At 75.2% G+C, this 55,903-nt stretch carries 55 protein-coding genes and 3 tRNA genes (2 of these 58 cut by a window edge); 25 read left to right on the top strand and 33 right to left on the bottom strand.

From position 1 onward, the window contains the following. The 4 genes from DQ240_RS04800 to efeU all read right to left on the bottom strand — a co-directional run. On the bottom strand, window positions 1-953 hold the 5' portion of the coding sequence (locus DQ240_RS04800) for a protein kinase (RefSeq protein ID WP_158548531.1). The gene continues 490 nt to the left of window position 1, outside the view; the window shows 953 of its 1,443 coding nt (coding positions 1-953); it begins with the start codon at window positions 951-953; the stop codon falls past the left edge of the window. Between the two features lie 222 nt (window positions 954-1,175). Next, window positions 1,176-2,495: an iron uptake transporter deferrochelatase/peroxidase subunit gene (efeB, locus tag DQ240_RS04795; protein WP_113838459.1), complete on the bottom strand. Its 1,320-nt coding sequence runs from the start codon at window positions 2,493-2,495 to the stop codon at window positions 1,176-1,178. Window positions 2,496-2,514: 19 nt separating this feature from the next. After that, a complete protein-coding gene (gene efeO, locus DQ240_RS04790) occupies window positions 2,515-3,672 on the bottom strand; it encodes an iron uptake system protein EfeO (protein ID WP_113838458.1) in 1,158 nt (385 codons plus the stop codon). Beyond that, window positions 3,659-4,543, bottom strand: coding sequence for an iron uptake transporter permease EfeU (gene efeU / locus DQ240_RS04785; RefSeq protein ID WP_113838457.1), 885 nt, complete (start codon window positions 4,541-4,543; stop codon window positions 3,659-3,661). Before efeU ends, efeO begins: the two co-directional genes overlap by 14 nt. A 246-nt stretch (window positions 4,544-4,789) precedes the next feature. Here efeU and DQ240_RS04780 point away from each other — a divergent pair, with 246 nt between their 5' ends. The 4 genes from DQ240_RS04780 to DQ240_RS04765 all read left to right on the top strand — a co-directional run bounded on the left by DQ240_RS04780 (window position 4,790) and on the right by DQ240_RS04765 (window position 9,027). Next, window positions 4,790-5,743 carry a cyclase family protein gene (locus DQ240_RS04780; RefSeq protein WP_113838456.1) on the top strand — a complete coding sequence of 318 codons (954 nt, stop codon included), beginning with the start codon at window positions 4,790-4,792 and terminating at the stop codon, window positions 5,741-5,743. 7 nt (window positions 5,744-5,750) lie between these two features. After that, the gene (locus tag DQ240_RS04775) at window positions 5,751-7,409 is read left to right on the top strand and encodes an AMP-binding protein (RefSeq protein ID WP_113838455.1); all 1,659 of its coding nucleotides are present in this window, start codon (window positions 5,751-5,753) and stop codon (window positions 7,407-7,409) included. 74 nt (window positions 7,410-7,483) lie between these two features. Then, a complete protein-coding gene (locus DQ240_RS04770) occupies window positions 7,484-8,260 on the top strand; it encodes an enoyl-CoA hydratase-related protein (protein ID WP_113838454.1) in 777 nt (258 codons plus the stop codon). Between the two features lie 140 nt (window positions 8,261-8,400). Beyond that, window positions 8,401-9,027 carry a hypothetical protein gene (locus tag DQ240_RS04765; RefSeq protein WP_113838453.1) on the top strand — a complete coding sequence of 209 codons (627 nt, stop codon included), beginning with the start codon at window positions 8,401-8,403 and terminating at the stop codon, window positions 9,025-9,027. A 6-nt stretch (window positions 9,028-9,033) separates the two neighbouring features. Here DQ240_RS04765 and DQ240_RS04760 read toward each other — a convergent pair whose 3' ends face one another. The 3 genes from DQ240_RS04760 to DQ240_RS23195 all read right to left on the bottom strand — a co-directional run bounded on the left by DQ240_RS04760 (window position 9,034) and on the right by DQ240_RS23195 (window position 13,619). After that, window positions 9,034-10,533: a dynamin family protein gene (locus tag DQ240_RS04760; protein WP_113838452.1), complete on the bottom strand. Its 1,500-nt coding sequence runs from the start codon at window positions 10,531-10,533 to the stop codon at window positions 9,034-9,036. Beyond that, entirely contained in the window at window positions 10,530-12,344 is a 1,815-nt protein-coding gene (locus DQ240_RS04755; RefSeq protein ID WP_113838451.1) for a dynamin family protein, read from the bottom strand. Before DQ240_RS04755 ends, DQ240_RS04760 begins: the two co-directional genes overlap by 4 nt. Window positions 12,345-12,434: 90 nt before the next feature. Further along, the gene (locus DQ240_RS23195) at window positions 12,435-13,619 is read right to left on the bottom strand and encodes an IniB N-terminal domain-containing protein (RefSeq protein WP_158548529.1); all 1,185 of its coding nucleotides are present in this window, start codon (window positions 13,617-13,619) and stop codon (window positions 12,435-12,437) included. Between the two features lie 287 nt (window positions 13,620-13,906). On the opposite strand from DQ240_RS23195, the gene DQ240_RS24375 reads away from it, so the two are divergent. Together DQ240_RS24375 and DQ240_RS04740 are read left to right on the top strand one after the other, a co-directional pair. Further along, complete coding sequence (locus DQ240_RS24375; RefSeq protein ID WP_113838450.1) at window positions 13,907-15,793, top strand: Hsp70 family protein; 1,887 nt, start codon at window positions 13,907-13,909, stop codon at window positions 15,791-15,793. After that, on the top strand, window positions 15,790-18,387 hold the full coding sequence (locus DQ240_RS04740; protein WP_113838449.1) for a helix-turn-helix transcriptional regulator: 2,598 nt from the start codon (window positions 15,790-15,792) through the stop codon (window positions 18,385-18,387). The genes DQ240_RS24375 and DQ240_RS04740 overlap by 4 nt, the downstream gene beginning before the upstream one ends. Before the next feature lie 30 nt (window positions 18,388-18,417). Here the strand turns inward: DQ240_RS04740 and DQ240_RS04735 are convergent, their stop codons facing one another. The 3 genes from DQ240_RS04735 to DQ240_RS04725 all read right to left on the bottom strand — a co-directional run bounded on the left by DQ240_RS04735 (window position 18,418) and on the right by DQ240_RS04725 (window position 19,998). Continuing rightward, window positions 18,418-18,645 carry a hypothetical protein gene (locus DQ240_RS04735; RefSeq protein WP_113838448.1) on the bottom strand — a complete coding sequence of 76 codons (228 nt, stop codon included), beginning with the start codon at window positions 18,643-18,645 and terminating at the stop codon, window positions 18,418-18,420. Window positions 18,646-18,806: 161 nt separating this feature from the next. Continuing rightward, window positions 18,807-19,085, bottom strand: a complete 279-nt coding sequence (locus DQ240_RS04730) for a GlsB/YeaQ/YmgE family stress response membrane protein (RefSeq protein ID WP_233498502.1) — start codon at window positions 19,083-19,085, stop codon at window positions 18,807-18,809. A gap of 154 nt (window positions 19,086-19,239) precedes the next feature. After that, complete coding sequence (locus DQ240_RS04725) at window positions 19,240-19,998, bottom strand: GntR family transcriptional regulator (protein WP_233498501.1); 759 nt, start codon at window positions 19,996-19,998, stop codon at window positions 19,240-19,242. 155 nt (window positions 19,999-20,153) lie between these two features. On the opposite strand from DQ240_RS04725, the gene DQ240_RS04720 reads away from it, so the two are divergent. Further along, entirely contained in the window at window positions 20,154-20,744 is a 591-nt protein-coding gene (locus DQ240_RS04720; RefSeq protein WP_158548527.1) for a TetR/AcrR family transcriptional regulator, read from the top strand. 7 nt (window positions 20,745-20,751) lie between these two features. On the opposite strand, the gene DQ240_RS04715 is transcribed toward DQ240_RS04720, so the two are convergent. Then, entirely contained in the window at window positions 20,752-22,005 is a 1,254-nt protein-coding gene (locus DQ240_RS04715) for a metallophosphoesterase (RefSeq protein ID WP_233498500.1), read from the bottom strand. Between the two features lie 73 nt (window positions 22,006-22,078). Next, the gene (locus DQ240_RS04710; RefSeq protein WP_113838446.1) at window positions 22,079-23,671 is read right to left on the bottom strand and encodes a CYTH and CHAD domain-containing protein; all 1,593 of its coding nucleotides are present in this window, start codon (window positions 23,669-23,671) and stop codon (window positions 22,079-22,081) included. Window positions 23,672-23,851: 180 nt separating this feature from the next. Here DQ240_RS04710 and DQ240_RS04705 point away from each other — a divergent pair, with 180 nt between their 5' ends. Further along, window positions 23,852-24,727, top strand: a complete 876-nt coding sequence (locus DQ240_RS04705) for a PRC and DUF2382 domain-containing protein (protein WP_113838445.1) — start codon at window positions 23,852-23,854, stop codon at window positions 24,725-24,727. A 45-nt stretch (window positions 24,728-24,772) separates the two neighbouring features. Here DQ240_RS04705 and DQ240_RS04700 read toward each other — a convergent pair whose 3' ends face one another. The 10 genes from DQ240_RS04700 to DQ240_RS04655 all read right to left on the bottom strand — a co-directional run bounded on the left by DQ240_RS04700 (window position 24,773) and on the right by DQ240_RS04655 (window position 32,812). Continuing rightward, the gene (locus tag DQ240_RS04700; protein ID WP_113838444.1) at window positions 24,773-25,537 is read right to left on the bottom strand and encodes a nitrilase-related carbon-nitrogen hydrolase; all 765 of its coding nucleotides are present in this window, start codon (window positions 25,535-25,537) and stop codon (window positions 24,773-24,775) included. Between the two features lie 10 nt (window positions 25,538-25,547). After that, window positions 25,548-26,738 (bottom strand): pyridoxal phosphate-dependent aminotransferase, encoded by a 1,191-nt coding sequence (locus tag DQ240_RS04695; RefSeq protein WP_113838443.1) that lies wholly within the window; start codon window positions 26,736-26,738, stop codon window positions 25,548-25,550. Beyond that, window positions 26,735-28,267: an RNB domain-containing ribonuclease gene (locus DQ240_RS04690; RefSeq protein ID WP_233498499.1), complete on the bottom strand. Its 1,533-nt coding sequence runs from the start codon at window positions 28,265-28,267 to the stop codon at window positions 26,735-26,737. Before DQ240_RS04690 ends, DQ240_RS04695 begins: the two co-directional genes overlap by 4 nt. Next, window positions 28,264-28,479 carry an RNA-binding S4 domain-containing protein gene (locus DQ240_RS04685; RefSeq protein ID WP_113838442.1) on the bottom strand — a complete coding sequence of 72 codons (216 nt, stop codon included), beginning with the start codon at window positions 28,477-28,479 and terminating at the stop codon, window positions 28,264-28,266. Before DQ240_RS04685 ends, DQ240_RS04690 begins: the two co-directional genes overlap by 4 nt. 35 nt (window positions 28,480-28,514) lie before the next feature. Next, entirely contained in the window at window positions 28,515-29,444 is a 930-nt protein-coding gene (locus DQ240_RS04680) for an aldose epimerase (protein WP_113838441.1), read from the bottom strand. A 26-nt stretch (window positions 29,445-29,470) separates the two neighbouring features. Next, window positions 29,471-29,869, bottom strand: a complete 399-nt coding sequence (locus tag DQ240_RS04675) for a DUF3224 domain-containing protein (RefSeq protein WP_158548525.1) — start codon at window positions 29,867-29,869, stop codon at window positions 29,471-29,473. A 127-nt stretch (window positions 29,870-29,996) separates the two neighbouring features. Then, window positions 29,997-31,061, bottom strand: a complete 1,065-nt coding sequence (locus tag DQ240_RS04670; RefSeq protein ID WP_113838439.1) for a hypothetical protein — start codon at window positions 31,059-31,061, stop codon at window positions 29,997-29,999. Beyond that, window positions 31,058-31,675 carry an RNA polymerase sigma factor gene (locus DQ240_RS04665; protein ID WP_113838582.1) on the bottom strand — a complete coding sequence of 206 codons (618 nt, stop codon included), beginning with the start codon at window positions 31,673-31,675 and terminating at the stop codon, window positions 31,058-31,060. Before DQ240_RS04665 ends, DQ240_RS04670 begins: the two co-directional genes overlap by 4 nt. 91 nt (window positions 31,676-31,766) lie before the next feature. Continuing rightward, window positions 31,767-32,228: a GNAT family N-acetyltransferase gene (locus DQ240_RS04660; protein WP_113838438.1), complete on the bottom strand. Its 462-nt coding sequence runs from the start codon at window positions 32,226-32,228 to the stop codon at window positions 31,767-31,769. Beyond that, entirely contained in the window at window positions 32,225-32,812 is a 588-nt protein-coding gene (locus tag DQ240_RS04655; protein ID WP_233498498.1) for a TetR/AcrR family transcriptional regulator, read from the bottom strand. Before DQ240_RS04655 ends, DQ240_RS04660 begins: the two co-directional genes overlap by 4 nt. Before the next feature lie 96 nt (window positions 32,813-32,908). On the opposite strand from DQ240_RS04655, the gene DQ240_RS04650 reads away from it, so the two are divergent. From DQ240_RS04650 to DQ240_RS04635, 4 genes are read left to right on the top strand one after another with little or no spacing between them, the layout of a single operon-like run. After that, a complete protein-coding gene (locus DQ240_RS04650) occupies window positions 32,909-34,072 on the top strand; it encodes an acyl-CoA dehydrogenase family protein (protein ID WP_113838437.1) in 1,164 nt (387 codons plus the stop codon). 19 nt (window positions 34,073-34,091) lie between these two features. After that, the gene (locus tag DQ240_RS04645; protein ID WP_113838436.1) at window positions 34,092-34,580 is read left to right on the top strand and encodes a DUF1707 domain-containing protein; all 489 of its coding nucleotides are present in this window, start codon (window positions 34,092-34,094) and stop codon (window positions 34,578-34,580) included. 51 nt (window positions 34,581-34,631) lie between these two features. Beyond that, entirely contained in the window at window positions 34,632-35,027 is a 396-nt protein-coding gene (locus DQ240_RS04640; RefSeq protein WP_113838435.1) for a universal stress protein, read from the top strand. A 26-nt stretch (window positions 35,028-35,053) separates the two neighbouring features. Next, a complete protein-coding gene (locus tag DQ240_RS04635) occupies window positions 35,054-35,449 on the top strand; it encodes a universal stress protein (protein WP_113838580.1) in 396 nt (131 codons plus the stop codon). A 64-nt stretch (window positions 35,450-35,513) separates the two neighbouring features. On the opposite strand, the gene DQ240_RS04630 is transcribed toward DQ240_RS04635, so the two are convergent. After that, window positions 35,514-35,599, bottom strand: a tRNA-Leu gene (locus DQ240_RS04630). Between the two features lie 166 nt (window positions 35,600-35,765). On the opposite strand from DQ240_RS04630, the gene DQ240_RS04625 reads away from it, so the two are divergent. From DQ240_RS04625 to pknB, 7 genes are all read left to right on the top strand, one after another. Next, complete coding sequence (locus DQ240_RS04625) at window positions 35,766-36,584, top strand: DUF3662 and FHA domain-containing protein (RefSeq protein ID WP_113838434.1); 819 nt, start codon at window positions 35,766-35,768, stop codon at window positions 36,582-36,584. A gap of 40 nt (window positions 36,585-36,624) precedes the next feature. Continuing rightward, a complete protein-coding gene (locus tag DQ240_RS04620; protein WP_113838433.1) occupies window positions 36,625-37,086 on the top strand; it encodes an FHA domain-containing protein in 462 nt (153 codons plus the stop codon). Window positions 37,087-37,114: 28 nt separating this feature from the next. Then, on the top strand, window positions 37,115-38,527 hold the full coding sequence (locus DQ240_RS04615) for a PP2C family serine/threonine-protein phosphatase (RefSeq protein WP_113838432.1): 1,413 nt from the start codon (window positions 37,115-37,117) through the stop codon (window positions 38,525-38,527). Next, window positions 38,527-39,972: an FtsW/RodA/SpoVE family cell cycle protein gene (locus DQ240_RS04610; RefSeq protein WP_113838579.1), complete on the top strand. Its 1,446-nt coding sequence runs from the start codon at window positions 38,527-38,529 to the stop codon at window positions 39,970-39,972. The genes DQ240_RS04615 and DQ240_RS04610 overlap by 1 nt, the downstream gene beginning before the upstream one ends. After that, window positions 39,969-41,417, top strand: coding sequence for a penicillin-binding protein 2 (locus DQ240_RS04605; protein ID WP_113838431.1), 1,449 nt, complete (start codon window positions 39,969-39,971; stop codon window positions 41,415-41,417). The genes DQ240_RS04610 and DQ240_RS04605 overlap by 4 nt, the downstream gene beginning before the upstream one ends. Beyond that, entirely contained in the window at window positions 41,417-43,153 is a 1,737-nt protein-coding gene (locus DQ240_RS04600) for a serine/threonine-protein kinase (RefSeq protein ID WP_113838430.1), read from the top strand. The genes DQ240_RS04605 and DQ240_RS04600 overlap by 1 nt, the downstream gene beginning before the upstream one ends. A 109-nt stretch (window positions 43,154-43,262) precedes the next feature. Further along, window positions 43,263-45,173: a Stk1 family PASTA domain-containing Ser/Thr kinase gene (gene pknB, locus DQ240_RS04595; RefSeq protein ID WP_113838429.1), complete on the top strand. Its 1,911-nt coding sequence runs from the start codon at window positions 43,263-43,265 to the stop codon at window positions 45,171-45,173. A 66-nt stretch (window positions 45,174-45,239) separates the two neighbouring features. Here pknB and DQ240_RS04590 read toward each other — a convergent pair whose 3' ends face one another. Together DQ240_RS04590 and DQ240_RS04585 are read right to left on the bottom strand one after the other, a co-directional pair. Then, window positions 45,240-45,890: an aminodeoxychorismate/anthranilate synthase component II gene (locus DQ240_RS04590; RefSeq protein WP_113838428.1), complete on the bottom strand. Its 651-nt coding sequence runs from the start codon at window positions 45,888-45,890 to the stop codon at window positions 45,240-45,242. A gap of 22 nt (window positions 45,891-45,912) precedes the next feature. Continuing rightward, entirely contained in the window at window positions 45,913-46,695 is a 783-nt protein-coding gene (locus DQ240_RS04585) for a DUF881 domain-containing protein (protein WP_233498497.1), read from the bottom strand. Window positions 46,696-46,846: 151 nt separating this feature from the next. Here DQ240_RS04585 and crgA point away from each other — a divergent pair, with 151 nt between their 5' ends. Further along, the gene (gene crgA, locus DQ240_RS04580) at window positions 46,847-47,113 is read left to right on the top strand and encodes a cell division protein CrgA (protein WP_113838427.1); all 267 of its coding nucleotides are present in this window, start codon (window positions 46,847-46,849) and stop codon (window positions 47,111-47,113) included. 440 nt (window positions 47,114-47,553) lie between these two features. Further along, a complete protein-coding gene (locus tag DQ240_RS04575) occupies window positions 47,554-47,943 on the top strand; it encodes a PH domain-containing protein (RefSeq protein ID WP_233498496.1) in 390 nt (129 codons plus the stop codon). Here the strand turns inward: DQ240_RS04575 and DQ240_RS04570 are convergent. Together DQ240_RS04570 and DQ240_RS04565 are read right to left on the bottom strand one after the other, a co-directional pair. Continuing rightward, window positions 47,940-48,791, bottom strand: coding sequence for a rhomboid family intramembrane serine protease (locus tag DQ240_RS04570; RefSeq protein ID WP_233498495.1), 852 nt, complete (start codon window positions 48,789-48,791; stop codon window positions 47,940-47,942). The two genes, DQ240_RS04575 and DQ240_RS04570, sit on opposite strands and share 4 nt — an antisense overlap. 50 nt (window positions 48,792-48,841) lie before the next feature. Next, on the bottom strand, window positions 48,842-49,378 hold the full coding sequence (locus DQ240_RS04565) for a peptidylprolyl isomerase (RefSeq protein WP_113838576.1): 537 nt from the start codon (window positions 49,376-49,378) through the stop codon (window positions 48,842-48,844). Between the two features lie 104 nt (window positions 49,379-49,482). Between DQ240_RS04565 and DQ240_RS04560 the strand changes: the two genes are divergently transcribed. The 4 genes from DQ240_RS04560 to DQ240_RS04540 all read left to right on the top strand — a co-directional run bounded on the left by DQ240_RS04560 (window position 49,483) and on the right by DQ240_RS04540 (window position 53,633). Further along, on the top strand, window positions 49,483-50,106 hold the full coding sequence (locus DQ240_RS04560) for a carboxymuconolactone decarboxylase family protein (RefSeq protein WP_199589070.1): 624 nt from the start codon (window positions 49,483-49,485) through the stop codon (window positions 50,104-50,106). Between the two features lie 48 nt (window positions 50,107-50,154). Next, window positions 50,155-51,483 carry an alpha/beta hydrolase domain-containing protein gene (locus DQ240_RS04555; RefSeq protein ID WP_113838425.1) on the top strand — a complete coding sequence of 443 codons (1,329 nt, stop codon included), beginning with the start codon at window positions 50,155-50,157 and terminating at the stop codon, window positions 51,481-51,483. Between the two features lie 696 nt (window positions 51,484-52,179). Further along, window positions 52,180-52,833 carry a GAF and ANTAR domain-containing protein gene (locus DQ240_RS04545; RefSeq protein WP_233498494.1) on the top strand — a complete coding sequence of 218 codons (654 nt, stop codon included), beginning with the start codon at window positions 52,180-52,182 and terminating at the stop codon, window positions 52,831-52,833. 74 nt (window positions 52,834-52,907) lie between these two features. After that, window positions 52,908-53,633, top strand: coding sequence for an ANTAR domain-containing protein (locus DQ240_RS04540; RefSeq protein WP_199589068.1), 726 nt, complete (start codon window positions 52,908-52,910; stop codon window positions 53,631-53,633). Window positions 53,634-53,637: 4 nt separating this feature from the next. On the opposite strand, the gene DQ240_RS04535 is transcribed toward DQ240_RS04540, so the two are convergent. The 6 genes from DQ240_RS04535 to gyrA form a co-directional block, all read right to left on the bottom strand. After that, window positions 53,638-54,345 (bottom strand): GAF and ANTAR domain-containing protein, encoded by a 708-nt coding sequence (locus DQ240_RS04535; RefSeq protein WP_113838422.1) that lies wholly within the window; start codon window positions 54,343-54,345, stop codon window positions 53,638-53,640. Window positions 54,346-54,657: 312 nt separating this feature from the next. Continuing rightward, window positions 54,658-54,730: transfer RNA gene (locus DQ240_RS04530), tRNA-Ala, on the bottom strand. A 32-nt stretch (window positions 54,731-54,762) separates the two neighbouring features. Then, window positions 54,763-54,906: a DLW-39 family protein gene (locus DQ240_RS23545; RefSeq protein WP_199589066.1), complete on the bottom strand. Its 144-nt coding sequence runs from the start codon at window positions 54,904-54,906 to the stop codon at window positions 54,763-54,765. Window positions 54,907-54,989: 83 nt separating this feature from the next. Beyond that, window positions 54,990-55,063: transfer RNA gene (locus DQ240_RS04525), tRNA-Ile, on the bottom strand. Between the two features lie 61 nt (window positions 55,064-55,124). Further along, window positions 55,125-55,691: a DUF3566 domain-containing protein gene (locus DQ240_RS23900; RefSeq protein ID WP_113838421.1), complete on the bottom strand. Its 567-nt coding sequence runs from the start codon at window positions 55,689-55,691 to the stop codon at window positions 55,125-55,127. Window positions 55,692-55,857: 166 nt separating this feature from the next. Continuing rightward, window positions 55,858-55,903: the final stretch of a DNA gyrase subunit A gene (gene gyrA, locus DQ240_RS04515; RefSeq protein ID WP_113838420.1), read on the bottom strand. It continues 2,423 nt past the right edge of the window; the window shows 46 of its 2,469 coding nt (coding positions 2,424-2,469); its start codon lies beyond the right edge, outside the window; the stop codon is at window positions 55,858-55,860.

Here is a 55,903-nt window from a genome sequence, read left to right as displayed (position 1 = left end):
GCCGAGGCCGGGGCCTCGGGGGCGACACCTGGTCCGACGCACACGGCCGCGATCGCGAGCACGACGGCCGCGACCACCGCGCGGTGCCGCAGGTCCGGCCGGGTTGCCGGGACGGATGGGTCCGCCACGGAGGGTGCGGCGTCGACGGTGCGCTCGACCGCCGCGGCACGACCGGCCGGCGACCCCGGACGGCCGAGTGGCGCGGTGACCGGGGAGGGCGCGGCACCGGTTCCGCGGAGGGTGGCGACGGCGGCACCGAGCTCGGTGGCGTCGGAGAAGGCCAGCTCCGGGTCGGTGGACAGCAGCCGCCGGACGACGGTGCGGACCGCGGGCGGGAAGGCGCCGAGCGACGCGATCCGGTCACCGGACAGGTGCCGGCGGGCGACGGTCACAGGGTCGAAGGTGCGGCGGCCGACGAGACAGCGCTCGATGATGCGGCCCAGGGCGCGCAGGTCCCCGGCCGGGCTGGCCGACGGCAGTGCCGATGCGGGGGACTCCCCGATACCGGCGATCTTGACCGTGCCGTCGGCGGACACCAGCAGGCTGGATGGGTGCAGCGCCCCGTGCACCAGGCACCGCTCATGGGCGGCGGCCAGTCCGGCGGCGGTCTGCGCGAGGACGTCCAGGGTGCGGTCCAGGGGGAGGACGTCGCTGTCGGCCAGCAGGGCCGACAGCCGCTGCGCCTCGACGTGCTCACGGACGACGTAGGTGCCCTCGCCGGTGGTGCCGTGGTCCTGCACCGCCCAGACGTTCGGGTGGGTGACGACACCGACGACCCGGACACGGGCGCGGTGCGCCGCCGAGCCGGGCTTCTCGCGGGGGAAGACCTCGACCAGCACCGGCCGGTCCTCCGCCAGGTCGCGGCCGAGCCACAGGTCGCCCGGCGCGGTCCATGTCACGGGCTCGACGAGCTCGTAACGGTCCCCGAGCAGGTCCCGGCCGGCTGTGACCACGCGTCGTCCTCCAGGGGCACCGTGCGGAGGGTCACGCAGAGTGTCCGCTCTCACTCGTCAGGGCTGTCCGGGCGTCACGGTGCCAGCCAGGAGGCCCTCGTCGTCACCCTCCGTACGCAGGGGCCACCCTCGCGAGCGTTGCCCGCCGGGGGGATCCACCCGGTCGGGTGAACGCCGGCCCCGCGGAGCTCCCCGCGCCCCGCGAGTGCCGGCGTGCGGCGGTCAGCCCTCGAAGAGGGCGCGCCCCCACCAGTCGGCGTCGTCGCGGATCCCCGGCGGGCAGGCGAACACCGCCGAGGAGGTGTGCCGGACGTACTCGTTCATCGCGTCCGACCGCAGGTTGCGCTGGACCTGCACGAAGCCGGTCTCCGGGTTCCGCTGGAAGGCGATGAAGAAGAGCCCGGCGTCCAGGCGGCCGAGCCCGTCGCTGCCGTCGACGAAGCTGTAGCCGCGGCGCAGGATCGCCGTCCCGGCGTTCGTCGGGTGGGCGAGGAAGACGTGGCTGGTCTCCGGGATCGCGAACTCGCCGTCGACCTGTGCGGTGAAGTCGACCGGGTCGAACTCCTCCCGCTGGCCGAGCGGGGCGCCGGTGCCCTTCGTCCGCCCGATGGTCTGCTCCTGCTCGCGCAGGTTCGAGCTGTCCCAGGGCTCGATGAGCATCCGGATCCGGCGGGTGACCAGGTAGGAGCCGCCGCGCAGCCACTCCGCGTCGTCGTCCCCCACCCAGACGAACCGGTCGAGCGTCTCGGTGTTCTCCGCCTTGAGGTTGTCCGTGCCGTCCTTGAAGCCGAAGAGGTTGCGCGGCGTGCTCTGGCCGGTGCTGGTGGACGACGTCCGGCCGAAGCCCAGCTGCGACCACCGCACGCTGACCACGCCGGCACCCAGGCGGACCAGGTTGCGGACGGCGTGCACCGCCACCTGCGGGTCGTTGGCGCAGGCCTGGATGCACAGGTCCCCGCCGCTGATCGCCGGGTCGATCTGGTCGCCGGGGAACGACGGCAGCTCCACCAGCGGTGCCGGCCGGCGCTCGGCCAGCCCGAAGCGGTCGACGCCGTCGGCCGTGGTGAACAGCGTCGGGCCGAAGCCCACCGTGATCGTCAGCCCGGCCGCCGGCAGGCCGAGGGCCTCCCCCGTGTCGCCGGGGACGTCGTACTCGCCGTCCGGGATCGCGCCGGAGGAGCCGGCGTCCTGCCCTGCGGTCATCCGCCGGGCGGCCGCCGTCCAGTCCTGGAGCAGCCGGACCAGCTCGTCGCGGCTGTCGGTCGTGACGTCGAGCGCGACGAAGTGCAGCCGGTCCTGCGCGGGCGTGACGATGCCGGCCTGGTGCTCGCCGGTGAACGCGACGGCCTCGGTGGCCGCCGTGCCCACGTCGGCCGGCGACGGCGCCGGGTCGGCCGTCGCCCGCCCGAGCGCGGTGCCCGCGACCCCGCCGGCCAGCACCCCCGCCGTCCCCACCCCGAAGGCCCCGAGCAGTCGCCGGCGGGAGAGTCCCGACGGCGACGCCTCGGAGGCGCGGGGCTGGGGGTCGGCGGGCGTGCTCATGGGGCGGGGACGTCCTTCATCAGCGGTCGGCGACGACGGAGGCGACCTGGCCCACGGACTCCGAGAGGGCGGTGATGCTGTCGCTCAGCCCGCGCAGCTGCTCCTCGGTGAGCTGGTCGTGGAGCATCCAACCGTCGCCGGACCGGTACTGTTCCAGCTCCGCCTCGGCCGCGGCGAACCGCTCGTCGATCTCCGTCACGAGCTCCGGCTCGGCCTCCTCCAGGAACGGCCGCAGCGCCTGGACGGCGGCCTCGGAGCCCTCGAGGTTGGCCGCGAAGTCCCACAGGTCGGTGTGCGAGTAGCGGTCCTCCTCGCCGGTGATCTTGCCCGTGGCGATCTCGTCGAGCAGCGCCTTGGCGCCGTTGGCCAGCTGCAGCGGGTCCAGGGTCTCCTCGTTCGCCAGCGCCACGATCTCCTGGACGTTCGCCAGCAGCTGGTCGGCGTACGGGCCCATGTCGGAGACGTCGCCGGCGACCCACAGCGCCTGCTCGATGCGGTGGAAGCCGGTGAAGTCCTGGCCCGGCTCCTGGTCGCCCTCGCGGCCGTCGATCAGCGGGTCGAGGTCGCCGAAGACCTCCGCCACGGGCTCGATGCGCTCCCAGTAGGTGCGCGCGACGGGGAAGAGCGTCTTGGCGCCCTCGATGTCCCCGGCCTTGACGGCGTCGACGAACGCGGTGGTCTGCTCGAGCAGCGCGCCGGTCTGGCTCTGCACGTAGCGCTGGTAGTCCTCGCCGGCCCGGGCGAGCGTCTCGTCCTCGCCGAGTTGCTCGGCCTCGCCGGTCACGGTCAGGTCCGAGCGGATCCCGTCGCCGACCATGCCGGGCTTGCAGGCGGTCTCGTAGTCCCCGGCGGGCAGCTCGACCAGCAGCTCGCGGGTCAGGCCGGGGGCGATGTTCTCGACCTCGCCCATGACGCGGTCGCCCTCGGCGTAGACGTAGAACTCGGTGACCTGCGAGCCGCCGTTGGAGATCTCGAAGCTGTGCGTGCCGGCGGGCAGCTCGGCGGCGTCGACCTCGCAGGCGTCGTCGGACGCGGCGACCGCGATCGTGTCGGCGGCGGCGCTGCCGGAGCCGCCCGAGTCGCCGTCGTCGGAGGCACAGGCGGCGGCGGTCAGGGCCGCGAGCACCCCGACGGCGACGAGGGGGAGACGGCGGCTGCGACGGTCACGAACGGACATGCTGGGGGGTCTCCGACTGGGTGGTGGGGGTCTGGCGGGCGGTGGTGCGGGGAGGTGTGCGGGCCGGCCACAGGAACAGGGCCAGCACCGGGACCAGGTAGGCGACGTAGGCGACCATCTCCAGCACCGTGGGCGCTGCGGTGATGTTGAACATCCCGGCGATCGCCGCGCCGTACCAGCTGTTGGGGTCGAGGACGCCGGAGATGTCGAACGCCTGCGTGGTCAGGCCGGGCAGGACCCCGGCCTCCTGGAAGTCGTGCACGCCGTACTTGAGGATGCCGGCGGCGACGAGGACGAGCAGCACGCCGCTGACGGTGAAGAACTTCGACAGGTCGACCCGGATGGCGCCGGCGTAGAGACCGAACCCGAGGACGACGGCGGTGAGCACCCCGGCGGAGATCGCCACCAGCGGGGTGGAGGTCGTGCTCGCCCCCTGCGCGGCGGCGTAGAAGAGCAGCGTCGTCTCCAGGCCCTCGCGGACCACGGAGAGGAAGGCGACGCCGGCCACGGCCAGCGTGCCCATGCCCAGGGCCTGCGCCAGCTGGCCGGTGAGCTCACCCTTGAGCTTCCGCGCCGTCCGGCGCATCCAGAAGATCATCCAGGTGACGAGGACGACGGCCAGGACCGACGTGATCGCCTCGAACAGCTCCCGCGACCGGTAGTCGGCCAGCAGGCGGGTCTCGGTGTAGGTCAGCAGGAAGCCGAACAGGACCGACAGGCCGACCGCGGCGGCGACACCCGCCCACAGCGGGAGCAGCTGCCGACGCCGGTCGGCCTTGACCAGGTAGGCGACGAGGATGCTCACCACCAGGGTGGCCTCCAGCCCCTCCCGGAGGCCGATCAGGTAGCTGGCGAGGAACGCCTGGCCCATGGTGCCCCCGCGGGAACTCGGTGTGCCCCGTCGGCTGACCAAGGGCAGGCACACCTTACTCATCCTGGTTGGGTGCACCAACTGGTGTCGCACAACTGACTCAGCGTCGGTCGGACGTCGGTCGGACGTCGGTCGGACGTCGGTCGGACGTTGCGAGGACGTTGCACGGGTCCTTCCCCGCCTTGTCCGACCTCGTCCGTGCTGTGACGGTGGGCACACCCCCGCTTCCACCACGAGGAGACCGACGTGCCCGACGCCCCCGACATGACCGAGGTCCTGGCCGACTCCCCCACCAACTGGGGCAAGTGGGGTGAGGACGACGAGGTCGGCTCGCTGAACTACCTGACCGCGGACGAGGTCCTGCGCGGGATCCGGCACGTCCGCCAGGGCAAGGTCTTCACCCTCCAGCGGCTGATCGGCGACCCGAAGGGCGACCCGGTGTGGCCCGGGCGCACGCCGGCCGAGCGCACCCAGATCCTCGACGAGTCCAGCTGGGACTCCCCCGACGCCCCGCAGTTCCCCGGCGGCCTGCACTACGCCGACGACAAGATCAACGCCTTCCTCCAGGGCTCCACGCAGTACGACGCGCTGGGCCACGTCTGGTACGGCGGCCAGATCTGGAACGGCTACGACGCCCGCACCACCGTCGGCGGCATGCAGAAGGCCGGCGTCGAGCCGATCGCCCGGCGCGGCGTGGTGGGCCGCGGCATCCTGCTGGACATGGCCCGCTTCCGCGGGAAGCCGACCCTGGACAAGGGCGAGACGTTCACCCACGAGGACCTGGTGGCCTGCGCGGAGGCCCAGGGCACGCCGATCGAGAAGCACGACGTCCTGGTCATCCGCACGAACTTCCTGCAGCTGTTCCACGAGCAGGGCGACGCGTTCTACGAGGGCTTCAACGAGCCCGGGCTGGTCTACAGCCCCGAGCTGGTGCGCTGGTTCCAGGACATGGAGATCCCGAACCTGGCGACCGACACCATCGCCAACGAGGTCACCTTCGACCCCAACAACGGCACCGCCCTCCCGCTGCACTGCGCCCTGATGCGCAACCTCGGCGTGACCCTCACCGAGATCTGCGACCTGGAGGAACTGGCCGCCGACTGCGCCGAGGACGGCCAGTTCACGTTCCTCTGGGCCGCCGCCCCGCTGAAGATCCACCTGGCCACCGGCTCGCCGGTCAACCCGCTGGCGATCAAGTAGGCCGGACGTGGGTGTCTACGACGAGCGCCCCTGGCTGGCCCGGTACGCCGAGGGGCAGCCGGCCGACTACGAGATCGAGTGCGGCGACGCCCTGGAGATGTACCGCGCCGGGGTCGCGCGGGACCCCGACGGCGTCGCCCTGCACTACTTCGACGGCACGGTCACCCGGCGGGAGCTCGACGAGCTCAGCGACGCGCTCGCCGCCGGGCTGCTCGCCTCGGGGTTCGCGCCGGGCGATCGGCTCGCCGTCTACCTGCAGAACGTGCCCCAGTTCGTCATCGCGATGGTGGCGACCTGGAAGGCCGGCGGCGTCATGGTGTCGATCAACCCGATGAGCCGGACGCGCGAGCTGTCGTACCTGCTCGCGGACTCCGGCGCCACGGTGCTGCTCTCCCTCGAGACCCTCTACGACCAGGTCGCGCGGGACGTGGTGCCCGACACCGACGTCCGGCTGGTCCTGACCACCAGCGAGCTGGACTTCCAGACCCGCGACGACGAGCGGCTGTTCGCCGGCACGCAGCGGCAGCGGCACGAGGGCACCGAGGACCTGCTGGAGTTCGCCGGGCGGTACCGCGGGCAGGTGCCCCCGCCGGTCCACCTCACCCCGGACGACGTCGCGTTCCTGACCTACACCTCGGGCACGACCGGCGTGCCCAAGGGCGCGATGAACACCCACCGCAACGTCGTCTTCACCGCGCAGGTCTACCGGGACTGGGCGCACGCCGGCCGGGACGGGTCGATCTTCGGCATCGCCCCGCTGTTCCACATCACCGGGCTGATCGGCCACATCGCGGTCAGCATGCTGGTGCCGGCGCCGCTGGTGCTGGCCTACCGGTTCGAGCCGCAGGTGGTGCTCGACGCGCTCCTGGAGCACCGGCCGACCTTCACCATCGGCGCGATCACCGCGCTGAACGCGCTGCTCAACGCCCCCGGCTTCACGCGTGACCACTTCTCCTCGTTCACCTCCGTCTACTCCGGCGGCGCGGCGATCTCCCCGACGGCGGAGAAGGCGTTCCGAGAGGCGACGGGCATCCAGGTGCACAACGCCTACGGCCTCACGGAGACGACGTCGCCGATGACCGTGACGCCCTTCGGCTCACCGTCGCCGGTCGACCCGACCTCGGGCGCGCTGTCGGTGGGGACGCCGGCGCCGAGCACCGTCGTCCGCATCCAGGACGACGAGCACCGCGACCTCCCGCTCGGCGAGGTGGGCGAGATCGTCGCCGAGGGCCCCCAGGTCGTCGCCGGGTACTGGCGGAAGCCGGAGGAGACCGCGGCGAACCTGCCCGGCGGGGCCCTGCGCAGCGGCGACGTCGGGTTCATGGACCCCGACGGCTGGGTGTACATCGTCGACCGCAAGAAGGACATGATCAACGCGTCCGGCTACAAGGTCTGGCCGCGCGAGGTCGAGGACGTGCTGGCCGAGCACCCGGCGGTGCGCGAGTCCGCCGTCGTCGGCGTGCCCGACGAGAAGCGCGGCGAGACGGTCAAGGCCTACGTCAGCCTCAAGGCCGGGGCGCAGGTCACCCCGGAGGAGCTGATCGCGCACTGCCGGGAGCGGATGGCCGCCTACAAGTACCCGCGCCAGGTCGAGGTCGTCGACGAGCTGCCCAAGACGGTGACCGGCAAGATCCTCCGCCGCGAGCTGCGGGATCGGGGGGCCTGAGGCGCCGCGCGGGCGCGTGGCAGGGTGTCGCCCGGTCGCGGTGGTCGCGACCGGCACGGCACGGGAGGACGACGATGGCGGACACGGTGACCCGGCAGGACGCGGACGGCGTCGCGACCATCACGCTGCTGCAGCCGGGGCTGACCTCGGCCCTGCGGCGCGACCTGACCGCCGTCGTCACCGACGTGGCCGCCGACGAGTCGGTCCGGGCGGTCCTCCTGACCGGGAGCGGGCGCGCCTTCTGCGTCGGGCAGGACCTGGCCGAGCACGTCGAGTCGCTCCGCGGGAACGCCGCGACGTCCCTGTCGATCGTCGAGGACGAGTACAACCCGCTGGTCCTGGCGCTGTCCGGGCTGCGGGTGCCCGTGGTGGTCGGCATCAACGGCGCCTGCGCCGGCGCCGGTCTCGGGCTCGCGCTGGCCGGCGACCTCCGGGTCGCCGCGGCCGGGGCCAAGTTCACCACCGCCTTCACGGGCATCGGCCTGTCCAGCGACTCGGCGCTCGCCTCCCGGCTGGTGCACTGCGTCGGCGGCTCGCGGGCCGCCCAGCTGCTGCTCCTCCCCGAGCCCTTCCCGGCCGAGACCGCCGAGCAGTGGGGCCTGGTGCACCGGGTCGTGCCGGCCGAGCAGGTCGCCGCCGAGGCCCGGGCGCTCGCCATGCGACTGGCCGCCGGCCCGACGGCCGCCTACCGCGCGGTCAAGACCGTGCTGGCGACGGCCGCCACCGACTCCCTCGAGGAGACCCTCGCCCTCGAGGCCCGCCTGCAGACGCCGCTGGGCACGAGCGTCGACCACCGCGAGGCGGTCGAGGCGTTCCTGGCCAAGCGGCCGGCCGTGTTCACCGGTCACTGAGCACCGGTCACTGAGCGCAGCCGCGGCACTGCCGGGCGTCGGGGACACAGCTCTCCTCCGGACGGCGGGACGGACCGGTCCCCCGACGGGCGGTCCGCTTGGGACCCTCCTGCCGTCGTCGTCCGACGGAGGGGGAGCTCGTGACCGAGCAGGCACTGCGACCGGGAGCCGCAGCCGGTGAGAGGACCGCCACCGGTGAGCGGCCGCTCCCGCCCCGGCGGCCGACCCGGCTCGAGGGGAACGTGGCGGCCCCGCCGCCACGGCCGCCGCTCACCTGCGACCTCGTCCCGCCGAGCGGCCGGCCGACCGACCCCCGCCCGCGGGCGCTGGGGGTCTCGGCGCTGCTGTGGCGGGCCGCGGCGCTGGCCGCGGTCGTCACCGTGGTCGCCGCCGCGCTGGACCGGGTGGCCCTGCGGGAGCGGCTGACCGCGCTGGCCGTGGAGACCGACCCCGACGCGCCGGCCGACGTGGTCGCCGACGGCGTGCGCGTCCTGCTGGTCGCGGTGCTGGGCAGCACGCTGGTCCTGGCTCTGCTGTCGCTGGTCTGGCTGCGGCTGGTGCTGCGCCGCCGCGCGTGGGCCCGCTGGGCGCTGCTGGTCACGGCGCTGCCGGCCCTGCTGCTCGCCGACCTGACGCAGAGCACCCTCTCCGGCGGCGCCGAGATCGACCGGATCGCGGCCATCACGCAGGCCGGACTCGTCGTGGCGGCGCTCGTCGCGCTGTGGTGGCGGTCCTCCCGCCGCTGGCTGAGCGCCGCTACGTCCTGAGCGCCGCTACGTCCTGAGCGCCGGCGCGCGACCGAGTCCGGTCAGGAGCGCCTCGCACGAGGCGAGGACGACGTCCGCGGCGTCGGTGGCCGGCCGGTCCAGCGCCGGATCGGTGGTGACCTGCCGCCAGCGGGCCACGGCGTCCTGCGCGGCTCCCCGCAGCTCCTCGGCGGAGCCGTCGCCGGACAGCCCCAGCCGCGACGCCGCGGCGGTGCCCTCGGCGCCGAGGAGCCGCTGCGCCTCGGCACGCAGCCCGGGCGGCAGCAGGTCGTCGGCCGCCCGCAGGCGGGCCAGCAGCGCGAGCTCGTCGACGTCGACGGCGGCCAGGCGGATGCGCTCCACCGCCTCGGCGAGCCCCTCCGTGCCCGGGCGGGGCGAGGTCCGGAGCAGGTCCCCGACCACCTGCAGGGCCGCCGCGACGCGCAACTGCCTCCCGCGGCCGGTGAAGTGGACCTGCAGGAGCCGCTGGAGCTCGGGCAGACCGGAGCGGCGGAGGAGCTCGTCGGCCAGGGTCGCGGCGTCGCCGATCCCGGCGTGGACCAGGGCGACCGCCAGCCGGACCCCGAACAGGCCCAGCCGCTCGAGCAGCCCGGCCCGCACCGTCGGCGAGACCTCGACCGGCGCCTCGGCGCGCAGGAACCGGTCGGTGGTGAGCAGCATCGCCGCCACGGCGGTCCGGTCGGCCGCCGCGAGGGCGCGCAGCGCGACCACGTCCCCGTGCCGCAGCGTGCGCGCGCCCAGCGCCAGCAGTCCCGCGACCGGGACGACGGCCGAGGTGACCGCGGCGATGGCCGGGTCGGCGGACATCCGGCGGGCGACGGCGGCCGCCGCCTGCAGGGCGTCCAGTCGCGCGCCGCCCACCTCGTCGGCCCGGGACAGCACCGTGAGCGTGGCGGTGTGCCGGCCCGCCGCGGCCGCCGCGGCCTGGAAGGAGGTGAGCGCGGCGACGTCGTCGGGCTGCAGGTGGCGGGTGAGGTAGAGGACGGCGTCCACGCCCGGCACGCCGTCCCCGGCCTCGAGGAAGGAGGTGGTCCGGTCGCTGGCGTCGGTCGACAGGGAGGCCAGGCCGGGGCTGTCGACGAGCGTCGCCGCCTCCAGCTCGGGCGCGGGCCACTCGACCACCACCTGCGCGACGTCCTCCGGCGCGGACCCGCCCAGGTCCAGCCGCAGCCCGCCGCCGACCCGGCGTGCCGGCAGGACCCGCGACGTCCCCGCCGTGTCGTGCAGCACCACCTTCGGGATCCGCCCGTACCGGTAGACGGTGACCACGCGGGTGCACTCGCCCGCGTCGGTGGGCGCCAGCCGGGCCCCGACCAGCGCGTCGAGCAGGGTGGACTTGCCCGCCTTGACCCGGCCGACCAGGGCGATGCGCAGCGGCTCGTCCATCCGCTGCCGGACGGCGCTCAGCCGCGAGGCCGCAGCGGGCTCGTCGGCGTACACCTCGAGGGCCTCCCCCAGCAGCGCCCGGACCTGCTCGACCGGGTCCTCCTCCGCCGGCGCGGTCACCGCGTGCCTCCCGTCAGGCCCGGCTCGAGGGACCGGACGTCGCGGGCCAGCCGGTCGAGTTCGGCGAGCCGCTGGCGCACCGCGCGGACCTGCGCGTCCCGCTCCGCGGTGGCCGACCGGCTGGCCCGCTGCGCGGCCTTGACCGCGTCGGCCAGCGACTGCGACATCTCGTCCACCGTGTCGGTGATCGTGTCCCGCAGGGTGCGCTGGACCAACCGCAGCCGGTCCTTGAGCTGCTTGCCGACCTGGAAGACCACCTCGTCCAGGTGCCGGCGCACGATCGACTTCGCCTCGGACTGCCGGCGCGACAGCCGCTGGGCCTTGTCGTCGCGGTACGCCCGGCGGCCCATGAGCACGCCGGCGGCCAGCGAGAACGGGTTGATGATGGCCAACCCGGCCAGGCTCGTCACCAGCCCGGTCATGAGGACGCCGGTGTAGGAGCCGCGCAGCCCGATGAGGACCCGCTCCCGCAGCGGCAGGGCGCCGCTGTCGATCGCCGGGAGGTCCACCAGCGTCTCCAGCGCCTCGGCCGCGCTGCCCACGGTGAGCTCCGGCAGCGCGGTGCCGCTGTCGGCGGTGAACTGGCCGATCACCTGCTCGGCGAGGAACTGCGAGCGCTGCTCGGCCCAGACGAAGCTGTCGGCGACGGCGAGCGCGATGCACTGGTCGAGCCACTCGGCCAGCTCCCGCCACGCGGGGCCGGGGTCGCCGGCGTCGATCGCCTCCTCGGCCTCGCGGGTGACCACCCGGGAGCGGTCGCGCAGGTCGTGGTCGATGTCGGCCAGCAGGTCGGTGACGCCGTCGGCGAGCGTCTGCTGCCAGCGCGAGGAGCGGCGGCGGAGCTCCTCGACGGCGACCCGGGCCTCCTCCAGCTCGCCGACGAGCTCCTCACGGCCGTCGGGGTCCTCCAGCCCGCGCAGCTCCGTGCGGACGGCCAGCGCCAGGTGCTCGGCCACCGAGGAGAGGTCGTGCACGAGCGCCCGCCGCGACAGCGCCTCGGCCCGCTCGACGACCTCCCGGCGCAGGTACCGGGCCAGCGCACCGATCCCCGACTCCTCCTGCAGCTCCCGGTCCTGCGTCGTCAGGGCGAGGACGCCGAGCGTCGCGGACACGGGCAGCACCTCCGCCGGTACCTCCGCGGCGTGCAGGTGCGCCCGGTCCAGCTCGGCGATCCGCCGCCAGTCCGGGCACGCGTCGGTCTTGGTGAGGACGCAGACCACCGTGGGGCACAGCGCCGCCGCCTGGGTGAGGAACGCCAGCTCGGGGGCGGTGAACTCCTGACTGGCGTCCGAGACGAACAGGACGGCGTCGGCGCTGGGGAGCAGGTCGATCGTCGTCGGCGAGTGCGCGGCCCCCACCCCGCCGACGCCGGCGGTGTCGACCAGCTCGAGGCCGTCGGCGAGCAACCGCCGGGGCAGCTCGACCTCCGCCTGCAGGACGCCCTCGGCCGCCGTCCCGGTCACCCGGGCGGCGACGGTCTCGATCGGGACGGGCAGCCGCGTCGTCGTCCCCCCGCCGTCGTCGCCCGCCGCCGCCCCGGCGAGGAGCAGCTCGGCGCGGGGGCTCTCCCCCGACCGCACGACGGTGGGGACGGTGGTCGCGACGTCGTCGGCGACCGGGCACACCGGGGCGCCCACCAGGGCGTTGACCAGCGAGCTCTTGCCCTGCTTGGGCTCGCCGACGACCAGCACCCGCACGCTGGGCGCCTCGACCCGCTGCTTGACGCGGGTCAGCCGCCGGTGCAGGTCGGGGCGTTCGCACAGGGCGGTGAGGGCGAGCGCGCGGTCGAGCAGTGCACCGGGGGTCGGCACGGGGGCGTCCTCCTGTCGGGAGCGGCGAACGGGAACGGACCCGGTGCCGGCTCCGTCAGGGGAGCCGGCACCGGGCCGGATCGGGTGCGGTCAGCCGACCATCGGGTCGCCCGTGACGACCGGGACGACGACCACGACGTCGTCGTTACCGATCCCGTCGTCGTTACCGATCCCGTCGTCGTTGCCGATCCCGACGTCGTCGTTGCCGATGGCGTTGTGGTCGTTGCCGATGACGTTGATGTCGGACGCGAGGTCGTGGGACTGGTCGATGTCCCCGTCCACGTCGGACTGGAAGTCGTGGGACTGGTCGATCTCGGTGTCCTCGAGGTCGGACTGGAAGTCGTGGGACTGGTCGATCTCGGTGTCCTCGAGGTCGGACTGGAAGTCGTGCGACTGGTCGACGTCCTCGACGTCACCGTTGACCGTGGACGCGTTGCCGGAGACCTCGTTGCCCACGTAGACGTCCTCGATGCCGGCGTCCGAGTCGTCGCCCACGGCGTTGCCCACGCCGCCCACGCTGGTGTTGCCCTCGCCGTCGTTCTCGCTGCCGACCTGGTGGCCGCCGACGATGCTGCCCGGGCCGGTCTCGACCAGGACGGGCCCGACGGTGATGTCGCCGTCGTGCGAGGAGTTGCTCGACTCGTCCTGGGCGACCTGGCCGTGGTTGCCGATGGCGACGTTGTTGTCCTTGATGACGGTCGTCGTGTTGCCGATCTCGACGTCGCCCTCGTTGTCGTCGACGATCACGTCGTCGCCGTCGCCGCCGAAGATGAGGTCCGCGTCGCCCTTGACCCAGATGTTGGTCGAGGCGTCGGTGTAGGTGAACGTGTTCTGGACGTGCGTCACCTGGATGTTCTGCACGTGCGCGATGACCGTCGTCTCGGACCCGGCGGGGACCGGTCCGTGGTGGTGGTGGTCCGGCTTGTCGTCGTCGCAGTGGTCCACCGGCTTCGGCATGTGCGGCTTGTCGTCGTCGTCGCAGGGATCGACCGGCTTGGGCGCGTGGTGGTCGTCGCAGTGGTCGACCGGCCGGACGACGGGCCCGTCGTCGTCGCAGTGGTCCGGCTTCGGGTGGTGCACGGGGGCGTGGTGCCAGCCACCGGGGCTGTAGCCGGCGACCATCGGCATGAGGTCGTGCACCTCGGCCGGTGAGACGTCCGGCAGGCCGGCGTCGGCCAGCGCCTGCTCCGGGTCGTCGGCGAAGGCCCGGGCGGCGTCCTCGTCGCCGAACAGGCCGAGGATGAAGTCGAGCACGGAACTGGCGAGCATCGTCATCGTGGTTCCTCCGGTGTCGAGCCGTCCGCCGTCGGCCGGCTGGCCCCGGAAGTGGATGCCGGGCACCGGTGTCGGGGCATCGGGGGAGATCCCCCTCCTTCGACAGCGGTGTTGGGGGGGAACCGGTCACGCATCGTCAGGGCACGGGGGGTGTCGCCCCCTGGTTGCCGCGGATTCACCGGCCGGACGACGGGATCCGACACAGGAGCGTCCTCCGCTGGCTAGCTTCCGGGAGCCGCTGAGGCCCCGGGGTCGGGGTCCCGGGGGGACGGCGTGAGGAGGCATCCGTGCACATCGACGAGTACGGGCTCGGCATCGACGTCGGCGACGGCACCATCTCCGCAGCGACGTGCCGGCTCGAGGGAGGCGGAGCCGGTGCCGCCGTGCCCCTGGCGCTGGGCCGGGACGGCACGACGGCACCGGCGGTCCTGCGCCCCGAGGAGGGAGGGGCGGTCAGCTACGGCCACGGCGCCCGTGACCCCGGAGGGGTCCCCCGGGTCCCCTCCCGGCTCGGCCGGCCCACCCCCGTCCACGCCGGGGAGCGCGCGGTACCGCCGGAGGACCTGCTGGCCGGCGCCGTGCAGGCCGTCCGCGCCGTCGCCGCCGAGCGGGAGGGCCGGGCCGACGCCTGGACCGTCGTCACCGTCCCGCCGTCCTGGGGCCCGCACCGCCGCGCCACGCTCGCCCGCGCCCTCGACGGGGCGGGGGTACCGAGGTTCACGCTCGTCTCCACCGCCGTGGCCGCGGTGCAGCACCACCTCGCGCTGGGCGAGCTGCCCGCGCCGGCCACCGTCGCCGTCCACGACGTGGGCAGCGACCGGTCGGACACCGCCGTGGTCGAGGTGGCGGACGACGGCAGCGCCGCGCACCGCGGGACCCCGCCCGCGCCGGCACCCTGGGGCGGCCGCGACCTGGACGACGCCGTCCTGGCCGTCGTCCGTGACCTGGCGGCGGGCACCCCCGCCGACGGGGCGCTGCGCGCGGCGTGCACGGCCGCACGGGAGGCCCTGTCCACCGCCACGACCGCGTCCGTGCCGGCCGGCGGTGGTGACGGAGCGGTCCGCCTCACCCGGGAGGACGTCGACGAGCTCGTCGCCGGGCCGGCGGAGGCGGCGGCCGTCGCGCTGCGTGAGGCGGTGGAGGGCGCCGGGCTCGGCCCCGACGACCTGGCGGCCGTCGTCCTCGCCGGCGGGGTGGCGCGGACGCCGATGCTCGCCGAGGTGCTGTCCGGCGCGTCGGCCGCGCCCCTGCTCGTCGCCGACGCCCCCGAGCTGAGCAGCGCCCTCGGTGCGGCCCGCCTGGCCGCGGACGCCGTGGCCGCGGACGCCGTGGCCGCGGACGCCGCGGACGCCGTGGCCGCGGGCGCCGTGGCCGTCCTCCCCCTCCCCCGGCGGAGCCCGGCACCCGGCCGCGGGCCGCGCGTCCCGGTCCGGCCCACGACACCGTCCCGGCCGGCCACCCTCTCCCCGCCGCCCCGGGCGCCGCGCGGGACCCGGCGCACGGCGGTCGTGGCGGGTGCCGTGGTGGCTCTCCTGGCACTGCCACCCGCGCTGGCGTCGGTCTTCGACGTCGGCGGTGGCGCCACCCCCGACAGCGCGGTCGCCGGAACGGGCGGTCCCGGCGGTCAGGTCGCGTCGGGCAGTCCGCTGGGCGGGCCCGCCGGCCGGAGCCTGCCGGGACTGCTGGTCACCGGTGCCACCGGGACCCCGGCCACGTCCCTGGCGGCCGCGCGGCCGACCGGCACGTCCGCGGACCCGGCGACCACACCGAGCCCCCTGCTGCGCCTCACCGCGCCCCGGAGCTCGGCGCCCTCCGGCGCGGCCGGCACGACCGCCGGCACGCCGTCCCCCGGCACCGCGGCCGACAGCACCGTGTCCGACGGCTCGACGGCCGGCACCAGCGCCGCGTCCGGCCCGGCGAACCCGCCGACCGACGCCTCGATCGCCGGCGCTCCCGGCACACCGGCCGGCCCGGCGGCGGCGGATCCGGGCCCGGAGCCGACGCCCGATCCGGCTCCCACCCCGACCCCCGTCTCCGACCCGGCTCCGGAGCCGACGCCCACCCCGACCCCCACGTCGGACTCGCCGCCTCCGCCCCAGCCGACCACCGGCACCGAGAGCACCGGACCGGCTGCCGGCACGGTGACCGACGGGCCCGCGACGGTGACCCCGTGACCGGCGACGTCTGCGCGCTGGGCACGCTGCTGGCCGGCAGCCGTCCGACCGTCGCCGCCACCGTCCAGGACCTGGTGACCGGCTCCCGGGCCACCGCTGCCCCGGTGACCGTCCAGGGCCCCGGGGGCACGGGGAAGTCCGTCCTCCTCGGCGAGCTCGCCGCCGCCCACGGCCGGCGAGGTGTGCCCGTGCTGGAGCTGGACGACGTCCCCTGCGACGACGACGGCGCCGTCCGGCACGAGGCCCTCCCCGAGCGCTGCGCGGTCCTCGTCGACGACGCCCACCAGCTCACCCCCGCCGCCGCCCGCTCCGTCGGGGCGCTGCTGTACCGACCGGGGGTCGCGCTCACGCTGGCCTTCCGGCCGTGGCCGCGGCCGGCGCCACTGGTCCGGCTCGTGGAGGGGATGACGGCGCGGCGCTCGGTCGTCCTCGGGCACGCCGACCGCCCGCTGGTGCTGAGCTGGGCCCGCGAGCTCCTGGGCGACGCCGTGCCCGCGGAGCTCGTCGACGCGGTGACCGCGGAGACCGGCGGCCTGCCGGGGCTTGTGCACCCGATGCTGCACGCGCTGGCCGCCCGGCGGCGCGGCGGGCTGCGCAGCATCGGCACCGGCCGGGACGCCGCCCCGGCGGTCCTCGTGGTCCCCGACGAGGTGGTCGACCGGGCCCGCGCCGGGCTGGCCGCGCTGGACGAGGGCACCGCCGCGCTGCTGGCCGCGGTCGCCGCGGGCGCACCGGTCGACGAGGAGGTGCTCGGGGAGGTCCTCCACCGGGACCCCGACGACGCCGGCGACCTCGTCGCACGGGCCCGGGCGACCGGCCTGCTGCTGCCCGACGGCACGCTCGTGCCCCTGATCCGCCGGATCCTGCTGGCGGTCACGCCGGCGGACTCCCTGCGCAGCACCCGCCGGCGGCTGCTGCGTCTGCTGCTGGACCGCGGCGAGGAGCCGCTGGCGCTGGCCCGCACGCTGGCGGCCGACCACGTCCGGGACGTCCGTGCCGCGCAGCTGCTGCAGCGGCAGGGCGAGGCGGCGCTGGCCGACGACCCGGGTCTGGCCTCGCGGCTGCTGGAGGAGGCGGTGTCCAGCGGCGCCCCCATCCCGGGTCTCGCCGCCCAGCGGGCGCAGGCGGCCGCCCTCACCGGAGACCTCGACGGCGCGCTCCGGTGGGCCGACGCAGCCCTGGCCGACGCCGACGACCCGAACCGCGCCTGCGCCGCCGGCGTCACGGCCGCGGTCCTCGCCCGCCGCGGGCTGCTCCGCCGGGCCGCCGACCTCTACCGCCTGGCCGGCCGGGAGCGCAGCGGGTCGACCGCCGTCGCGCTGCTGGCCACCGGCGCCCGCGAGGAGGCCCTCGAGGTGCTCTCCCGCGCGGCCACGGCCGAGGGACGGATGCCCACGGTGCTCTCGGTGGGCGAGGAGCTCATGGCGCAGGGCGTGCACACCTCGTTGCAGCCCGGCGCGGACACCGCGGCCACGGCGGCCGCCGCCCTCTCCACGCTCACCCGGGCCGCCGCCGTCCTGGAACCGGTCGGCCGCGGGGTCCTGCTGGCCGACACCCCGGCCGCCCTCGCCGCGCTGGTCGCGGTGCACAGCGGTGAGCTGGGGGTCGCCGAGTCGGTGCTCCAGCGCGCGGTCGCCGCGGACCTGGGCGGACCGCCGAGCCGGCCGCGGCACCTGCTGCTGCTGGGCTGGCTGTCGATGCTGACCGGCCGGTTGCCCCGGGCCACGGACCTGCTCGCCGAGGCCCGCGGAACGGAGTCGCTGGAGCCGCGCGACGACCTCTTCGCCACCGCGCTGGAGGTGGGCATCGCCCGCCGGGGTGGGGACGTGCCCGGCCTGGCCCGCGCCTGGGAGCACGTGCCCGAGGCGCTCGTGCGCCACCCGATGGACCTGTTCACCCTGCTCCCCCTCGGAGAGCTGCTGGTCGCCGCCGCGCGGCTCGAGGAAGGCGCGCGGCTGGAGCCGCACGTCGCCGACGCGCAGGCGCTGCTGGAGCGGCTGGGCAACCCCCGGCTGTGGGCCACCGCGCTGCACTGGAGCGCGGCACAGGCGGCCATCCTGACCGACGACCCGACGGCGCTGCGGCCGCACGCGGCGGAGCTGGTGGGGGCGGCGCGGACCAGCCCCTACGCGGCCGTGCTGGCCCGGGCGGGCCGGATCTGGCTGCGCGTCCTGGCCGACGACGTCGACGACGCCCGGGTGGTGGAGGTGGCGCAGGAGCTGGCCGGTGTCGGCCTGGCCTGGGACGGCTCACGGCTGGCCGGTCAGGCCGCTGCACGGGCCGTGGAGCCGCGGGCCCGGGCGGCACTGCTGGCGTGCGCGCGGGGTCTGGCCGACGTCCCGGCGGGAGAGCAGGAGCCGCCGGCGGGCACCCCGGCGTCCTGCCCGTCCACGGCCGGCGCGCTCAGCGACCGGGAGCGGGAGGTGGCCCGGCTGGTGGTGGCGGGGCAGACCTACCGGGAGATCGGCGGCCGGCTGTACATCTCGGCGAAGACGGTGGAGCACCACGTCTCCCGGATCCGCCGGCGGCTGGGGGCCGGCACCCGGTCGGACCTGGTGGCCCGGCTGCGCGCGGAGCTGGCGCAGGGGGCCTGAGGGGGCGCGGGGGCCGGGTGGCCCCCGTCGTCAGCCGGCGAGGACGACGCAGGAGACGCAGACGTCGCGCTCGGCGACGGGCCACGCCTGGTCGACGCTGACGCGGGCGAGCGAGCCGCAGAGCGTCAGCTCGCAGGCCCCGTCGACCTCGCTGGGGTCGCGGTGCACCTCGACGGCGTGCCAGAGGGCCGCGGTCGGGCCGTGCGCCCGGCTGCGGGCGGCGACGAACGTGGTGGAGCGGACGAGGGCGGTGGTCATGCCCTCAAGGTCGGCTCCGGAGAGCCCGGGGAGGAGACCCCGGACGCACGGATCACCCCTCCGGGGGAGGGGTGATCGGCTCACGGGGTGATCCGGCGGCCGGCCGACGCCGGGGAGGCGGTCCCGCGGGTGCGGTCCCGCTCCCCGGCGGCCGGCAGACGTCAGCGGACGGCGCGGCTGCGACCGCTGGACAGCCGCTCGGCGATGCCGACCAGCAGGACCGCCGCGACCACGGCGAAGATGAAGCCGAGGACGTTGAGCTCGAACGGGCTGGTGTTGTCGTTCAGCAGCCCGCCGATCGTGCCGCCGATGAAGGCGCCGACGACGCCCAGGGCCAGCGTCGCGACGATGCTCATGTGCTGCTTGCCCGGCGTGATCAGCCGCGCGAGGGCACCGATGATGAGCCCGACGACGATGAGCCCGATGATCTGACCAATCACAGCTGTCTCCTTGAGTCCGTCCGGCCGTGCGCACCAGGCGGGATCGCCGGGCGCCCGGGACCGGTGCACCGGAGGCGCCGTCACCCCCGATCGGGCGCCTCGTGACCGCTCCATACCCGGCCCGACCACCGGTGATGCACGGACGCTCGCGGGGTCACCCGACCGGGGGCCCCCCTGCCGCGGCGACCGACACCTCGAACGCGACCCGGCTCACGTCCGGCCGCAGGCGGGAGAAGCTGTGCACCAGCGGGCTACCACCGCTGTCGCGCACCGTCGTCCGCACCACGAGCAGCGGGGAGCCGGCGACGATCTGCAGCTGGCCGGCCTCCTCCGGGGTCGCGGTCCCGACGTCGACGACGATCCGCGCCCGCGCCAGGTCGGCGTCGTACTCGGCCCGCAGGTGGTCGTAGAGGGAACCGTCGTCGAGGTCGGCGCCGGCCGCTCCGGGGAACCGGGCCGCGGGCAGGAAGCTGTGCGCGACGTGGTTGGGCGCACCGTCGACGCTGCGCAGCCGGACGAGCTCGACGACGTCCGCGGCGACCTCGAGGTCCAGTTCGGCGGCGATCGACGCCGGCGCCGGGACCACCCGCTGGACGAGCACCCGGGAGCCGACCTCCGCCCCCCGCTCGGCCATGACCGTGCTCCAGCCGGCGATCCGGTGCACGAAGCTCTCGCGGTACTCGTGCCGGATCGCCGGACGCTTCACGAAGGTGCCGCGGCCCTGCTCGCGGACGAGGTGCCCGTCGGCCACCAGGCCGTCGACGGCACGGCGCAGGGTGATCCGGCTGACCCCGTACTCGGCGCAGAGCACCGGCTCCGGCGGCAGCAGCGTCAGCTCCGGCAGGGCCGAGACCCGTCGACGCAGGTGCTCCCGGACCGACAGGTACTTCGGTCCCGACACGGCGCTGCTCACCGCTCGACGGTACGTGAGGAACACGTGTGGTCGTCATGTCGTCTGGGTCGTCTACCCCTCTCGGGTCGAGATCTGCGTCACCAGAGGATCGGGACCGATCGGTCCCGGCACGCCCGTCCGCCCCGATCGGCCCGCGACGTGGGAGGTTCTGCGCCGTGAACCTGGACGCGCGGGGGCGCAGGCGGGCCGAGACGCACCGCCGCATCTACGAGGTGGCGATGCGGCTGTTCCGCGAGCGGGGGTACAAGGAGGTCAGCGTCGGCGAGATCGCCGCGACCGCCGGGGTCTCGGTCCCGACGTTCTACGCGCACTTCACCAACAAGGAGCAGGTGGTCCTGCCGCTGCCCGAGCGGCCCGCCGTGCAGGCCCTGCTGGCCGCCCAGCCGCGCGGCGACTCCGTGTTCGTCACCGTCCGCGACGCGATGCTGGACTGGCTGGACTCCTACCAGGGGCGTGACCGCGACGACCTGCTCGAGCGCTGGCAGGTGGTGGTCTCCACGCCGGGGCTGCGGCTGCGCGCCGCCGAGTACGAGCGCACCACGGCGGAGATGGTGCTGGAGGCGCTGCCGCCGGCCGCCGTCACCGAGCCGCGGAAGCTGGCCACCGAACTGGTCGTCACGGCGCTGTTCTCCTCGTACACGCAGATCCTGCTGCGCTGGGGCGAGGAGGGCGGCGTCCGGTCGCTGCGCGAGGTCGCCGACGAGGTCCTGACCACCCTGCGCACCATGGGCGGCCCGCCGGGCTGAGCAGGGCTCAGCCGCGGGGCGCGCGCAGCTCGACCACGGTGACCTCGGGTCGGGCGCCGATCCGCATCGGCGGTCCCCAGTAGCCGGCACCGGAGGTCACGTACAGCTGGGTGTCGCCGTGCCGCGACAACCCCTCGGTCGCCGGCTGGTCCAGCCGGATCGCGTAGTCGAAGGGCCACAGCTGACCGCCGTGCGTGTGGCCGGACAGCTGCAGGTCCACGCCGGCGGCCCGGGCCTGGTCCACCTGGACCGGCTGGTGCGCCAGGAGCACCACGGGGACGGCGTCGTCCCGGCCGTCCAGCGCGGCGTCCAGGTCCGCGCCGTGCCCGGCCAGCCCGGAGTCCGCGGCCGTGCGGTCGTCGATGCCGGCCAGGTCGAACGACGCCGTGCCCCGCCGGATCGGCACCCGCTCGTTGCGCAGCACCTCGACGCCGAGCGTGGGCAGGTGCCGCAGCCACGCGGTCGTGTCGACGAAGTACTCGTGGTTGCCGGTCACGAAGAAGACGCCCTGCTCGCTCACCAGGTCCGCCAGCGGGGCGGCGTCCCCGGCCAGCTCGTCGACGTCCCCGTCCACCAGGTCGCCCACGATGGCGACGACGTCCGGCCGCTGCTCGTTGACGATCTCGACCAGCCGCTCGAACCGGCGGCCGCCGTAGGTGGCCGACAGGTGCCCGTCGGAGAACGTGACGATCCGCAGGCCGTCCAGCGCCGGGTCCAGGCGCTGGAGGGTGATCGGGACCCGGCGGACCACCGGCGCGGCGTTGGCGAAGTAGGCGCCGGTGCCGGCGGTGCCCAGCGCGACGGCGCCGGCGGTCACCGCGAGCGAGCGCGCCAGGAACAGCCGCCGGGTGGGGTCGACGACCGGTGCTGCCGCGGACCCGGCGGCGTCCGGCTCGGCCGCGGACCCGGCGGCGTCCAGCTCTGCCGCGGACCCGGCGGCGTCCGGCTCGACCGCGGACCCGGCGGCGGCCGGCGGTGACCGTCGCACCCACCGGCGGAACGACAGGCGCACCGGCTCCAGGACCAGCAGCGTCAGGAACAGGTAGAACGCGACGCCGAGCCAGGTGTAGGCCACCCAGTCCAGCGGTGCCGCGGCGTCCAGCGGCAGCGTGCGGCGCAGCATCAGCGCGGCCACCGGCAGCGCGGCGAGGACGGCCAGGAGGACCGTCAGCCGGCGACGCACGCGACCGGGCCGCGTCGTGGCCCGGACCAGCCGTGCCCACAGGTAGACGTGCAGCAGGGCCAGGGCCAGCAGCACCACGGTGACGAAGCCGAGCAGGGCGATCAGGGACAGCGGAGGTGCCTCTCGGCTCGGGGGGGACGGTCTGCTGCCGTCACGTCGCGGCGGCCCGCACGACCGGACGCAGGCTCGGCTCCAGCTCCCAGAAGGCGGCAGCACACGCGGCTGCTCGCGCCTCCTCGAGCGCGTACAGCCGCCCCCAGGTCCACGTCGACTCCCCGGCGGCCCCGGCGGCCCGGCCCAGCCGGAGGCACCGGTCCCGCGTGGCGACCGTGTCCTGCGCGGCGCCCAGGAGCTCCTGGACCTCCTTCATGCAGGCCACCAGCGTCTCGGCCGGCTCGCCCAGGACCGGGACGGCGACCTCCGCGGTGTAGCGGACGCGCTTGGCCGCCTTGCGGACGTCGTGCAGCGGGGAGTCCTCGTGCGGGGTCTCCTCGTCCGCGGCTCGGGCGGTCTCGACCCGCGCCGCGAGCCGCTTGCCGGTGCGCCGGATCGCCTCGGCGAGCGCGGTACGGGCCGGCTCACCGGCGGCCTCGGCCAGCGGCGGTGCGGCCAGCACCGCGTCGAGCGCGTCGAGGACGGCCAGGTAGCGACGGTCGGACAGCGTGCGCAGCGCCTTGCGGCGACCGGCCTCGGCGTCCTGCACCGCGGCGGTCTGCAGCCGGGCGACGACCGGCCCGCGCACCTGCTCCACCGGTTGGGCCTCGACGAGCTCGCGGAGGTGGGCCAGCGCCACCTCGCCGTCCCGGGCCGCGGAGAGGGCGGCGCCGATCCAGCGGAGCTCCTCGCGCAGCGGGTCGGTACCGGCCCGGTCCAGCACGGGCCGGAACGCCGCCAGGATGCTGCGCAGCCGCCGGCAGGCCACCCGGAGGTCGTGGATGCCGTCCGGCGAGCCGGTCCGGACCAGCAGGTCGGCCGCCAGGAGCGCGTCGGTCTGGGAGCGCAGCGCGCCGAGTACCACGTCGGCCGCGGTCGGCTCGGCGACCTCCCTGCCCTTGCCCTTCTTGGCCTTCTTGGCCTTCCCCTTCTTGCCGCTCTTCTCCCCCGCCGGTGCGGTCCCCTCCGGGGGCGCGGGGAGGCGGTGGGCGAGCACGCGGGCCAGCTTCGAGGGGGAGGCCGAGGGCGCCGCACCGGCCGCGGTCAGGGCGCCGACCACCGCGTCGAGCAGTGCCTCGTCGCCGTCGACCAGCTCGACCTCGACCTCGCGCCAGGTCGTCACCGTCGCCGGCTCGTCGGGCCCGGGAGCGGCGGCGGTGCCGGTCACCGTGTCGTCGGCGATCTCGGCGAGCACCCGGCCGTCGTCGGCCAGCACCGTCGTCACCACCCGGGTGGTGTCCAGGGTGGCCACCGCACCCACCGGCGCGGTCCGGACGATGCCGAGCACCGGCTCCAGGACGGCCTTCGGGGGCACGGCGCGGCGGGGGCCGAGCGGGTGCTGCCGCTCCTGGCGGGCCGGCCCGGCGGTGGGCAGCTTCAGGTGCCAGCCGGCGTCGGTCCCCCCGGTCCGGCGGCGCAGCGTGATGCGGGCCCGGGCCAGGCGCAGGTCGGCCGTGTCGAAGTAGGTGGCGGCCAGGTGGTGCTCGACCGGCTCGCCGACGGCCGCGACACCCTCGACGGTGGCGAGGTCGGGGAGGGCGAAGTCCGGGCCCGGCTCCAGCTTGCGCTCGATCTCGAGGTGCCCGCTCACGTCGCCGTCCTCCTCGGTCGTACCGGCCCTGCTGCCGGCGGTCCCGCCGACGGTAGGCCACGTGGCCGGGCGGGGTCTCCGGGGAGAGCGCCGGCCTCCCGATGTTCACCCGGCCCGACCGGTGGGCACGCAGCGTGACGAGCACCGTCAGTCGGACGGTCCGCGGAGGGGAGCCCACCCATGCTGAGCGAGCGCGAGGTGTCGGCCGCCATCGGTGGCCACGCGTACGGACCGGACGGCGAGCGGATCGGCACGGTCGAGCACTTCTTCGTCGACGACCGCACCGGCGCCCCGACGTGGGCGGCGGTCACCACCGGCCTGTTCGGGACCCGGCACTCGATCGTCCCGGCCGTGGACGCGACCTACGCCGACGGCGGGCTGCGCCTGCACGTGACCAAGGACGCGGTCCGGGCCGCGCCGCACCTCAGCGGCGACCACCTCGACCCGTCCGACGAGGCCGAGCTGCGCCGCCACTACGGGCTGGACACCGCGCTCCCGGCGACGCCGGACGTGGCGCCGCGCACCGACCCCGGGATGACGGCGGTGTCGGCGACGGACACGGCCGAGACGCCGGCGGTCGCGGCCACTCCGCCCCCGCCGGCTCCGGCGGCCGCTGCTCCGGCGGGCCCGGGCGACGGCGGGATGGTGCGCAGCGAGGAGCGGCTGCAGATCACCACCGAGCGCGTGGCCGCCACCCGTGCCCGGCTGGTCAAGTACGTGGTGACCGAGGAGGTCACGATCACCGTCCCGGTCCGGCGCGAGGAGTTCCGCATCGAGGAGGTCCCGATCGACGCGCCCGACCCCGGACCGGGCGAGACCCTCGCCGCGCCCGGGACGACGGACCCTGCACCGACCACGTCCCCCATCCCGGTCGTGAGCGGTGGGCTGCCGGAGGAGATCGTGCTGCACGCCGAGCGGCCGGTGGTGAGCGTCGAGGTCGTCCCGGTGGAGCGGGTGCGGCTGCGGACCGAGGTGGTCACCGGCTCGGAGACGGTCACCGACCAGGTGCAGCGCGAGCAGATCGTCGTCGACCAGAGCGGCTCCCCCGCCCGCTGACGTCGGAGTCGCTCGAGTGCGGAAACCGCACTCGAGCGACTCCGCTCACCACTGCCGGCGGTCCGGGAGGAAGCGCAGCCGGTCGCGGGTGGCGGCCACCTCGGCGGCGTCCACGTCGGCGAGGACGAGGGCTTCCACCCCGGCCGCGGTCGCCAGCAGCTCCCCCATCGGGCTGACGATGCGGCTGTCCCCGGCGTGCTCGGTGCCGTCGCCGGCCGGCCCCACCCGGTTGCAGCCGACGACGTAGGCCTGGTTCTCGATGGCCCGGGCCTGCAGCAGCGTCTGCCAGTGCATCCGCCGGACGGCCGGCCAGTTCGCCGTCACCAGGTAGACGTCGGTCTCCGGCGCGGCCCGCCAGAACACGTCGGCGAAGCGCAGGTCGTAGCAGACGAACGGCGTGATCCGGAGGCCGCCGATCTCGACGGTCACCGGCCCCTCGCCCGCCCGGAACCGCTCGTGCTCGCCACCGTGGGTGAACGGGTGCAGCTTCCGGTAGCGGTGGACCGTTCCGTCCGGTCCGGCGAGGACGAACGAGTTGAACGGCAGGTCCGCGCCGGCGGCGATCTCCGGGCAGCTGCCGGCCACCCACACGCCGTGCTCGGCGGCCTGGGCGACCAGGAACTGCGACGACGGACCACCCTCGGGCTCGCCGATGCCCGGTGTCATCGAGAAGCCGGTGGAGAAGGTCTCGCTGAGCAGCACCAGCTCCGCGCCGGCCGCCGCCGCCCGGCCCACCTGCGGCGCGAGGCGGGCGAGATTGGCGTCCCGGTCCTCCCAGACGATGTCGTGCTGGACAGCGGCGATCCTCACGAAGCGATCCTCATGCGCTCATCCTGCCCAGCCGCTCGACGGCCTCGGCGAGCACCTCGTCGCGCTTGCAGAAGGCGAACCGCACCAGGTGCCGGCCCAGGTGCTCGTCCTGCGGGGCGTAGAAGCCGCCGATCGGCACCGCCACCACCCCGGCGCGCGCCGGGAGGGACCGGCAGAACGCCAGCCCGTCGCCGTCGGGCTGCACCGGTCGGACGTCGACGATCGCGAAGTAGGTCGCCTGCGGGCTCACCACCGGCAGCCCGGCCCCGTGCAGGCCCTCGACCAGCACGTCCCGCCGGTACTCCAGATCGCGGGCGATCCCGGTGAAGTAGGCGTCGGGCAGCGCCAGGCCGGCGGCCATCGCCGGTTGGAAGGGCCCGGCGTTGACGTAGGTGAGGAACTGCTTCGCGGTGCGGACGGCGGACACCAGCGGCGCGGGCCCGCAGATCCAGCCGACCTTCCAGCCGGTGGTGTTGAACGTCTTGCCGCCGCTGCTCACCACGAGGGTGCGGTCACGCATGCCCGGGAGCTCGGCGAGGGAGACGTGCTCGGCGCCGGAGAACACCAGGTGCTCGTAGACCTCGTCGGTCAGCACCAGCAGGTCGGAGCCGATCGCCAGGGCGGCCAGCGTGGCCAGCTCCTGCCGGTCGAAGACCTTGCCGGTGGGGTTGTGCGGGGTGTTGAGCAGCAGCAGCCTGGTGCGCGGTGTCACCGCCGCGCGGAGCCGCTCGGCATCGAAGGTCCACACCCCGTCGCTCGCCGGCGGGGGCACCAGCGGCACGGCGCGGACGACGCCCCCGGCCATCGCCACCGCGGCGGCGTAGCAGTCGTACATCGGCTCGAAGAGGACGACCTCGTCCCCCGGGTCGAGCAGTGCCAGCAGCGCCGCGGTCAGCGCCTCGGTGGCCCCCGCGGTGACCAGCACCTCGCCGTCGGGGTCGTAGGCCGGACCCCGGAAGCGCTGCACGTGCGCGCTGATCGCCGTCCGCAGCTCCGGCAGGCCGGGTCCGGGCGGGTACTGGTCGTGCGGTGTCCCGATCGCGGCGCGGGCGACGTCGAGGACCTCCGCCGGCCCCGGGGTGTCGGGGAAGCCCTGCCCGAGGTTGATCGCGCCGGTGGTGGCCGCCAGGGCGCTCATCTCGGCGAAGACCGTCGTCCCGAAGCCCTGCAGCCGGGCGGAGAGATACGGCACCCGGGTCATGCGACCTCCTCGAAGCGGACCGATCGCGTCCCGACGTCGGCCTCGGCCAGCCGCACCCGCACGCGGGTGCCGGGGGTCAGTGCACCGCTGCACCGGGCCCGGATCGCCGGGTCGGTCAGCACGACGGTGCCCCGCGAACCCTCGGCGTCCACCACGACCGCGTCGAACGTCGTCCCGACCCGGTCGCGCAGCAGCCACGCCTCGGTCGCGTCGACGACCGCACGCTCGACCGCCCGGGTGCGCCGGTCGGAGGCGACCATCAGCGCCGGCAGCTCGGGGAGCGCCGCCCGGACGGCGGGGTCCGGCTCCCGCCCGGCGGCGAGCGCGAGGCAGACCTCGGTGCCGAACCGGTCCACCAGCCGCCGCAGCGGTGCGGTGACGTGCGCGTACGGCGCGCCGACGCCGCCGTGACCGGCCTCCTCCGGCGGGGCGCCGTCGAACGGGGTGTAGGCGGCCCCGCGCAGCAGGCCGGCGGCCTCCTCGAGGAATGCGGCGTGCCCGGGGTCGACCGGGTCGAGCGACCCGATCACCGCACCCGGCGCCACGCCCTCGGGCCAGTCGACGCCGAGCGGCCCGGCGATCCGGCGCAGCGCGGCGACCGCCTCCGGCGCGGCCGGCGGCAGCGTGCGCAGCAGGCCGACGCTCCCGTCGAGCATCAGCGCGGCGGCGCACCGGCCGGTGAGCAGCGAGATCTCCGCGTTCCAGCCCTCGACCGGGAGGTCGCCGCGCGCGGTCAGGGTCCACGTCCCGGCGGCCGTGGGCTCGACCTGCTGCTCGGGCGTGCCCAGCTCGATCGCGCCGCGGGTCAGCGCCTGCTGCTGCAGGAGCCGGCCGAGCTCGGGCAGGAGGGCGATCGGGTCGGGCAGGTCGCCGGCGTCGGCTCCACGCTGGACGTCCGGATAGGCCAGCTGTGCGCGGCTGCGGACCCGCGCCCGGCGGACGTCGACCGCGCGGACCGCCCCGTCGGCGTCCAGCCGGATCGTCCAGAGGGCAGCCGCCCGCTCCGCTCCGGGGAGCAGGCTCGCCGCGCCCTCGGACAGCACCGGTGGGTGCAGCGGCACCCGCGCGTCGGGGGTGTAGAGCGTCTGCCCGCGCCGCCGGGCCTCGGCGTCCAGGGCGCTCCCCGGGCGGACGACGGCGCCGACATCGGCGATCGCGTAGCTGACCCGGTAGCCATCCCCCTCCCGGGCCAGGTGCACGGCCTGGTCGAGGTCGCGGCTGCCCACCGGGTCGACGGTCACCAGCGGCAGGTCGGTGGCGTCGAGCTCGGGCAGGGGTGGGGCGGCGGCGAGCGCGTCGGCCTCGGCCAGGACCTCCGGCGGGAAGGCCGCCGGGACGTCGAACTCGGCGCGGATCGCGGCGAAGTCCGGCCCGTCGGCCAGGTCGGCGGGCCACCGCGGCGGCCGCCAGGCGGCCGTCCCGGCCGGGTTCCACGTGGAACCCGCGCCATCCGCTGTGACACCGGTCGGCTTCCGCGCCCCGGTCCGCTCCTCGCTCGTTCCTCGCTGCGATGCTCCCGGGGCTGTCACCCGACGTGCACGTCCTCGACGCCCTCGATCGAGACGACGTCGCCGCGGCGGACCTGCCGGCCACGCCGGTCCTCGGGTTCGCCGTTGACCAGGATCGTGCCGGTCAGCAGCACGTCCTTGACCTGGGCGCCGGTCGGGACGGCGTCCACCAGCTTGAGCAGCTGGCCGAGCCGGATGGACTCCTCGCCGGGGCGGAGGGAGACGGTACGCACCGGCTCATCCTCCCCCCGGACCGCCGGCCCGCACCTCAGCCCCGGGGCTCCCAGGCCAGCGTCCAGCTCCCGGACCAGGTCGCGGCGGGCTCGAGCACGACCAGGTCGACCCCGTCGGCGAGCGCGTTGGGCGGGCAGGTCATCGGTTCCACCGCGACACTGCGCCGGCGCTGGCCGGCCGGCAGCGTGTCGCCGGTGTAGACCTGCAGCCAGGGCCAGGAGCCGTCGACGGCGAGCTCCACGGCCCCCGCCGGGCCGCTCAGCCGGACGCGTGCCCAGCCGTCGTCGTCGCGCACGAGGTCGGTCAGCGGGGTGTCGATCGCCCGGTCACCGATGCGGCCCACCGCGCCGTCGAACGGGGTGCGCTCGCCGGTGGGCAGGCCGCCGTCGGTGGTCAGCGCGGTGCGGGCGGGCACGGTGAGGTCGGCATGGGCGATCGCGCCGTCGTCCGCCCCGCCGACGGCCAGGTAGGGGTGCATCCCGGCTCCGAACGGCGCCGGCTCCGCCGACGCGTTGCTGACGCGCACGGTGACCGACAGCCGCTGCGGCGCCAGGGCGTAGTCCAGGGCGACCAGCAGCCGGAACGGATAGCCCGGACGGGGCTCCAGCGCGGTCCCGACGGTGACGGTGTCGGCGAAGCGGCTGAGCACACCGAACGGCTGCCAGGAGAGCAGTCCGTGGGCCGCGGTGGGCTTCTCCGCGGACGCGACGTCGAGCTGCAGCTCCCGGCCGGCCCAGCTCCAGCGCCCGTCGCGCAGCCGGTTGGGCCAGGGGAGCAGCACCCCGCCGCGGCGGCCGGCGGGAATCGTCCCGGTCGCGTAGCCGTCGACGACGTCCCAGCCGCCGGCGGTCAGCGCCCGGATGCCGCCGCCGCGCAGGTCCACCGCCAGCCGGGCGTCGCCGCTGACCAGCTCCACGTCCACCGGCTCCATCGGCGGCCAGGGGGTGTGCGGCGGGACGCTCATGCGGCCAGCCCACCACACCCGCGGCGTCAGCTCAGCTCGTAGTCCAGTGTCAGGACCGCACCGGAGTCGTCGTGGGTCAGCTCGACGTCTCCGCGCAGACCGGCCAGCGCCCCCGTGCCCGTCCCGGGCAGGACGACGCCGGTGGCCCGCGAGTCGCCGCCGTCGACCACGCCCGAGTGCTGGAGGACGAACGTGCCGGAGCGCCCCTCGAGCGTGCCGGTGACGAGCTCCACCGCGACGTAGCCGGCGGGCGCCTCCCCCACGGTCGCCGAGGTCATGGCCACCACGCTGGAGCCGGTCAGCGGGCCCGAGAAGGTCTTGCGCAGGGTCACCCGCCCGAAGCCGACCGGCCCCGGCTCGCCCAGGTCGAGCGGCTCGGGCTCCCAGGCAGTGACCTCGAACGGGATGCGGACGACGGTTCCCACGGCTCCTCCAGATGTCGGGCGGGACTGCAGCCTGCCGCACCCCACCGACGTCGAGTGCGACGAACTCGTGGTCCTCGCGACGGGATCGCCACGAGTTCGTCGCACTCGGCGGGTGCCTCTGCCGAGCTCAGGGCGTGTGCGTCACCCGGTCGGCGATCTGCACCACCTGCTGGGAGGTGAGGTCGCCGTCCACCTCCACCGTGAACGCCGTCCCGTCCGGGAAGCGCGCCTGCAGGTACCAGCCCGTGTACCCGCGACCGGAGTCGAGACGGACCAGCTCGGCGCCCTGCCCCTGCACGGTCACCTGCTCGGCCGGTCCCGCGCCGTGGGCGACCACGACCGGCGCCTGCTCGATCGGCAGCACCTCGGCGGGGAGCGGCACGGAGACGGTCAGCCCCCGGCTCATGGCCGGGTCCGAGTCGTCGGCGAGACGGACGATCCGGCCGCCCGCCTTGACGAAGTCGAGCGTGTAGCCGGCCGGCGCGAGGTCCACCTGCACGGGAACGGCTCGCGCATCCTCGACCAGCTGCTCGGCGAGGGCCGCCAGCTCGCGCCCGTCAGCGAACCGGCCCGTGCCCATGAGGCTCACCCACTGCCCGGGCGAGCGCTCCCAGTCCACGTAGACGGTCCGGGCGTCGTCGTACTCGGGGTTCATCACGACCATCCGGGCCTGCCGGCCACCGATGGTGAGGGTCTGCTCCTCGAGCGGGTCGGCACCCTCCGGCACGGCGATCGGGGGCGGCGGCGTGGTGCCCACGGTGATGAACACGCCCTCCTGGGGGTCCGCGATGCCGGCGTAGGACGACGACGTGTCCCCGTTCCCACTGGCACCGAGCGCCGGACCGGTGGTGCCCGGCGGCGCGGTGGGCAGGGCGAGCGGAGCGGCGGGCATCGCGAAGTCGACCAGCGCGACACCGGGGTCGACGGCGGGCGGTGAGGGCTCCCCGACCCGGCCGCCGGGCGCGCCACCGTCCGGACCCGCGACCAGCGCCGCCGTCGTCCACGCGGCGGCGACGCCCACGACCGCCGCGCCGATGCGGAACGCCGTCCGCCGGCGGGGGACGGGCAGCCGGCGGCGGGGACGGGACGCCGCGATCTCGTCGAGCAGCGCGGCACGGGCCGCCGAGCGGACGTCGGGGGTGAGGTCCGGGCCCTCGGGACCGGCCTGGCGCAGCAGCGTGATCTCGTTCATCGGAGCTCCTCCGGGGAGTCGTCGAGGGGGCCCAGGGCGGCGCGGGTCCGGCGCCGCGCGCGGTGCAGGCGGGAGCGGACGGTGCCGACGGGGACGTCGAGCACGGCGGCGATCTCGTCGTAGCCGAGCTGCCCCCAGGCGAAGAGCAGCAGGACGTCGCGGTCGCGGGCGGCGAGCCCGGCCAGCGCCGCGGCCAGGGGTCCGCGCAGCGCCTCGGCGTCCAGCCGGCCGGCCGAGTCGCCCGGGTCGGCGCCGTGCCGCTCCGGCTCGGCGGCCGCGCGGGCCAGCGCCCGGTAACGACGCCGCTCCGCCTGCGCCGATCCGTGCACGAGGTTGGTGGCGATCCCGATCAGCCAGGGCCGGACCTCGACGTGCTGGGGGCGGTAGTCCGCCCGCCGCCGGAACGCCACGAGGAAGGTCTCGCTGAGCAGGTCGTCGGCGAGGTCCCCGACCCGTCGTCCCAGGTAGCGGTGGACGGCGGCGGCGTGCCGGTCGAACAGCGCCGCGAACACCTCCGGGTCGTCCACCGAGCGGGCGACGAGCTCGGCGTCGGGAGGCTGCGCGTCGGGGAGCGCGTGCAGCCGGGGCGGTTCCGGTGGGGGGCCGGCGGACATGGCGAGGACCGTCGGGCCCACCAGGGGTGAGCGCGCGGCCGCGGGGAGTGAGCTCGTCACACCCCTCCATGTCCGGAGGGCCGGATCGGGTTCACGCGTCGGCCAGCACCCGCTCGTAGAAGACCGCGAACGGGTCGTCGGACGCCACGTACGCGCCGAACGCGGGGATCGCCCGGTAGCCGGCGCTCTCGTACAGACCGATGGCCTCCGGCTGCCGGGTGCCCGTCTCCAGCCGCACCGTCGTCCACCCGCGAGCCACCGCGGCCGTCTCCAGCGCGGCCAGCACGGCGCGGGAGACGCCCCGGCCCCGCGCCGCCGGGACGACGTACATCCGCTTGATCTCCGCGACCCCCGGTCCGATCGGCCGCAGGGCGCCGCAGCCGACCGGCGTGCCGTCGTCGTCGCGGGCGACCAGCACGACCGCGACGTCGGCGGCCGACGGCGGCGTGCCCGGTTCCGTGCCGCCGTCGTACCGGGCCCGCAGCTCGGCCTGCTGCGCGGCAGTCAGCGCACGCACGTCGGGGTCGTCCCACGCGGTCTGCTCGACCCTCACCGGCTGATCCCGTGCAGCAGCAGGGCCGCGAGCTCGCGGTAGGCGACGGCGTCGCTCAGGCCGGTCGCCCGGCCGGTCTCCCCGCGGCCGATGCGGAACATCAGCGTGGTGACGGTGTCGGCGACCAGCGCCGGGTGCACCCGGCGGAACCGCCCGGCGGCCACCCCCTCGTCGACCAGCTCACGGACCCGCTCGGCGGCCAGGGCGGTGTGCCGCTCGTAGACCGCACGGGCCGGCTCGAAGCGGTCCAGGTCGCGGTGGAAGGCCGGCCCGGCCGGGGCCAGCGCCCGCGCGACGGCGGCGAGGTAGGCGGTGACCCGCAGCGCCGGGTCGTCCTCGTCGACCGCCTGCGCCTCCACCGCCGCGGCGGCCCGGCGGAAGAAGTGCCGCACCACCCGGGCGGCCAGCTGCTCCTTGCTGCCGGCCAGCGCGTAGAGCGTGCTCTTCGAGCAGTGCAGCCGGTCGGCGAGGTCGTCGAGCGTGAAGCCGGCGAAACCCTCGGCGAGGAAGAGCTCCTCGAGCTGGTCGAGCAGCTGGGCCTGCCGCGCGGTCAGCGACCGCTCGTCCGTCGTCCCCAGGGTCACCGTCACCTCCGCGTCCGGCGCGCCAGCATCCTCCAGGACGACGGACAGTACGCGGGTACCGTCCTCAGTACTGTTCACCCCTCGGACGGAGGCCCTGTGCCCGTCGACCGCGAGCTGCCCACCCCCGAGGCGGCCGACCTCATCGCCCTCACCCGCGACATCGCCGACGCCGAGCTCGCGCCGCGGGCCGCGCGGTACGAGCGGGAGGAGCGGTTCCCCCGCGAGGTCTTCACGCTGCTCGGCGAGGCCGGGCTGCTCGGCCTGCCGTTCGGGGAGGACGCCGGCGGCGGAGGCCAGCCGTACGCCGTGTACCTGCAGGTGCTCGAGGAGCTCGCCGCCCGCTGGGCCAGCGTCGCGCTCGGCGTCAGCGTGCACACGCTGTCCTGCTCGCCGGTCGACCGCTTCGGCACCGAGGCGCAGCGGCGCGAGTGGCTGCCGGAGATGGTCGGCGGCCGGCTGCTCGGCGCCTACTCGCTGTCGGAGGCGCACGCCGGTTCCGACCCCGCGGCGATGCGGGCGAGCGCGAAGGCGACCGACGACGGCTGGACCGCCTCCGGGGAGAAGGCCTGGGTCACCCACGGCGGGCACGCGGACTTCTACACGACCTTCCTCCGGACGCCGGACGACGGCGAGCAGGCCATCTCCTGCTTCCACCTCACCCCCGACCTGGCCGGGTTCTCCGCCGCCCGGCCCGAGGAGAAGATGGGCCTGACCGCCTCGACGACGGCCGCGATCCGGCTGGACGACGTCCCGGTGCCGGCCGACCGGCTGGTCGGCGGGCGGGGCCGCGGGCTGGGGATCGCGCTGGGGGCGCTGGACTCCGGCCGCCTCGGCATCAGCGCGGTCGCCGTGGGGCTGGCGCAGTCGGCGCTGGACCTCGCCGTCACCTACGCCTGCGAGCGGGAGGCCTTCGGCCGCCGGATCGTCGACCACCAGGGCCTGGCGTTCGTCCTGGCCGACATGGCCGCCGCCGTCGAGTCCGCCCGCGCCACCTACCTCGTCGCGGCCCGCCGCCGGGACGCCGGGAAGGAGTACGCCCGGCAGGCGAGCATCGCCAAGCTCGTGTCCACCGACGCGGCCATGAAGGTGACCACCGACGCCGTCCAGGTCCTCGGCGGCGCCGGCTACACCCGCGACCACCCGGCCGAGCGGTACATGCGGGAGGCCAAGGTCATGCAGATCTTCGAGGGCACCAACCAGATCCAGCGGATGGTGATCGGCCGCCACCTCGCCCGGGAAGCCGCTCCCGCCGCGGGCTGACCGGGTCCAGACTGGACACATGCCCGAGCCCCACCTCCGCGCCGCCGACGCCGACCGCACGGCCGTGGCCGGCCTCCTCGGCGAGCACATGGCCGCGGGCCGGCTCGAGGTCGCCGAGTACGAGGACCGGGTCGCCCGCGCCTACGCCGCCCGGACCTACGGCGAGCTGGACGCGCTGACGACCGACCTCCCGCCCCTGCCCGCCGGCCCGTCCGGCGCCGCACCCGTCCCGGTCCCCCCGGCCGGTGCGACCGCCGCCCCGGAGCGTCGGCTGCCCGACGGACAGGGCCGGTCCGGGTGGGGCGGGACCCGGGCCGGCGAGTGGGCGAGCTGGCTGACCACCGGTGCCATCGTCCTCACCATCTGGCTGGCCACCTCGCTGGCCTCCGGGGAGTGGCTCTACCCCTGGCCGATCTGGGTGATCGGCCCCTGGGGGGCGATCCTGCTGGCGCAGACGCTGGCCGGGGGCCGCGGCGGGCCCGACGAGCGACCGCAGCTCCCCTCCTGACCGCTCGGCGCGGTCCGTGCGGACGGCCGTGGCCGTCCCTAGGCTCCGGCCATGACCGTCGTCGTCGGCTACGTGCCGGGCCCGAGCGGGGAGGCCGCGCTCGAGGCCGCGCTCGCCGAGGCCGACCGGCGCCGGGAGTCGCTGCTGGTGGTGAACGTCGGCCTGCCCGACGCCGCGAACGACCCGCGCTTCCTCGACGAGGGCGAGCGGGTCCGGCTGGCCGACCGGCTGCTGTTCGCCGGCGCCGCCTTCGAGATCGAGCAGCTCGTCCGCGGGCGGGACGCCGCCGACGAGCTGGTCGAGGCCGCCGCCCGGGTGCGGGCCAGCGTCCTCGTGATCGGTATGCGCCGCCGGACGCCGACCGGGAAGCTGCTCTTCGGCAGCCAGGCCCAGCGCGTGCTGCTGGACGCCGACTGCCCGGTCCTGGCGGTGAAGGCCCCCGGCTGACGCGTGTCGTCCCTATGCTGCGCCGCATGACCGTCGTCGTCGGCTACACGCCGAGTGCTGAAGGACAGGCCGCCCTGGACGCGGCCCTCGAGGAGGCCGGCCGCCGCGGCGAGTCCCTCCACCTGGTGAACGTCGGCCAGAGCGACGCCAGCAACGACCCCAAGTTCCTCGACGAGGGCGAGGTCGAGCGGCTGCGCGCGCGGCTGTCCGCCGCCGGCGTGCAGTTCGAGATCGAGCAGCTCGTCAGGGGCCGGGATGCCGCCGAGGAGATCGTGGACGCCGCCGAGCGGGTCGGCGCGAGCCTGCTCGTGATCGGCATGCGCCGCCGGTCGCCCACCGGGAAGCTGCTGTTCGGCAGCCAGGCCCAGCGCATCCTGCTCGACGCCGACTGTCCCGTGCTGGCGGTCAAGGCCACCCACTGACCCCGACGAACGACCCCGCAACGACGGAGGAGCCGGCCCCCACTGGGGACCGGCTCCTCCGTGCTGGTGGGCAAGGGGGGAGTTGAACCCCCACGTCCTCTCGGACACACGGACCTGAACCGTGCGCGTCTGCCATTCCGCCACTTGCCCGGACGCCCGACGAGATTAGCAGCCCCCGGAGAGGGTCCCCGCGGGGGGTGCGGACGTGCGGATCGGTCCGGGGAGTCGCGCCCGGCGAACCGGTCCGGGGGCCGGGGCCCGGCTACGATCACGGGTGGACCGGACGTCCGTGCCGAACGAGCCTGGAGGAGCGACTGTGGGTGTGCTGCAGCGCTTCGAGCGGCGGCTGGAGGGGATGGTCGGGCTGGCCTTCGCCCGGCTGTTCAAGGGCAAGGTCCACCCGGCCGAGATCGCCAAGGCCCTGACCCGCGAGGCCGACGAGCAGCGCTCGGTGCTGGGCGAGGGGCGTGTGCTCGCGCCCAACGTGTACGACGTGCGGCTGGGCCGCGCCGACTTCGACAACCTCGCCGAGTGGTCCGAGCAGCTGGCCGCCGAGCTGGCCGACATGGTCGCCGAGCACATCGCCGGCGAGGGCTACCAGCTCTTCGGCGAGGTCCAGGTCCGCCTGCAGCTCGACGACTCGCTGCCCACCGGGGTCTTCGAGGTCGGCTCGCACGTGGCCGACCCGGCCCGCCCCGCGTCGCGCGCCGACGTCCTCCCCGTGGGTCCGGGCGTGCCGGGCGCCGAGGGCGTCCCCCCGCTGCCCCCGCTGCGCGGCCGGATGGCCACCGACACCGGCCGCCAGCAGCCGTCCGCGGTCGTGGGCCGGGCCGGCTCGCACCCCGGCGTCACGCACGTGCTGATGGTCGACGGTCCCGGCACCCGGCACGAGCTCACCACCGGCCGGAACGTCATCGGCCGTGGCACCGACGCCGACATCCGGCTGCCCGACACCGGCGTGAGCCGCAAGCACGTCGACGTCGTCCTCGAGGGCGGCACCGCCTACGTCGAGGACCTCGGCTCCACCAACGGCACCCTCGTGAACGGCCGCCGGATCACCCGGCAGGCCCTGGCCGACGGCGACGTCATCCGGATCGGCCACTCCGTGCTGGTCTACCGGCAGGACGGGGCGTGAGAGGGCTCGTGCGCCTGCACACCGCCGGGGCGGCGACCCCGTGACGGCCGAGATCGTCCTGCAGATCTTCCGGTTCGGCTTCCTCCTGCTGCTCTGGCTGTTCATCTTCGCCGCGTTCCGCGTGGTCCGCGCCGACCTCTTCGGTGGTCGCGCCGGCCGGGTGGCGGCCGTCCCGCCGCGGGCCGCGGCACCCGGCAAGCGGAAGAACAAGGGGCCACGGACACTGGTCGTGACCGCGGGTCCGCTGGCCGGCACGAGGATCACCCTCGGCGAGCACCCGATCCTCATCGGGAGGGCCGACGACTCCACGCTCGTGCTGACCGACGACTTCGCCAGTTCCCGGCACGCCCGGCTGACCAACAGGGGTGGCCAGTGGTACGTCGAGGACCTGGGCTCCACCAACGGCACGTTCCTGGACCAGCAGCGGGTCCAGGGTCCGCTGCTGGTCGCACCGGGGCAGCCGATCCGCATCGGCCAGACCGCCCTGGAACTGCGGTCATGAGCGCCGACACCCGGGAGGGCCGCACCCGATGACCCTCGCGCTGCGCTACGCGGCACGATCCGACCGCGGCCTGGTCCGCGGCAACAACCAGGACTCCGTCTACGCCGGGCCGCGGCTGCTCGCCGTCGCCGACGGCATGGGCGGCCACGCCGCCGGCGACGTCGCCAGCAAGGTGGTCATCGCCGCCCTGGAGCACCTCGACGAGGACGCGCCGCCCAGCGACATGCTGCAGGCCCTGCGGTCGGCGGTCTTCGACGGCAGCGAGCACCTGCGCGAGGTGATCCGCGAGTCCCCGCAGCTCGAGGGCATGGGCACCACGCTCACCGCCGTCCTGTTCGCCGGTGGCCGCCTGGCCCTGTGCCACGTCGGCGACTCCCGCGCCTACCTGCTGCGCGACGGCGAGCTGACCCAGATCACCCACGACGACACCTTCGTGCAGACGCTCATCGACGACGGCCGGATCACGCAGGAGGAGGCCAACCACCACCCGCAGCGCTCCCTGCTGCTGCGGGCGCTGAACGGCCAGGACGTCGACCCCGACCTCTCGATGCGCGAGGCGCGCGCCGGCGACCGCTACCTGCTGTGCTCCGACGGGCTGTCCGGCGTGGTCAGCGAGGAGACCATCGCCACCACGCTCGCCGACCCGGACCCGCAGTCGTGCGCGGACCGGCTCATCGAGCTGGCGCTGCGCAGCGGCGGTCCGGACAACATCACGGTGATCGTCGCCGACGTCGTCGAGGACGACGGCTCGGGCATGACGACCGAGCCGGTCGTCGACGGCGCCGCCGGGGCCAACATCGGCCAGCGGGCCGTCGACCCCGGATCGGCCGCCGGCCGGGCGGCCCTGGCCGACCCGCCTCCCCCGCCCCCGCCGGCGTCGGCGCCGATGGCGGCCGCGCCGGCACCGGACCGCCGGCGCACCCGCCGCCGCTGGTGGTTCGCGCTCGCCACCCTGGTGGTCCTGGCCGGTGCCGGGGTCGGCGCCTACGCCTGGGTCCTCGACCACTGGTTCGTCGGCGTGGACGAGGACACCGAGACCGTGGCGGTGTACCGGGGCATCAACGCCTCCGTGCTCGGCGTGGACCTGTACCGCGAGGAGGAGGGCACCGACATCGCGGTGGCCGACCTCAGCCAGGACGTCCGCGGCAAGGTCACCGACGGCATCACCGTCGACGACCGGGCGGCCGCCGAGGACCGGGTGGACCTGCTCCGCGAGCAGTCCCTGCCGCGGTGCGAGGAGGAGCCCGAGCCCGCCCCGAGCACGCCGACGCCGACGCCGACGCCGGAGCCGTCGCCGCTCGTGCCGCCCGGCCTCCCGTCGTCTCCGCCCGCGGTGGGCTCGCTGCCGGAGACCAGCACCCCCAGCACCACCACAGGGCCCACCTCGAGCGAGGACTCCTCCTCGGCCGGCACGGAACGGGACTGCCGGGAGGCGGAGTGATGACCGGCGCCGATCCCGCTCCGCAGGTCGCCGGTGCGGCCGGCGCCCCGGGCACGGCCCCGGCGGTCCCGACGCGGCGGGGGACCGAGCTCGTCATGCTCGCCTTCGCCGTCGTCATCACGCTGGCCGCGCAGTGCGTCGTCGACATCACCGTCACCGGGTCGCTGCGGCCCGAGCTGGCCGCCTTCGGCGGCTGGTTCACCGCGCTGTGGGCGGTGATGCACGTCGTCGTGCGCCGGTTCGCTCCCTACGCCGACCCGCTGCTCCTGCCCGCCGTCGCCCTGCTCAGCGGGCTGGGTCTGACGATGATCCACCGCCTGGACCTCGCCGGCGAGCAGGTCGGGGCGACCGCGACCCGCGAGGACGCCCCGGTCCAGCTGGTCTGGGCCACCCTCGGCGTGGGCCTGTTCGTCGCCGTGCTGCTGGTGATCCGCGACCACCGGCTGCTGTCCCGCTTCGCCTACACGCTGGCCCTCGTGGGTCTGCTGCTGCTGGCGCTGCCCGCGGTCCTGCCGGCGTCGATCTCGTCGGTCAACGGCGCCAAGATCTGGATCCGGCTCGCCGGCTTCAGCATCCAGCCCGGTGAGTTCGCCAAGATCTGCCTGATCGTCTTCTTCGCGGCCTATCTGGTCGACAAGCGCGACGTGCTCGCCCTGGCCAGCCGGCGGGTGATGGGGCTGGAGCTGCCCCGCGGCCGCGACCTGGGCCCGGTGGTGGTCGCCTGGCTGCTGTCGATCCTGGTCCTCGTCTTCGAGCGCGACCTGGGCAGCTCGCTGCTGCTGTTCGGCATCTTCGTGGTGATGCTCTACGTCGCCACCGAGCGGGCGAGCTGGCTGGTCATCGGCGTCGGGCTGTTCGGCGCCGGGGCGTTCCTCGCCTACCAGCTGTTCGGTCACGTGCAGGTGCGCGTGGACACCTGGCTCGACCCGTTCGCCTACCGGGACGAGGGCGGCTACCAGATGGTCCAGTCGCTGCTCGGGCTCGGCACCGGCGGCCTGTTCGGCGCCGGTCTCGGCGGCGGGCGCCCCGACCAGGTCCCGGTGGCCAAGAGCGACTTCATCGCCGCCGCCATCGGCGAGGAGCTCGGGCTCTTCGGCCTGGTCGCGGTGATCATCGTCTACCTCGTGCTGGTCGAGCGCGGCCTGCGCAGCTCGCTGATCGTCCGGGACGCCTTCGGCAAGCTGCTCGCCGCCGGCCTGGCCTTCGCCGTCGCCTGGCAGGTGTTCGTCGTCCTCGGCGGCGTGACCGGGCTGCTGCCGCTGACCGGCCTGACCACACCGTTCGTGGCCTACGGCGGCTCCTCGCTGGTCGCCAACTTCGCGCTGCTGGCCATCCTCGTCCGGATCAGCGACGCCGCCCGCCGGCCCGCCGCGCCGCCGGTCCAGCCCGGTCCTCCGCAGCGCGCCATGCTCGGCGAGGCCCCGACCGAGGTGGTGCGGCCGTGAACGCCCCGCTGCGCCGCGTCGCGATCAGCGTGCTCGTCCTCTTCACGCTGCTCATCGTCAACGTCAACTACATCCAGGTGGTCCGCTCCGAGGAGCTGCGCGCCGACCCGGGCAACCGCCGGGTGATCTACGAGGAGTACGACCGGCAGCGCGGCTCGATCGTCGTCGACGGCACGGAGATCGCGCTCTCGGTCGAGACCGACGACGACCTGACCTACCTGCGCCAGTACCCGCAGGGGCCGCTGTACGCCGCGGTCACGGGCTACTACTCCGTCCGGTACGGCGCCCGCGGCATCGAGCGGACCGAGAACGACGTGCTGACCGGCGACGACGCCCGGTTGTTCACCCAGCGGCTGAGCGATCTGTTCACCGGCCGCGACCCCTCCGGCGGCGACGTCGTCCTGACGCTGGACGCGGCGACGCAGCAGGCGGCGATGGCCGGGCTGGAGGGCGTCACCGGCGCCGTCGTGGCGCTGGAGCCCAGCACGGGCGCGATCCTCGCGCTGGCGAGCACGCCGACCTTCGACCCGAACCTGCTCTCCAGCCACGACGCCCAGGGGGTCGCCGACTACGCCGCGGGCCTCGAGGCCGCCGACCCCGACCCTCGGCTGAACCGGGCCATCAGCGACAACTACCCGCCCGGCTCGGTGTTCAAGGTGATCGTGTCCGCCGCCGCCCTGTCCAGCGGCGAGTACACCCCCGACACCGTCATCCCGGCTCCGGACCTGCTCACCCTGCCCGGCACGTCGACGACGCTGGAGAACTTCAACGGCTCGCGGTGCGACCCCAGCGGCGAGCAGCCGCTGATCGACGCGCTGACCATCTCCTGCAACACCGCCTTCGCCCTGCTCGGCATCGAGCTCGGCGAGGACCGCGTCCGGGAGATGGCCGAGGCGTTCGGCATGGACGGCGAGGGGCTGGACATCCCCATGGGCACCGTGGGCAGCAGCGTCGGCGACATCGAGAGCGACGCCGCCCTCGGGCAGTCCTCGATCGGCCAGCGCGACGTCCGCATGACCCCCCTGCAGGCGGCCATGGTCGCCGCCGGGGTCGCCAACGACGGCACGCTGATGCGGCCCTACCTGGTCGACCAGCTCCGCGCGCCCGACCTGACGGTCATCGAGCAGGCCGACCCCGACGAGCTCTCCGAGCCGGTGAGCCCCGAGGTCGCCGACCAGCTGACCGAGATGATGGTCAGCGTCGTCGCCGAGGGCAGCGGCCGGGCCGCCCGCATCCCCGGGATCGACGTCGCCGGCAAGACCGGCACCGCCCAGGTCGCCCCGGACGTCCCCGACCACAACTGGTTCATCGGCTTCGCGCCGGCGGACGACCCGCAGATCGCCGTCGCCGTCTTCGTCGCGAACGGCGGGGGTACCGGTGGCGACGTGTCCGCACCGATCGCCCGCCGGGTCATGGAGGCCTACCTCGAAGGCGGTGGCGGCTGATGGCGCTCTCGACGGGCACCGTCCTCGCCGGGCGGTACGAGATCACCTCCCCCATCGCCACCGGCGGGATGGGGGAGGTCTGGCGGGCCCGCGACCGCGTCCTGGACCGAGTGGTCGCGGCCAAGGTGCTCCGCAGCGAGTTCACCGGCGACCCGAGCTTCGTGGCCCGGTTCCGCAACGAGGCCCGGCACACCGCCGCGCTGTCGCACCCGAACATCGCGTCGGTCTACGACTACGGCGAGACCGAGGACGAGCGCAACCCCGGCCAGCGCCTCGCGTTCCTCGTCATGGAGCTGGTCGAGGGCCAGCCGCTGGTGACGATCCTGCACGAGGAGGGCCGCCTCCCCGTCGACTGGACGCTGCACGTCCTGGGCCAGGCCGCCGACGGGCTCTCCGCCGCGCACGCCGCCGGCGTCGTCCACCGCGACATCAAGCCCGGCAACCTCATCGTCCGGCCCGACGGCGTGGTGAAGCTGACCGACTTCGGCATCGCCCGCGCCCGGGACGCGACACCGCTCACCCGCACCGGCATGGTCGTCGGCACCGCCCAGTACCTCTCCCCCGAGCAGGCGCAGGGCTTCGAGGTCACTGCAGCCTCCGACGTCTACTCGCTCGGCGTCGTCGGCTACGAGTGCCTGACCGGTTCCCGGCCGTTCGACGGCACCTCCCAGGTGGCGATCGCGCTGGCGCACATCAACCGGCCGCCGCCGCCGCTGCCCGCCGACGTCCCGCTCGCCGTTCGGCAGCTGCTCGCCCGGTCGCTGGAGAAGCACCCCGAGGACCGGTTCGACGACGGCGCCGCCTTCGCCGCGGCGATCCGGGCCGTGGCCGCCGCCGTGGGCAGCCGGGCGCCGGCCGGCACCGGCATGGCCGCCGCGGCCGTCGCCACCACGCAGGTGGTCACCATGCCCGCCGAGCCCGACGAGGAGCCCAGCACCCAGGTCCTGGACGCGGCCCCGGTGGCCGCGGCGACGGGGCCGCGCACCTCCGCCCGGCCCATGCCCCCGCTGGAGGGCCCCCCGGCCGACGAGGACCCGTGGGACGGCGAGACCGCCGCCGCACCACCGCCGCGCCGCGGGCGCCGCTGGGTGTGGCCGGTCGTCGCGCTGCTCGTGCTCGCCCTCCTGCTCGGCCTGGGCTGGATCCTCTTCGGCGGCGGTGACCAGGAGCGCGACGGCGGAGGGGACCGCACGTCCACGTCCGCCTCGACCACCGCCACGAGCGGCGCGGTCACGGGGGCGTTCGACCCCGCCGCGCTCCTGGGCGAGGACGTCGCGGCCGCGACCGCCCTCCTGGAGGGGCGGGGCTTCACCGAGGTCACCGCCGAGGAGGCGAGCAACCAGCAGCTGGCCGACTACGGCGCGGAGCTCGCTCCCGACGGCGTCGCCGCGGTGGACCCCGGCACGGCCGGCACCCTCCCGGTGGACACCCCCATCACGCTCTACTTCGCGCCCGACGGCTACACGCCGCCGGCGGAGGAGAGCGAGGAGGAGGGCGAGGACCAGCCGGCGCCCGCTCCCACCTCGGCCTCCGTGCCCAGGACCTCGTCCGCGCCCTCGTCGTCGTCACCCGCCTCCTCGAGCTCGGCGTCGCCGACCTCGTCGGCCCCCGCCACGACCTCGTCGTCGGCACCCGCGCCGGGCAGCACGCTGGCCCCGCCGCCGCCGGAACCGTCGCCCGTGGACCCGCCGGCCGAGGCTGCCGCGCCCGGTGGGGCGCAGGGGGTGACCGGGTGAGCGACGCCGCTCGCGCCGTCCCAGGAGCGTCCTGCGCCGTCGATACGCTGCCGGACGGTCCCGCCCCCGGGCGCCGGACCCGACCCAGCTCCGCCCGAGAGGACCAGCGATGACCACCCCCCAGGTGCTCGGTGAGCGCTACGAGATCGGCGGGGTGCTCGGCCGCGGCGGCATGGCGGAGGTGCACCGCGGCCGCGACACCCGGCTCGGTCGCGAGGTCGCCGTCAAGGTGCTGCGCAGCGACCTCGCCCGGGACCCGTCGTTCCAGGTGCGCTTCCGGCGCGAGGCCCAGGCGGCCGCCTCGCTGAACCACCCGGCCATCGTCGCCGTCTACGACACCGGCGAGGACCGCTCGCCGAGCGGGAACACGCCCTACATCGTCATGGAGTACGTCGAGGGCGAGACCCTGCGCGACGTGCTGCGCCGGGAGGGCGTGCTGGCGCCGGAGCGGGCGATGAGCCTGGCCGCCGACATCTGCGGCGCCCTGGACTTCAGCCACCGCAACGGCATCGTGCACCGGGACGTGAAGCCCGGGAACGTGATGATCACGCCGGCCGGTTCGGTCAAGGTCATGGACTTCGGCATCGCCCGCGCGGTCTCCGACTCCGCGGCGACGATGACCTCCACCGCAGCGGTCATCGGCACCGCCCAGTACCTCTCCCCCGAGCAGGCCCGCGGCGAGGGCGTCGACGCCCGCTCGGACGTCTACTCGCTCGGCTGCCTGCTCTACGAGCTCGTCACCGGTGCACCGCCGTTCACCGGCGACTCCCCGGTGTCGGTGGCCTACCAGCACGTCCGCGAGGACCCGCGGCTGCCGTCGTCGATCAACCCGGCGATCTCGCCGGAGCTGGACTCGATCCTGCTCAAGGCGATGAGCAAGAACCCGGCCAACCGCTACCAGTCGGCCGCCGAGATGCGCAACGACCTGCTCCGGGCGCTGGCCGGGCAGCGGGTCGAGGCCACCCCGGTCATGGGCGAGGCGGAGCGGACCGCCGTGATCGGCGCCGTCCCGCCGGTGACCGGACGCGGCCGCGACGACTGGGATGACGACGACGACGAGCAGGCCGCCGCCCGCCGCAAGCGCAACCGGATCATCGCCGCGGTGGTCGGTGCCCTGGTGCTGATCGGCGCCGTCGTCGGGATCGCCCTGGCGATGGGCGGCGACGACGAGGACGGCGGCAACCAGGCGACCGCCACGGTGTCGGTGCCGACGCTGGTGGACCTCCCCAGGGCCGACGCCGAGGCCGCGATCCAGACGGCGGGCCTGACGGTCGGGGACGTCACCGAGCAGGAGGTCGATGACCCGACCAGGGTCGGCGTCGTCCTGGACAGCCGCCCGGGGAGCGGCGCACAGGTGGAGGAGGGCAGCGAGGTCGACCTCACGGTCGGCATCGCGCCCGACAGCATCACCATCCCCGCGGTGATCAACCTGTCCGAGGAGGACGCCCGAGCGGCGCTCGAGGCGGCCCGGTTCACGGGGAACATCAACCGTGACGAGGTGGACTCGCTGGAGCCGGAGGGCACGGTCGTGGACGTCGACCCCGCGCAGCGGACCGCCGTGGCGCCGGACACCACCATCACGCTCTTCGTCTCCGACGGCGACGCCCCGGTGCCGTCCGTCTCCGGCGACCAGGCATCGGCGCGGCAGCAGCTCGTCGACGCCGGGTTCACCAACATCACGCCGCAGGAGGTCGAGGACCCGGCTCCGGCCGGCACGGTGCTCGGCACGACGCCTCCGGCCGGCACCTCCGCCACCGCGGCGACCGAGATCGTCCTGCGGGTGTCCTCGGGGCCTGCGCAGCCGACGACCGTCCCGGTGCCCAACGTGGTCGACCAGACCGAGCAGGCTGCGACGACGGCCCTGCAGGGTCAGGGCTTCGTGGTCCGGGTCGTGGACGCGCCGGCCGCCGACCCGGCTGACGTCGGCATCGTGATCGCGCAGAGCCCGACGGCCAACAACCAGGTGGCGCGCGGCTCCAGCGTCACCATCACCGTCGGCCGCGAGCCCGCCGACGGCTGACCCGGTCACCGACGCAACAGAGGGGCTCCACCCGGTGGGTGGAGCCCCTCTGTGCGTTCTGCGGCGCTAGGCGCTGACGGTGGACAGCCGGCGGGCGCCGGCCGCGGCGGCCTCCACGACGGCCGGGTCCGGGGCCTGACCGCAGGCCGCCAGCCAGGTGGCGAGCATCTGGTGCCCGCCCTCGGTGAGCACCGACTCGGGGTGGAACTGCACGCCCTCGATGGGCAGCTCCCGGTGCCGCAGCGCCATGACGATCCCGGACGGCGTGTGCCCGGTGACCTCGAGCTCGTCGGGCACCGTGGCGAGGTCGACGGCCAGCGAGTGGTAGCGGGTGGCGGTGAACGGCGACGGGAGCCCGGCGAGCACGCCCACGCCGTCGTGGACCACCGCGCTGGTCTTGCCGTGCAGCAGCTCCGGCGCGCGTACGACCTCGGCGCCGAACGCCTCGGCGATCGCCTGGTGGCCCAGGCAGACGCCCAGCACCGGCGTGCCGGCCTCCGCGGCCGCCCGCACCATCGGGACGGTCACGCCGGCGTCGGCGGGGGTGCCCGGGCCGGGGGAGAGCAGGACGCCGGCAACCTGGAGCTCGTCCAGTTCCTCAGTGGTCACCGCGTCGTTGCGCCGCACGATGCAGCGGACGCCGAGCTGCCCGAGGTACTGGACGAGGTTGTAGACGAAGCTGTCGAAGTTGTCGACGACGAGGACCGGCCTGCTCACGCCCCCTGTGTACCAGCGGCGGCTACCGGACGGGCGTGGCGTACCCCATCGTGGGAGTGCCGCTGTGCGCCGGCAGGTCCACCGTCTCCGCGCCGCGCACGGAGAAGGTCAGCCCGAAGGCGTTGACCGCCTCCTGCAGGACACCGACCTGGCGGGAGGCGGCCAGCTCGTCGACGATCGACTCGAGGTCGCCGATGGCGGCGATCTGGTACGGCGGGGAGTAGGCCCGCCCCTCGAGCAGGAGCACCGGCCCGACGCAGCGGACGGCGCTCGTGGCGATCAGCCGCTGGTCCATGATCGAGACGCCGTCGGCGCCCGCCGCCCACAGCGCGTTGACCACCGCCTGGACGTCGCTCTGGTGGATGACGAGGTCGTCGGGCCGCGCGCCGCGGGGCAGGCTGCCGTCGGGGCGGCGCGGGGCGTCGTCCAGGGTGATCCGCACCCCGGGACCGGTGAGCGGCACCAGGCCGGCCGACAGGGTGAGGGCCTCCCCCGTGGCCTGCGCCTCGGCGACCGCCCCGAACTGCGAGGCGGCCTGCTCGGTGAGCTGCTCGACCTGGTCCTGCAGCTCCTCGGCCTCGGCGTCCTGCGCGGCGACGGCGGCCCGCCGCTGGCTGATCAGACCGGAGAGCTCGATGATCTCGCCGCCCCGGAGGTCGGTGCCGCGGGCGGTCTGCCCGGAGGTGGCGAACAGCAGCCCCGCCGCCAGCGCGACGACCGGCACGAGGGCCGCCCACGCCGAGGGCCGCCCACGCAGCCACCCCGGACGGCGGCCCAGCAGGCCGGAGACGCGGTCGCGGAGCACGGACACCTCCCGGACGGGTGGGGACGGGGGACACCCCGCTGGGGCGGTCACCGGCGTCGATGACCCACCGTCTGCCCCTCGCAGCTTAGGCTGGGGACAGATCCGGCCGGTGCACACCGATCCCGGCCGGTGCGTGGAGGGAGAAGCAGCGGTGCCGAAGTCCAAGGTGCGGAAGAAGTCCGCCTACACGCCGCCCCCGGCGACGCTGCAGTCCAGCTCCTCGCGCGCACTCGCCCCGAGCCCGCGCTGGTACGCGCCGCTGATGGTGGCGCTCATGCTCGTGGGCCTGCTGTGGATCGTCGTCTACTACGTGGCCGGCGACCAGATCCCGTTCATGGTCGACCTGGGCGCCTGGAACTTCGCGATCGGGTTCGGCGCCATGGTCGCCGGCCTGGTCATGTCGATGCGCTGGCGCTGAGGCCACCGGCCCGCGACTGCTCGTACCGAGGCCCTCGTCCCCCTGGGGACGGGGGCCTCTGTCGTTCCCGGTCCCGGGGCCTGCCTGTGAACACTGTGCACAGGCGGCGCCCTTGTCCACAGGTCGACACGGCGCTGGATACCCAGGGTTGTCCACCACATGTGGAGTACGCATGTTCGACTGCACCGCTCTGACCTGCTGTTTCACGAGCGGTGGGACGCGTGTGACGAGGAGGACGCAGGCGTAACTACAGCCCTGTGCTTCTGTCCCCAGCTGTGTACCCAGCTGTGGAGAAGTCGACATGCGGTGCCGGACGAGCCGCTGACCTGCGGCGGAGCCGTACCCGGGACCCGGGCTGTGGACACCTGCCGGTGCGCGGCGCCGCTGTGGCGGGGCAGGCTGTGGGTGTGGAGTGGTCGGCTCGTCCGGGGACCGTGGCCGTGCCGGCCGTCGCCGGCGTCGTCCTGGGGACGGGCGCGGTGCTGCTGGAGCCCGTCGGCCGGGTCCTGGTCGGCGGGGCGGCCCTGCTCCTGCTGGGGATGGCCCTACGGCTCGCGGTGCTGCGTCCGCGGCTGGCCACGGTCCCGGACGGCATCGTCGTCCGCACGCTGACCGGGCGGCTGGAGCTGCCCTGGCGGGCGTTGCGCGTGCAGGTGCGGGAGACCCGGCGCCGCGGGCTGCGGTCCCGGCTGCTGGAGCTCGACACGGCGGCCGGATCGGACGACGCCGGCCAGCTGGTGCTGCTCGCGAGCTGGGAACTGGGCGCCGATCCGGCCGACGTCGCCGACGCCCTGGAGGGGTGGCGGCGGGCGGGCGGGACCCGGCCCTAGAGGACGACGATCGTCGTCGCCGTCAGCGCCGTCACGGCGAGGACGCCGGTCAGCACCAGCAGGCCCAGCACCTGGAGCTCGGTCCGGCGGCGGGCCAGGACGACGACACCGGCGGCCAGGAAGCCGGCCACGAGACCGCCGAGGTGGCCCAGCAGCGAGATGCCCGGGATCAGCACGCTGACCAGCAGGTTGATCGCCAGGAGCGTCATGATGCCCCGCACGTCCCCGCGCTGGGTGAGTGCCAGGACGGCGAAGGCGCCCATGAGGCCCCAGATCGCCCCGGAGGCACCCGCGACGGCCACCCGCGGGTCGCCGAACAGCTGGATCGCCACGGAGCCGCCGAGGGCGGACAGCAGGTAGACGGCCAGGTAGCGCCACCGGCCGAGCGTGCGTTCCAGCTCGGCGCCGAACAGCAGCAGCGCGAGCATGTTGAACGCCAGGTGCGTGATGCCGATGTGCAGGAAGGCGGAGGTGAGCAGCCGCCAGTCCTCGCCGAACACCTGCACGAGGACGGGGGCCAGCTGCAGGTCGGCGAACAGCGGCGACCGCTGGTTGTCCAGCGGGTTCTCGCCCGCGATGCCCGCGGAGACGGCCGTGGCGACGAACAGGACCACGTTGACCGCGATGAGCGTGAGGGTGACGACGCCCCAGCGCGAGCCCGCCGAGCGCACGGCGGGGGCGCGGCGGACCGGGCGCACCGAGGCCCGGCCCTCGCGGATGCACTCGGGGCACTGGAAGCCCACCGAGGCCGAGGTCATGCACTCCGGGCAGATCGGCCGGCCGCAGCGCGCGCAGGAGATCCCGGTGGGCCGGTCCGGGTGCCGGTAGCAGCTGGCCGGCGGGGGCACGGGCGGAGGCTCCTCGCCCCGGCCCGCACCCCCGCCGGGGGGTGACTGGGTCAGCTGCGCTGCACCTCGATCGACTCGATCACGACGTCCTGGACCGGCTTGTCCTGCCGGCCGGTCGGCACGTTCGAGATCTTGTCGACGACCTCGCGGCTGGCCTGGTCGGCCACCTCGCCGAAGATCGTGTGCTTGCGGTTCAGGTGCGGGGTGGGGCTGACGGTGATGAAGAACTGCGAGCCGTTGGTGCCCGGGCCCGCGTTGGCCATGGCCAGCAGGTAGGGCTTGCCGAAGGTCAGCTCGGGGTGGAACTCGTCGCCGAACTGGTAGCCGGGGCCACCGATGCCCATGCCGAGCGGGTCGCCGCCCTGGATCATGAAGCCGGAGATGATCCGGTGGAAGATCGTGCCGTCGTAGAGACGGTCCGTCGTCTTCTCGCGGGTCTGCGGGTGGGTCCACTCGCGCCGGCCCTCGGCCAGGTCGGCGAAGTTGGCCACGGTCTTGGGCGCGTGGTCGGGGAACAGGTCCACGGTGATGTCGCCGTGGTTGGTGTGCAGCACGGCACGCCGGGCGGGAGAGGTCGCTTCGGTCACGGCGTCCACTCTCCCACCGCCGCGCAGGTCGCGGGGCACCCGGGCGGGCTTCCCCGCGGCTGCCGGGCGCCCTAGCGTCGCCGCACACCCCCGAGGAGGTCGCCGTGGACGCCGAGACAGCTGCACCGGACGCGGGGTTCCTCCGCGCGGCGCCGTCCTCACCCGGAGCGGAGCGGCTCGCTGCCGGTGACCGGGAGCAGATGGGTTTCGTCATGAACCTGACCCGCTCCTGGAGCCACCTGCCCGACGAGCACGACGCCCTGTTCGACCTCATGGGCCGCGCGGCGGACGCGGCGGGTCTGGACCGGCGCGCCCGCGGCGTGCTCGTCGCCGCCGCGGCGGGCGTGCTGCGCGACCCGCACTGCTCCCTGGCCTGGGGCGCCCGGCTGGCCGAGGAGATCGGCGACGAGGCCGCGGCGGGTGTGCTCGCCGGGGACGACGCACGGCTGGGGTCTCGGGACGCCGCGCTGGCCGGCTGGGCGCGCCTGGTGGCGAGTGACCCCAACAGCACCCGCGAGGACGACGTCCAGCGCCTCCGCGACGCCGGGTTCGACGACCGGGAGATCGCCGGGCTGACCCTCTACACCGCGCTCCGGGTGGCCTTCTCCACGGTGAACGACGCCCTCGGCGCCCGACCGGACCGACCGCTGCGGGACGCCGCCCCGGCCGCGGTGCGAGCGGCGGTCGACTACGGACGCCCGGTGGCCGAGGGCGGCTCGACGGCCTGAGCCGCGGTCCCGGCGTCCTCCCGGGCGCCGCGGTCCTATCGTTCCGGGATGAGCACCGAGTCGGCGGTGGAGGTCGAGGGACCGGTCGAGGGCGCACGGCCCCCGTACGGCGCCCCGCCGGCCGAGGTCCTGGCGGCCTCCGGGTACCTGTGCGAGGAGTACCTGATCGCCGGGGAGGCCACCGCGTACCGACACCCGGACGACGCACCACCCAGCGCCGACGGGCGGTGGACCGCCGAACCCGTCGCCACCGGCGCGTACCGGACCCGCATCCTCGTCGTCCGCCCGGCCGACCCCGCCGCGTTCACCGGCACGGTCTTCCTCGAGTGGCAGAACGTCTCCGCCGGCGCCGAGCAACCGGCCCCGACCGAGGGCGAGGTCTACCGCGGGCACGCCTGGGTCGGGGTCAGCGCGCAGATCGCCGGGATCTACGGGTCCCCGAGCCGGATGGCGCGCGCCTCCCGCCGGGCGCCGCTGCTGGACGCCGACCCCGAGCGCTACGCCGGCCTGCTGCACCCCGGCGAGCCGGCGTGCTTCGACGTCTTCTCCGCCGCGGCGACCGCCGTGGGTCCGCGACGGGCGTCCGCGGTGGACCCGCTGGGCGGACTCGCCGTCGAGCGGGTGGTCGCCGTGGGCGGCTCGCAGTCGGCGATGCGGCTGTGCGCCTACGCCAATGCCGTCCACCGCCGGGGGCCGGTGGTCGACGCGTTCCTGCTGTCGGTGTGGGAGGGCCGTGCCCCACGGCTGGACGCCGACACCGACCCGCTGTACCGGCGGACCACCATCCGCGAGGACCTCGGCGTGCCCGTGCTGCTGCTCAACAGCGAGTTCGAGGTGACCGCGACGGCGGACCTGGCCTTGCCGGACACCCCGCTGCGCCGCGTCTGGGAGGTCACCGGAACCCCGCACGGTGTCCTCCGGCGTACCCCTCCCGCGACCGACGGCGAGTGGGGGCCCAACCCGGTCAGCTGGCGGCCGGTGTACGAGGCGGCGCTGCGCGCGGTCCACCGGTGGCTGGTCGACGGCGAGCCCCCGGCCGTGCAACCCCGGATCACGCTGGCCGGCCGGCCGAACGCGCGGATCGTGCGGGGCGAGGACGGCAACGCCTGGGGCGGGATCCGGCTGCCGGAGATCGCGGTCCCCGTGGCCGAGCACCGCGGTCGCAAGGGCGGCACCGGCAGCGGACCGGTGTTCGGCGGCCGCCGGGCGTACGCCGATGCGCTGGTGGCCCAGCTCTACCGCTCCCGGGCGGAGTACGCCGAGCTGTGGGAGCACGCGGTGGAGGACCTCGTCGCGGCGGGGGTGGTCCTCCCGGAGGACGCCGGCGCGATGCGCGCCCGGGGTGCCGAGGTGGCGGCGACCCTGCCGCTGCCGTGAGCCGGCGTGGGGACGGGAGGGACCGGTGTCCTGGCGATCGCTCAGCGCGCCGAGGAAGGGCCGAGTGGCGGCAGACCGCCACTGACGAGGGCCTCGTCGGCTGCGGTCGCGAGCACCAGGTCCTCGAGCGCCGGCCACTCGTGTCCGAGTGTCATGCGCGCCGACAGCTGCGGCATCGAGTGGGTCCCGCCGAGCGCGAGATAGTCCCACCAGAGTTCGGTGAGGGAGAGGCCGCTGAGGCGGCAGGCCAGGACGAGCGTGTCCGTGGGCAGGGTGTACGGCCTCGGGTCGCAGCAGTGCCCATTGCTCGAGCTCCTCGACGCTACGCCCTCCGGGCGACCCTGCGGGCGCCCGCGCCGCCGCCGCGGACTCCTGCGGCCCGTCCTCTCCCGGCGCCGCGCAGTCGGAGGAAGCGGATCGAAGACAGCGGAGGCGGCTCGGCTGACCGCTGAACCGGCCAGGCGAGTACCGTCAGCTCTGCGCCGCACTGCGGCACCTGATGGGTCATGACGCGGCCTGCCAGACCCAGGGTCTTCCTCTCGAGCAGGGCTCACTCCGGGGTCGATCGCCTCGTCGACCAGCCGGACCCGACGGACCGGATCCGCTATGAGCCCCACGCCTCGGCGTTCTCCCGAACCGTTCGACGTCCGGGCTGCCTTCGCGGAGCTCGGGCGGCTGTCCTTCGCGGACACCTCGATGGACGCGATGCTGCTGCGCATCGCCGAACTCGCGAAACGGGTCACCCCCGGCGTCGTGGAGGCCTCGGTCACCCTCGTCAGCCGCCACAAGGCGACCAGTGCCGCCTTCACCGGCCCGCTGTCGGTCCAGTTGGACGAGTCGCAGTACAGCCGTGGCGAGGGCCCTTGCCTCGAAGCCGCGGTGGGCCAGGAGATCCAGGAGATCACCGACGCGCGCGAGGAGACCCGCTGGCCGGGCCACGCTCGCGAGTGCGTCGCGCGAGGCTCTCTCAGCTCGATGTCGGTTCCCCTACCGGTCAAGGAATCGGTCCACGGGGCCCTCAACCTCTATGCGACCGAGGCGCACGCGTTCGGCGACCAGGCGAAGGCCGTCGCGACCGAGTTCGCCTCCTACGCCGCGATCGCGGTGCAGAACCGGCAGCTCTACGACAGCACCCGCGAACTGGCCGAGCACCTGGACACCGCCATGCGCACCCGGGCGGTCATCGAGCAGGCCAAGGGCATCCTGATGAGCCAGCGGCGCTGCGACGCCGCAGAGGCCTTCAACCTGCTCGCCGCCGCCTCCCAGCGGTCCAACCGCAAGCTCCGCGACATCGCCCAGGCCATCGTCGACGGCGTCGACGGCACGCCGAGGGACCGCCCGGGCCCCTGATCCGGGAGCTCCCACACCGCCACCCGGCCTCGGCCACGGCACCCCTCACGCCGACCTCAGACACCTGGAGCCCCATGTCCATCGCCGAGCGGTTCGCCGTCGCCGTCGCGGCGTCGGCCGCCGACCTGCCCGACCCGGAACTGCTGCCCGTACAGCTGGCCAGGGCTGCCGCCGCCGTCCTGCCCGTCGACGGAGCCGGGATCAGCCTGTTCTTCGCCGCCGACCGCCGGCTGCCCCTGGGTGCCAGCGACGAGGTCTCCGCGGAGGCCGAACGACTGCAGTTCACCGTCGGTGAGGGCCCCTGCCTGTCGTCTCACGCCTCCGGGCAGACCATCATCGCCGAGGAGGCCGACATCAAGGACCGGTGGCCGGCCTTCCACGACGTCCTGGTCGCCCGCACCTCGGTGCGCAGCATCATCTCGCTGCCCTTCCAGGACGAGTTCCGCGGTCACGGCGCGCTGGATCTCTACCTCGTCCCGCCCCACGACGTCCGGACCGTCACCCTCTACGACGCGCTGGTCGTGACCCGCGAGGTCGTGTCGCTGTTCCATGGCGCCGCCCGTCCCGCCGGTGCCGACGGGCCGGCCTGGCTCGGCGCACCGGCCGCCGAGCGGCGGGCGCTCGTCTGGCAGGCCATGGGCTTCCTCAACGCCGGGCTGGGCATCACCAGCGAGGACGCGCTGGCTCTGCTCCGGGCGCACGCCTACAGCTCCGGCCTGGCGGTCGACGACCTCGCCGCCCGCGTGCTCGCCCGCGAGGTCCCGCTCGAGGAGCTCGCCTACGACGACAGGTCCGCCTGAGTCCCTACCGCGACGTCGACGGGGCGTCGGCCCGGGCTGCCGCCGATGCCGGGATCTCCGGAACGGCTCGGGTCACCGTCAGCTCCGTGGCCACGTCGAGGAGTCTGCGGTTGGTCTGCTGGGAGACCCTGGCCAGGACCGCGAACGCACGGTCGGCACTGATCGCGTACCGCTCCATGAGCATCCCCTTGGCCTGGCCGATCACATCGCGGTTGCCCATCCCGGTGCGCAGGTTCGTCTCGTGTCGGGCGCCGGCCAGCGCCACCGCGGCGTGCGCGGCGAAGACCAGGCCGACGTCCTCGGACTCCTCGCCGAACGCCGCGGGCTGCCGCGAGTACAGGTTGAGCGCCCCGAGGTTGTCACCCTCCACGAACAGCTGGAAGCTCACCGCGCTCAGGACACCGAGCTCGACCGCTGCCGCGGCGAACCGAGGCCAACGTGCCTCGCTGCGCATGTCGTCGATGCGCACGGTCGAGTCCGTCCACACCGCATCCAGGCAGGGCCCCTCCCCGAGACGGTTCTGGATCTCGTCCAGTTCCCTGGGCGGGTCCCCGGTCGCAGCACGCGCCTCGATCCGCTGTCGACCGGTCACGTAGCTGATGGAGGCCTCCTCCACCCCCGGGACGACGCCGACGGCGCTCTCGGTGATCACCTGCAGCGTCGCCTCGACGTCTCCGTGGCGCTCCTGCAGCGACCGGGCGGCTAGCCCCATCGCCTCACCGAGATCCGTCCGGGCATCGGCCGCGCCGCCCGTGCCGGTCGAGGCGGACGCTCGCCGCGCCTCGAGGCTCTGGGACGAGCGGCCTCCACGTCGCTCCGGGGGCGGCTCCTGCGTCACGGACGAACGCTAACCGAGATCGGACCCCCTCGGGGGCCACGATTCGCCGTGGCCCCTGGCAGCACACCGGCTGCAGGGAGCCGTCGCCCCTGCTGCAGAACGGCCCACGGTCGGGTCCCCTCGATCATGACGCGGCCGAGGGGACCGCCCAACGGTGGGACCCGCGGTCCATCGGCGCCGGAGGAGTGGAGACGAGGGGAATCGAACCCCTAACCCCCGCCTTGCAAAGGCGGTGCTCTGCCAATTGAGCTACGTCCCCTGAGCTGCCGGCGGCGGGCCGCCGGGCGGGGTTCAGCGGCTGGTGGGCGTGCTCACCGCCTGCGGACCGGTCGTCGCCTCCGACCAGAGGTCGGCCTCGTTCCTGCCGGTCGACCGCTTGCGGACGACCGCGGCAGCGGCGGCGGCCACCGCGACCAGGGCGATTCTCTTGATCACGCGGCTCCTCCTCGAAGGACACCGCGGCCCCTGTCCGGCAGGGGCCGCGGGGACCGGTGGACGCCGGCGGACCGGCACACGGGTGGGCCTGGGAGGACTTGAACCTCCGGCCTCATCCTTATCAGGGATGCGCTCTAACCGCCTGAGCTACAGGCCCGTGGACCTCGAACAGCATACGTGGCGCGATTCGGGACTCCTGCGGGGGGTGGCCCCCTTCATCAGTCGCGCTCGGCGAGCGTGACCTCGAGGCCGCCGACGAGGTCCGAGCACATGTTGTAGATGAACGCCCCGACGGTGCACAGCGCGGTCATCAGCACGATGTTGATGGCGCCGATGACCGCCGCCCCGCCGAAGACGATGCCGGGCGTGATGGCGTCACTGGCGACGGTCTCCTCGCCCGAGGTGTTCTCCAGCGTGCCGACGAGGTTGTTGAGGGCGTCGAAGACCCCGAGCCCCGACAGGACGCCGTAGAGGATCGCGATCGCGATCATCCAGACGAAGAACAGCACGATGGAGAGCACCAGCGAGATCTTCAGCGCCGACCAGGTGTCGATGTGCCGCAGCTGGAGCCGGGCGCGGCGGGGGCCGCGCGCCTTGCCCTTGCCCCCGGCCGGGCGGCCGGAGCCGTTGCGGGCGACGACCGCCGGCCCGGATCCGCTCCCGGGCCCACCGGCCAGCGGGACGCTCCCGGTGGCCGGGGCCTCCGCAGCCCCGGCAGCCGGGGCGTCGGGGGCCTGCCCGGGCCGGGTGCCGGTCTGCACCGCACCCTGGGTCCGGTCGCTCATGCTGGTCTCCGCTCCCCGGCGGTCGTCGCCGCCGCTGCGCGCCCGGGCGTCTCCGGCACGCGTCCGGAGGCGCCCGGAGCGCCGGTCAGATCCTGGTCGTCGGACCGGGTGTCCCCGGTGTCAGCACGCAGGCCGGCACCGGGGGCCTCCGGCCCCGCTCCCCACCCTAGGCTTCGGGCTCGTCGTTGTCCGTCGTACGCGCGATCGCCACG

The sequence above is a fragment of the Blastococcus sp. TF02A-26 genome (genome assembly GCF_003319125.1).
Classification (GTDB): domain Bacteria; phylum Actinomycetota; class Actinomycetes; order Mycobacteriales; family Geodermatophilaceae; genus Trujillonella.
Note: the sequence above shows the minus strand (reverse complement) of the source record. Positions and strands in the feature narration are given on the sequence as shown.

What these genes read in the sequence shown, in the direction of transcription:
- DQ240_RS23195 (WP_158548529.1), bottom strand. Translation starts at nt 13,619, where the DNA reads ATGACGATGCTCGCCAGTTCCGTGCTCGACTTCATCCTCGGCCTGTTC.
- DQ240_RS04695 (WP_113838443.1), bottom strand. Translation starts at nt 26,738, where the DNA reads ATGACCCGGGTGCCGTATCTCTCCGCCCGGCTGCAGGGCTTCGGGACG.
- DQ240_RS04600 (WP_113838430.1), top strand. Translation starts at nt 41,417, where the DNA reads ATGGCGCTCTCGACGGGCACCGTCCTCGCCGGGCGGTACGAGATCACC.
- DQ240_RS04545 (WP_233498494.1), top strand. Translation starts at nt 52,180, where the DNA reads ATGGACGCGATGCTGCTGCGCATCGCCGAACTCGCGAAACGGGTCACC.
- DQ240_RS04670 (WP_113838439.1), bottom strand. Translation starts at nt 31,061, where the DNA reads ATGAACGAGATCACGCTGCTGCGCCAGGCCGGTCCCGAGGGCCCGGAC.
- pknB (WP_113838429.1), top strand. Translation starts at nt 43,263, where the DNA reads ATGACCACCCCCCAGGTGCTCGGTGAGCGCTACGAGATCGGCGGGGTG.
- DQ240_RS04680 (WP_113838441.1), bottom strand. Translation starts at nt 29,444, where the DNA reads ATGAGCGTCCCGCCGCACACCCCCTGGCCGCCGATGGAGCCGGTGGAC.
- efeB (WP_113838459.1), bottom strand. Translation starts at nt 2,495, where the DNA reads ATGAGCACGCCCGCCGACCCCCAGCCCCGCGCCTCCGAGGCGTCGCCG.
- DQ240_RS04540 (WP_199589068.1), top strand. Translation starts at nt 52,908, where the DNA reads ATGTCCATCGCCGAGCGGTTCGCCGTCGCCGTCGCGGCGTCGGCCGCC.
- DQ240_RS04645 (WP_113838436.1), top strand. Translation starts at nt 34,092, where the DNA reads ATGCCCGAGCCCCACCTCCGCGCCGCCGACGCCGACCGCACGGCCGTG.
- DQ240_RS04535 (WP_113838422.1), bottom strand. Translation starts at nt 54,345, where the DNA reads ATGGGGCTAGCCGCCCGGTCGCTGCAGGAGCGCCACGGAGACGTCGAG.
- DQ240_RS04635 (WP_113838580.1), top strand. Translation starts at nt 35,054, where the DNA reads ATGACCGTCGTCGTCGGCTACACGCCGAGTGCTGAAGGACAGGCCGCC.
- DQ240_RS04705 (WP_113838445.1), top strand. Translation starts at nt 23,852, where the DNA reads ATGCTGAGCGAGCGCGAGGTGTCGGCCGCCATCGGTGGCCACGCGTAC.
- DQ240_RS04555 (WP_113838425.1), top strand. Translation starts at nt 50,155, where the DNA reads ATGAGCACCGAGTCGGCGGTGGAGGTCGAGGGACCGGTCGAGGGCGCA.
- DQ240_RS04610 (WP_113838579.1), top strand. Translation starts at nt 38,527, where the DNA reads ATGACCGGCGCCGATCCCGCTCCGCAGGTCGCCGGTGCGGCCGGCGCC.
- DQ240_RS04735 (WP_113838448.1), bottom strand. Translation starts at nt 18,645, where the DNA reads ATGACCACCGCCCTCGTCCGCTCCACCACGTTCGTCGCCGCCCGCAGC.
- DQ240_RS04665 (WP_113838582.1), bottom strand. Translation starts at nt 31,675, where the DNA reads ATGTCCGCCGGCCCCCCACCGGAACCGCCCCGGCTGCACGCGCTCCCC.
- DQ240_RS04615 (WP_113838432.1), top strand. Translation starts at nt 37,115, where the DNA reads ATGACCCTCGCGCTGCGCTACGCGGCACGATCCGACCGCGGCCTGGTC.
- efeU (WP_113838457.1), bottom strand. Translation starts at nt 4,543, where the DNA reads ATGGGCCAGGCGTTCCTCGCCAGCTACCTGATCGGCCTCCGGGAGGGG.
- DQ240_RS04640 (WP_113838435.1), top strand. Translation starts at nt 34,632, where the DNA reads ATGACCGTCGTCGTCGGCTACGTGCCGGGCCCGAGCGGGGAGGCCGCG.
- efeO (WP_113838458.1), bottom strand. Translation starts at nt 3,672, where the DNA reads ATGTCCGTTCGTGACCGTCGCAGCCGCCGTCTCCCCCTCGTCGCCGTC.
- DQ240_RS04770 (WP_113838454.1), top strand. Translation starts at nt 7,484, where the DNA reads ATGGCGGACACGGTGACCCGGCAGGACGCGGACGGCGTCGCGACCATC.
- DQ240_RS23900 (WP_113838421.1), bottom strand. Translation starts at nt 55,691, where the DNA reads ATGAGCGACCGGACCCAGGGTGCGGTGCAGACCGGCACCCGGCCCGGG.